Annotated in this window: 47 protein-coding genes, 1 tRNA gene, 2 rRNA genes and 1 pseudogene (1 of these 51 running past the window's edge); 22 read left to right on the forward strand and 29 right to left on the reverse strand. The window is 56.2% G+C overall.

The window, feature by feature from the left end:
• The first annotated feature begins 472 nt into the window (after positions 1–472).
• From IEI95_RS28340 to IEI95_RS28370, 7 genes and pseudogenes are all read left to right on the forward strand, one after another.
• Positions 473–3,384: ribosomal RNA gene (locus tag IEI95_RS28340) — 23S ribosomal RNA — on the forward strand.
• 339 nt (positions 3,385–3,723) lie between these two features.
• Positions 3,724–3,838: ribosomal RNA gene (gene rrf / locus IEI95_RS28345) — 5S ribosomal RNA — on the forward strand.
• Positions 3,839–3,957: 119 nt separating this feature from the next.
• Positions 3,958–4,034 (forward strand) — tRNA-Met (locus IEI95_RS28350).
• 550 nt (positions 4,035–4,584) lie between these two features.
• Positions 4,585–5,298, forward strand: a complete 714-nt coding sequence (locus IEI95_RS28355) for a pyruvate kinase (RefSeq protein ID WP_234934278.1) — start codon at positions 4,585–4,587, stop codon at positions 5,296–5,298.
• Positions 5,299–5,368: 70 nt separating this feature from the next.
• Positions 5,369–6,935: pseudogene (gene istA, locus IEI95_RS28360) on the forward strand (IS21 family transposase).
• Complete coding sequence (gene istB, locus IEI95_RS28365) at positions 6,868–7,602, forward strand: IS21-like element helper ATPase IstB (protein WP_156543945.1); 735 nt, start codon at positions 6,868–6,870, stop codon at positions 7,600–7,602. Before istA ends, istB begins: the two are co-directional and overlap by 68 nt.
• Positions 7,603–7,786: 184 nt before the next feature.
• The gene (locus tag IEI95_RS28370; RefSeq protein ID WP_337926574.1) at positions 7,787–8,305 is read left to right on the forward strand and encodes a pyruvate kinase; all 519 of its coding nucleotides are present in this window, start codon (positions 7,787–7,789) and stop codon (positions 8,303–8,305) included.
• A gap of 107 nt (positions 8,306–8,412) precedes the next feature.
• Here the strand turns inward: IEI95_RS28370 and IEI95_RS28375 are convergent, their stop codons facing one another.
• From IEI95_RS28375 to IEI95_RS28410, 8 genes are all read right to left on the reverse strand, one after another.
• A complete protein-coding gene (locus tag IEI95_RS28375; protein ID WP_156535700.1) occupies positions 8,413–10,749 on the reverse strand; it encodes a succinoglycan biosynthesis protein ExoP in 2,337 nt (778 codons plus the stop codon).
• Positions 10,750–11,389: 640 nt separating this feature from the next.
• A complete protein-coding gene (locus IEI95_RS28380; protein WP_156535701.1) occupies positions 11,390–12,385 on the reverse strand; it encodes a glycosyltransferase family 2 protein in 996 nt (331 codons plus the stop codon).
• The gene (locus IEI95_RS28385; RefSeq protein ID WP_156535702.1) at positions 12,382–13,314 is read right to left on the reverse strand and encodes a glycosyltransferase family 2 protein; all 933 of its coding nucleotides are present in this window, start codon (positions 13,312–13,314) and stop codon (positions 12,382–12,384) included. The genes IEI95_RS28380 and IEI95_RS28385 overlap by 4 nt, the downstream gene beginning before the upstream one ends.
• Positions 13,311–14,336, reverse strand: a complete 1,026-nt coding sequence (locus IEI95_RS28390; RefSeq protein ID WP_156535703.1) for a glycosyltransferase family 2 protein — start codon at positions 14,334–14,336, stop codon at positions 13,311–13,313. The genes IEI95_RS28385 and IEI95_RS28390 overlap by 4 nt, the downstream gene beginning before the upstream one ends.
• On the reverse strand, positions 14,326–15,570 hold the full coding sequence (locus IEI95_RS28395; RefSeq protein ID WP_156535704.1) for a glycosyltransferase family protein: 1,245 nt from the start codon (positions 15,568–15,570) through the stop codon (positions 14,326–14,328). Before IEI95_RS28395 ends, IEI95_RS28390 begins: the two co-directional genes overlap by 11 nt.
• Before the next feature lie 229 nt (positions 15,571–15,799).
• Complete coding sequence (gene exoK, locus IEI95_RS28400; RefSeq protein WP_156535705.1) at positions 15,800–16,606, reverse strand: endo-1,3-1,4-beta-glycanase ExoK; 807 nt, start codon at positions 16,604–16,606, stop codon at positions 15,800–15,802.
• 1 nt (position 16,607) lies between these two features.
• Entirely contained in the window at positions 16,608–17,732 is a 1,125-nt protein-coding gene (locus IEI95_RS28405) for an acyltransferase family protein (RefSeq protein ID WP_234934279.1), read from the reverse strand.
• Between the two features lie 398 nt (positions 17,733–18,130).
• The gene (locus tag IEI95_RS28410) at positions 18,131–19,609 is read right to left on the reverse strand and encodes a lipopolysaccharide biosynthesis protein (RefSeq protein WP_156535706.1); all 1,479 of its coding nucleotides are present in this window, start codon (positions 19,607–19,609) and stop codon (positions 18,131–18,133) included.
• Positions 19,610–19,845: 236 nt separating this feature from the next.
• Between IEI95_RS28410 and IEI95_RS28415 the strand changes: the two genes are divergently transcribed.
• On the forward strand, positions 19,846–20,805 hold the full coding sequence (locus IEI95_RS28415) for a glycosyltransferase family 2 protein (protein WP_156535707.1): 960 nt from the start codon (positions 19,846–19,848) through the stop codon (positions 20,803–20,805).
• Between the two features lie 73 nt (positions 20,806–20,878).
• Positions 20,879–21,844 carry a polysaccharide pyruvyl transferase family protein gene (locus IEI95_RS28420; protein WP_156538597.1) on the forward strand — a complete coding sequence of 322 codons (966 nt, stop codon included), beginning with the start codon at positions 20,879–20,881 and terminating at the stop codon, positions 21,842–21,844.
• 127 nt (positions 21,845–21,971) lie between these two features.
• Here IEI95_RS28420 and IEI95_RS28425 read toward each other — a convergent pair whose 3' ends face one another.
• Complete coding sequence (locus IEI95_RS28425; protein WP_156535709.1) at positions 21,972–22,988, reverse strand: glycosyltransferase family 2 protein; 1,017 nt, start codon at positions 22,986–22,988, stop codon at positions 21,972–21,974.
• A 272-nt stretch (positions 22,989–23,260) separates the two neighbouring features.
• On the reverse strand, positions 23,261–23,536 hold the full coding sequence (locus IEI95_RS28430; RefSeq protein WP_012654210.1) for an exopolysaccharide production repressor protein: 276 nt from the start codon (positions 23,534–23,536) through the stop codon (positions 23,261–23,263).
• Between the two features lie 786 nt (positions 23,537–24,322).
• Between IEI95_RS28430 and IEI95_RS28435 the strand changes: the two genes are divergently transcribed.
• From IEI95_RS28435 to IEI95_RS28460, 6 genes are all read left to right on the forward strand, one after another.
• Positions 24,323–25,000 (forward strand): sugar transferase, encoded by a 678-nt coding sequence (locus IEI95_RS28435; RefSeq protein ID WP_012654211.1) that lies wholly within the window; start codon positions 24,323–24,325, stop codon positions 24,998–25,000.
• Between the two features lie 96 nt (positions 25,001–25,096).
• Complete coding sequence (locus IEI95_RS28440) at positions 25,097–26,377, forward strand: polysaccharide biosynthesis/export family protein (RefSeq protein WP_071203327.1); 1,281 nt, start codon at positions 25,097–25,099, stop codon at positions 26,375–26,377.
• 6 nt (positions 26,378–26,383) lie between these two features.
• Positions 26,384–27,661 carry an O-antigen ligase family protein gene (locus IEI95_RS28445; protein WP_071584720.1) on the forward strand — a complete coding sequence of 426 codons (1,278 nt, stop codon included), beginning with the start codon at positions 26,384–26,386 and terminating at the stop codon, positions 27,659–27,661.
• Between the two features lie 296 nt (positions 27,662–27,957).
• Positions 27,958–28,122, forward strand: coding sequence for a hypothetical protein (locus IEI95_RS28450; protein WP_156535710.1), 165 nt, complete (start codon positions 27,958–27,960; stop codon positions 28,120–28,122).
• A gap of 152 nt (positions 28,123–28,274) precedes the next feature.
• On the forward strand, positions 28,275–28,544 hold the full coding sequence (locus IEI95_RS28455) for a DUF1488 family protein (protein ID WP_041698993.1): 270 nt from the start codon (positions 28,275–28,277) through the stop codon (positions 28,542–28,544).
• An 80-nt stretch (positions 28,545–28,624) separates the two neighbouring features.
• Positions 28,625–28,852: a hypothetical protein gene (locus IEI95_RS28460; RefSeq protein WP_156535711.1), complete on the forward strand. Its 228-nt coding sequence runs from the start codon at positions 28,625–28,627 to the stop codon at positions 28,850–28,852.
• A 54-nt stretch (positions 28,853–28,906) separates the two neighbouring features.
• Here the strand turns inward: IEI95_RS28460 and IEI95_RS28465 are convergent, their stop codons facing one another.
• Positions 28,907–29,554 carry an alpha/beta hydrolase gene (locus IEI95_RS28465; protein ID WP_156535712.1) on the reverse strand — a complete coding sequence of 216 codons (648 nt, stop codon included), beginning with the start codon at positions 29,552–29,554 and terminating at the stop codon, positions 28,907–28,909.
• 135 nt (positions 29,555–29,689) lie between these two features.
• Positions 29,690–30,643: a ring-cleaving dioxygenase gene (locus tag IEI95_RS28470; RefSeq protein WP_156535713.1), complete on the reverse strand. Its 954-nt coding sequence runs from the start codon at positions 30,641–30,643 to the stop codon at positions 29,690–29,692.
• 252 nt (positions 30,644–30,895) lie between these two features.
• On the opposite strand from IEI95_RS28470, the gene IEI95_RS28475 reads away from it, so the two are divergent.
• Both IEI95_RS28475 and IEI95_RS28480 read left to right on the forward strand, forming a co-directional pair.
• Positions 30,896–31,834, forward strand: a complete 939-nt coding sequence (locus IEI95_RS28475) for a LysR family transcriptional regulator (RefSeq protein WP_156535714.1) — start codon at positions 30,896–30,898, stop codon at positions 31,832–31,834.
• 269 nt (positions 31,835–32,103) lie between these two features.
• On the forward strand, positions 32,104–33,270 hold the full coding sequence (locus IEI95_RS28480; protein WP_180573742.1) for a polysaccharide biosynthesis/export family protein: 1,167 nt from the start codon (positions 32,104–32,106) through the stop codon (positions 33,268–33,270).
• A gap of 81 nt (positions 33,271–33,351) precedes the next feature.
• Here IEI95_RS28480 and IEI95_RS28485 read toward each other — a convergent pair whose 3' ends face one another.
• Positions 33,352–34,083, reverse strand: coding sequence for a TetR/AcrR family transcriptional regulator (locus IEI95_RS28485; RefSeq protein WP_156535716.1), 732 nt, complete (start codon positions 34,081–34,083; stop codon positions 33,352–33,354).
• Between the two features lie 99 nt (positions 34,084–34,182).
• On the opposite strand from IEI95_RS28485, the gene IEI95_RS28490 reads away from it, so the two are divergent.
• The 3 genes from IEI95_RS28490 to IEI95_RS28500 all read left to right on the forward strand — a co-directional run bounded on the left by IEI95_RS28490 (position 34,183) and on the right by IEI95_RS28500 (position 39,350).
• Entirely contained in the window at positions 34,183–35,649 is a 1,467-nt protein-coding gene (locus tag IEI95_RS28490; protein ID WP_156535717.1) for a carotenoid oxygenase family protein, read from the forward strand.
• Between the two features lie 325 nt (positions 35,650–35,974).
• Positions 35,975–37,846 carry an FUSC family protein gene (locus IEI95_RS28495; protein WP_156535718.1) on the forward strand — a complete coding sequence of 624 codons (1,872 nt, stop codon included), beginning with the start codon at positions 35,975–35,977 and terminating at the stop codon, positions 37,844–37,846.
• Between the two features lie 22 nt (positions 37,847–37,868).
• Complete coding sequence (locus tag IEI95_RS28500) at positions 37,869–39,350, forward strand: aldehyde dehydrogenase family protein (RefSeq protein WP_156538594.1); 1,482 nt, start codon at positions 37,869–37,871, stop codon at positions 39,348–39,350.
• A gap of 91 nt (positions 39,351–39,441) precedes the next feature.
• Here the strand turns inward: IEI95_RS28500 and IEI95_RS28505 are convergent, their stop codons facing one another.
• The 6 genes from IEI95_RS28505 to hutI all read right to left on the reverse strand — a co-directional run bounded on the left by IEI95_RS28505 (position 39,442) and on the right by hutI (position 46,068).
• Entirely contained in the window at positions 39,442–40,044 is a 603-nt protein-coding gene (locus tag IEI95_RS28505) for a TetR/AcrR family transcriptional regulator (RefSeq protein ID WP_194417263.1), read from the reverse strand.
• Positions 40,045–40,205: 161 nt separating this feature from the next.
• On the reverse strand, positions 40,206–40,790 hold the full coding sequence (locus IEI95_RS28510) for a HutD family protein (RefSeq protein ID WP_194417264.1): 585 nt from the start codon (positions 40,788–40,790) through the stop codon (positions 40,206–40,208).
• 1 nt (position 40,791) lies between these two features.
• Positions 40,792–42,465, reverse strand: a complete 1,674-nt coding sequence (hutU, locus tag IEI95_RS28515; RefSeq protein WP_156535722.1) for a urocanate hydratase — start codon at positions 42,463–42,465, stop codon at positions 40,792–40,794.
• A 2-nt stretch (positions 42,466–42,467) separates the two neighbouring features.
• Complete coding sequence (gene hutG / locus IEI95_RS28520) at positions 42,468–43,280, reverse strand: N-formylglutamate deformylase (RefSeq protein WP_156535723.1); 813 nt, start codon at positions 43,278–43,280, stop codon at positions 42,468–42,470.
• The gene (hutH, locus tag IEI95_RS28525) at positions 43,281–44,819 is read right to left on the reverse strand and encodes a histidine ammonia-lyase (protein WP_156535724.1); all 1,539 of its coding nucleotides are present in this window, start codon (positions 44,817–44,819) and stop codon (positions 43,281–43,283) included.
• 28 nt (positions 44,820–44,847) lie between these two features.
• Complete coding sequence (gene hutI, locus IEI95_RS28530) at positions 44,848–46,068, reverse strand: imidazolonepropionase (RefSeq protein ID WP_156535725.1); 1,221 nt, start codon at positions 46,066–46,068, stop codon at positions 44,848–44,850.
• A gap of 125 nt (positions 46,069–46,193) precedes the next feature.
• Between hutI and IEI95_RS28535 the strand changes: the two genes are divergently transcribed.
• Positions 46,194–47,543 carry a formimidoylglutamate deiminase gene (locus tag IEI95_RS28535; protein WP_156535726.1) on the forward strand — a complete coding sequence of 450 codons (1,350 nt, stop codon included), beginning with the start codon at positions 46,194–46,196 and terminating at the stop codon, positions 47,541–47,543.
• 222 nt (positions 47,544–47,765) lie between these two features.
• On the opposite strand, the gene IEI95_RS28540 is transcribed toward IEI95_RS28535, so the two are convergent.
• From IEI95_RS28540 to IEI95_RS28585, 10 genes are all read right to left on the reverse strand, one after another.
• Entirely contained in the window at positions 47,766–49,127 is a 1,362-nt protein-coding gene (locus tag IEI95_RS28540; protein ID WP_156538593.1) for an LLM class flavin-dependent oxidoreductase, read from the reverse strand.
• A 20-nt stretch (positions 49,128–49,147) separates the two neighbouring features.
• A complete protein-coding gene (hutC, locus tag IEI95_RS28545) occupies positions 49,148–49,897 on the reverse strand; it encodes a histidine utilization transcriptional repressor HutC (protein WP_156538592.1) in 750 nt (249 codons plus the stop codon).
• Positions 49,894–50,685: an amino acid ABC transporter ATP-binding protein gene (locus tag IEI95_RS28550; protein ID WP_156538591.1), complete on the reverse strand. Its 792-nt coding sequence runs from the start codon at positions 50,683–50,685 to the stop codon at positions 49,894–49,896. Before IEI95_RS28550 ends, hutC begins: the two co-directional genes overlap by 4 nt.
• The gene (locus IEI95_RS28555; RefSeq protein WP_156538590.1) at positions 50,682–51,350 is read right to left on the reverse strand and encodes an amino acid ABC transporter permease; all 669 of its coding nucleotides are present in this window, start codon (positions 51,348–51,350) and stop codon (positions 50,682–50,684) included. The genes IEI95_RS28550 and IEI95_RS28555 overlap by 4 nt, the downstream gene beginning before the upstream one ends.
• The gene (locus tag IEI95_RS28560) at positions 51,347–51,988 is read right to left on the reverse strand and encodes an amino acid ABC transporter permease (protein WP_156538589.1); all 642 of its coding nucleotides are present in this window, start codon (positions 51,986–51,988) and stop codon (positions 51,347–51,349) included. Before IEI95_RS28560 ends, IEI95_RS28555 begins: the two co-directional genes overlap by 4 nt.
• 290 nt (positions 51,989–52,278) lie before the next feature.
• A complete protein-coding gene (locus IEI95_RS28565; protein ID WP_156538588.1) occupies positions 52,279–53,106 on the reverse strand; it encodes a transporter substrate-binding domain-containing protein in 828 nt (275 codons plus the stop codon).
• A gap of 209 nt (positions 53,107–53,315) precedes the next feature.
• On the reverse strand, positions 53,316–53,951 hold the full coding sequence (locus IEI95_RS28570; protein ID WP_156535730.1) for a nucleoside triphosphate hydrolase: 636 nt from the start codon (positions 53,949–53,951) through the stop codon (positions 53,316–53,318).
• Positions 53,948–54,730: an ATP-binding cassette domain-containing protein gene (locus IEI95_RS28575; RefSeq protein ID WP_071584724.1), complete on the reverse strand. Its 783-nt coding sequence runs from the start codon at positions 54,728–54,730 to the stop codon at positions 53,948–53,950. The genes IEI95_RS28570 and IEI95_RS28575 overlap by 4 nt, the downstream gene beginning before the upstream one ends.
• Positions 54,730–55,812, reverse strand: a complete 1,083-nt coding sequence (locus IEI95_RS28580) for an ABC transporter permease (protein ID WP_070149098.1) — start codon at positions 55,810–55,812, stop codon at positions 54,730–54,732. The genes IEI95_RS28575 and IEI95_RS28580 overlap by 1 nt, the downstream gene beginning before the upstream one ends.
• A 195-nt stretch (positions 55,813–56,007) precedes the next feature.
• Entirely contained in the window at positions 56,008–57,033 is a 1,026-nt protein-coding gene (locus IEI95_RS28585; RefSeq protein WP_012654240.1) for a sugar ABC transporter substrate-binding protein, read from the reverse strand.
• Positions 57,034–57,383: 350 nt separating this feature from the next.
• On the opposite strand from IEI95_RS28585, the gene IEI95_RS28590 reads away from it, so the two are divergent.
• A protein-coding gene (locus IEI95_RS28590) for an ROK family transcriptional regulator (protein ID WP_071206039.1) crosses the window boundary here: on the forward strand, positions 57,384–57,671 show its beginning. Its footprint extends 942 nt past the window's final position; the window shows 288 of its 1,230 coding nt (coding positions 1–288); its start codon is at positions 57,384–57,386; the stop codon falls past the right edge of the window.

Raw genomic sequence — 57,671 nt, forward strand, 5'->3', positions numbered from 1 at the left:
TTTTGTCTTCTGAAGAAAAAATAAAGTTTACAGCGCTCGATTGAGTTCTGTCTGTTCTGGTACATTGTGAAGAGAAGATTGATCTGGAGGCTTCCAGGTATTGTGAGGGAAACCTTGCGATGTCCGAGCCCTTTCCTGATGATCCCTAGGATGGTCTAGCCGACCTGATTTTGGTGAAGGATTGGAGGTAGGAAGGAAGCTTGTCACTCTGGATCGTGCGTTGTTCGACACTTCGGTGTTGTCTGACAAACGATCGGATTACCGTTGCCTGACCGCGCGGTACCGGATTTGATCTCGAGAAGCTGGTCTTAAGATAGACTGCAAGTGAGCTGCTCGGCGTAGCTCCAATAAAGCAGATCTATCGAACACGTCGATGGCATCATTGGTTTGGTTGGGTTGTAAAAGGTAACCCGGCCTGTTGCTCGTTTCCTTTGGAGGCGACAGCGAGATGATGAGCATTGGCAATGAGAACGATTAAGTGGAATAAGGGCATTTGGTGGATGCCTTGGCATGCACAGGCGATGAAGGACGTGATACGCTGCGATAAGCCGTGGGGAGCTGCGAATAAGCTTTGATCCATGGATTTCCGAATGGGGAAACCCACCTTAAATGCTTGGGAAATCTGAACTGTCTTGACCAGCCTTTTGACTTCGAGTGATCGAGGGAAAAGGCTCGAAGCCGTTTGGCTTCGCAAGGCCAAGGGCCGTCGCTGCTGATGCAGCGTGGGTTCTGCGGTCTCTGAAGGGGTTGGGACGTGTCAGGTTTCCAAGCATTGTTAATAAGGTATCTTATCCTGAATACATAGGGGTAAGAAGCGAACTCGGGGAACTGAAACATCTAAGTACCCGAAGGAAAGGACATCAACCGAGACTCCGCAAGTAGTGGCGAGCGAACGCGGACCAGGCCAGTGGCAATGAGGAATAAAGCGGAACAAGTTGGAAAGCTTGGCCATAGTGGGTGACAGCCCCGTACGCGTAGAACACTCATTGTCCTAGAGTAGGGCGGGACACGTGAAATCCTGTTCGAACATGGGGAGACCACTCTCCAAGCCTAAGTACTCGTGCATGACCGATAGCGAACAAGTACCGTGAGGGAAAGGTGAAAAGCACCCCGACAAGGGGAGTGAAATAGAACCTGAAACCGGATGCCTACAAACAGTAGGAGGGCGAAAGCCTGACTGCGTACCTTTTGTATAATGGGTCAACGACTTAGTGTAACTAGCAAGCTTAAGCCGGTAGGTGTAGGCGCAGCGAAAGCGAGTGTTAATAGCGCGATTGAGTTAGTTGCATTAGACCCGAAACCGAGTGATCTAGCCATGAGCAGGTTGAAGGTTGGGTAACACCAACTGGAGGACCGAACCCGCATCTGTTGCAATAGATTGGGATGACTTGTGGTTAGGGGTGAAAGGCCAATCAAACTCGGAAATAGCTGGTTCTCCGCGAAAACTATTTAGGTAGTGCGTCGATCGAATACCTCAGGGGGTAGAGCACTGGATGGGCTATGGGGACTCACCGTCTTACTGATCCTAACCAAACTCCGAATACCTGAGAGTACTAATCGGCAGACACACGGCGGGTGCTAACGTCCGTCGTGAAGAGGGCAACAACCCTGACCTCCAGCTAAGGTCCCCAAGTCATGGCTAAGTGGGAAAGGATGTGAGGATCCCAAAACAACCAGGATGTTGGCTTAGAAGCAGCCATCATTTAAAGAAAGCGTAACAGCTCACTGGTCTAAATAAGGGTCTTTGCGCCGAAAATGTAACGGGGCTAAAGCCATGCACCGAAGCTGAGGATGTGCAGTAATGCACGTGGTAGCGGAGCGTTCCGTAAGCCTGTGAAGGGACAGTCGTGAGACATCCTGGAGGTATCGGAAGTGCGAATGTTGACATGAGTAACGATAAAGGGGGTGAGAGACCCCCTCGCCGAAAGACCAAGGGTTCCTGCTTAAAGTTAATCTGAGCAGGGTTAGCCGGCCCCTAAGGCGAGGCAGAAATGCGTAGTCGATGGGAACCACGTTAATATTCGTGGGCCTGGTGGTAGTGACGGATCACACAAATTGTACAGTCTTACTGGATTGATTGTGCAGTGGAGTGGTTCCAGGAAATAGCTCCACCGTATAGACCGTACCCGAAACCGACACAGGTGGTCAGGTAGAGTATACCAAGGCGCTTGAGAGAACTATGTTGAAGGAACTCGGCAAATTGCACGCGTAACTTCGGAAGAAGCGTGACCCCTTTTTACGCAAGTGGAGAGGGGTGGCACAGACCAGGGGGTAGCGACTGTTTATCAAAAACACAGGGCTCTGCGAAGTCGCAAGACGACGTATAGGGTCTGACGCCTGCCCGGTGCTGGAAGGTTAAAAGGAGAGGTGCAAGCTTTGAATTGAAGCCCCAGTAAACGGCGGCCGTAACTATAACGGTCCTAAGGTAGCGAAATTCCTTGTCGGGTAAGTTCCGACCTGCACGAATGGCGTAACGACTTCCCCGCTGTCTCCAACATAGACTCAGTGAAATTGAATTCCCCGTGAAGATGCGGGGTTCCTGCGGTCAGACGGAAAGACCCCGTGCACCTTTACTATAGCTTTACACTGGCATTCGTGTCGGCATGTGTAGGATAGGTGGTAGGCTTTGAAGCTTGGACGCCAGTTCGAGTGGAGCCATCCTTGAAATACCACCCTTATCGTCATGGATGTCTAACCGCGGTCCGTTATCCGGATCCGGGACAGTGTATGGTGGGTAGTTTGACTGGGGCGGTCGCCTCCGAAAGAGTAACGGAGGCGCGCGATGGTGGGCTCAGACCGGTCGGAAATCGGTCGTCGAGTGCAATGGCATAAGCCCGCCTGACTGCGAGACTGACAAGTCGAGCAGAGACGAAAGTCGGTCATAGTGATCCGGTGGTCCCGCGTGGAAGGGCCATCGCTCAACGGATAAAAGGTACGCCGGGGATAACAGGCTGATGACCCCCAAGAGTCCATATCGACGGGGTTGTTTGGCACCTCGATGTCGGCTCATCGCATCCTGGGGCTGGAGCAGGTCCCAAGGGTTTGGCTGTTCGCCAATTAAAGCGGTACGTGAGCTGGGTTCAGAACGTCGTGAGACAGTTCGGTCCCTATCTGCCGTGGGTGTAGGAATATTGACAGGATCTGTCCCTAGTACGAGAGGACCGGGATGGACATATCTCTGGTGGACCTGTTGTCGTGCCAACGGCATAGCAGGGTAGCTATATATGGAATGGATAACCGCTGAAGGCATCTAAGCGGGAAACCAACCTGAAAACGAGTATTCCCTATCAGAGCCGTGGAAGACGACCACGTTGATAGGACGGGTGTGGAAGCAGGGTAACCTGCGAAGCTTACCGTTACTAATAGCTCGATTGGCTTAATCGTTCTCATTGACCATGCTCATCAAAGCCTTCGGCTTTGATGATGCCATCTGTTTTGTCCTGACGCTGTCGGCTCTTTGAGCCTTCGCTGCGGACGGCCCGCACCATCAGGTGCGACGGCCCTTGGCCTTGCGAGCGGAGCTCGTCACGGCCACGGAAACAAAAAAGACGTGTTCACACAATAAGAAAACGGGCAACGCCCACCAGCTTCTCAATTATGCAAAGCATCAATACGGTTCCGTATCAACGCTTTGGCACCCTTCTGAGCGCAAGCGAAGAAGATGGGTTTGCCAAAGAAAAGGGAACAATGTTGATGCAAAGCATCAACATTGCCCTTAGCTGACCTGGTGGTCATGGCGGGGCGGCCGCACCCGTTCCCATTCCGAACACGGCCGTGAAACGCCCCTGCGCCAATGGTACTTCGTCTTAAGACGCGGGAGAGTAGGTCGCTGCCAGGTCTGCTAAGCGCAATGTTCATACTCAAATCAATCATCTTCTCTCACAAACATCGGCCCCGCCGAAAACATAAAGGGTCGCTCAAGCGACCCTTATTCCGTTAACGCATAACAATATATAACGCGGGGTGGAGCAGCCCGGTAGCTCGTCAGGCTCATAACCTGAAGGCCGCAGGTTCAAATCCTGCCCCCGCAACCAAAATTACATCAATCCCGCAGCCTTAAACGCTGCGGGATTTTTGCGTTTGGGCAATGAGATCCTCCGGGCTTTCAGCTCTGTTTATATTTTACAAGGAAGGGTGCGCACAATTTCGAACCCGCAGCTTACTCCGTAAGTACTCACGGTTGAGATGATACCGATTTTCGAAATTGCTTTGTGAAACTTTCTAGACGGTTGACGTAGCTCAAAGCCTTCCAAGCCACCATCAGTCATCTGTGTCTAGAAGGCTTATGTCTTCTGGACATAATTAAGGATGATGGCCATGGCACAGTCTAATTTTGTTTCGAATGAGAATTCAATCGCACTGGAGGCTTTGCATCGCCAGATAAATGACCTTCGCGCTGACATTGCTGCGCATGCGCAGGATTTGTTGCAAGGTCTGTGCGGTTCGGCGGTGGTTCCCCTGCAACATAGGCCAGCGATTGAAAACCTTTGTCATTATCTTTCACTGCGCCACCGTGACCTACGTGTTTTGCAGCGCGAGTTGATGTGGAGAGGGTTGTCGTCTTTGGGCCGGCTGGAAAGTCGGGTGCTTCCAACCTTGGATGCAGTCTCGGCAGCGCTATCGGGTCTACAAGGTGTTGCGTCACACCTCGATGGACTGTCTGAGAGTAAGTTCTTTGCCGGAGAGCGATCGTTGCGAGCGGCAACAGAGGACTTGTTTGGACCGGCCCGCTCCTCTCGCCGCGGGCGGATCATGGTGACCATGCCAAGCGAGGCTGCTGATCGGCCGGATTTTGTCCTTGATCTCGCCAAACGCGGGATGGACATTGCTCGGATCAATTGTGCGCATGATGACGAGAAGGCATGGACAATGATCTCCGGCCACGTTCGCGCGGCGTCAGAGATCATTGGCCATAAACTGACCGTGTTGATGGATATCGCAGGACCAAAAATTCGCACGGAGGCCGTTGCGGGGGAAAAGCGCAAACTTCAGGTCGGGGACCGCCTCAGATTGGTTGCGCAAGGAAAGCCGCGTCCAACCGAGGATGTGGAGTTTGCGGCGACCGTATCGGTTGCGGAAATCGTCACCCGTGTCGCTGTGGGCCATCGGGTTCGATATGACGACGGTAAGCTTGAAGGTGTCGTTGAAGAAACGGGGCCAAACGAAGCGGTCATTCGTGTAACCCATACCAAAACCGGAGGTGTGAAACTCAAGCCCGAAAAGGGTTTGAACCTGCCCGATACAGCGCTTGGTCTTTCTGTGTTCCGGCGTGCAAAATTGACCCCATTAGCGGGGTAATCGGCGTCCAATTTTGACCCCCTTCGGATTTATCTGACCATCCGTCTTTTGACGGCGGATGGAGAGGGAGTTGAAGCGAGTGGATACGATTGCGCGCGTCCGGCGGGCCTTTCATGTTCAAGGTTGGTCGATGAAGAAGATCGCCCGTGAACTGCATGTTTCCCGCAACACGGTCCGCAAGATATTGCGCAGCGACGAGACCGACTTCTCCTACGAGCGCGAGCGGCAGCCTTTGCCAAAGACGGGGGCCTGGCAGGCGGAGATCGAGCGGTTTCTTGCGACGAACGAAGGCAGGCCATCGCGCGAACGGCTAACGCTGATCCGGATTTACGAGGAGCTTCGAGCGCTCGGATATGACGGCAGCTATGATGCGATCCGCCGTTACGCCAAGGGTTGGGCGAAGAACCGGGGATCAGCGACGGCGCAGGCCTATGTGCCGCTCTACTATGCACCCGGCGAAGCCTACCAGTTCGACTGGAGCCACGAGATCGTGCTGATCAACGGCACGACGACGACCGTGAAGGTTGCTCATGTCCGGCTCTGCCACAGCCGCATGATGTTTGCACGTGCCTATATGCGCGAGAGCCAGGAGATGGTGTTTGACGCCCACGACAAGGCGTTTGCCTTCTTCCGTGGTACCTGCACGCGTGGCATCTACGATAACATGAAGACGGCGGTGGAGGCGGTGTTCGTGGGCAAGGAGCGGCTATACAATCGCCGCTTTCTGCAGATGTGCAGCCACTACCTTGTTCAGCCTGTCGCCTGCACCCCGGCGTCTGGTTGGGAGAAGGGCCAGGTCGAGAACCAGGTTGGCCTGGTGCGCGAACGCTTCTTCACGCCGCGCCTGAGGGTTAAGAGCCTTGAGGAATTGAACGTTTGGCTGCTCGACAAATGCGTCGCCTATGCCAAAGCGCATAACCATCCGGAACAGGCCGACCAGACGATCTGGCAGATGTTCGAAGCCGAACGCAGCAGCCTCGTCCCCTATGTCGGTCCGTTCGACGGCTTTCACTGCGTTCCGGCCTCGGTCTCGAAGACCTGCACGGTCCGTTTCGACAATAACAAATACTCGGTCCTCTCAACGGCTGTCGGCCGCCCGGTCGAAGTCCACGCCTATGCCGACCGGATTGTGGTCAAGCAGGATGGCACGGTCATCGCCGAACATCGGCGCAGCTTCGGCCGCGGCGAGACGGTCTATGATCCCTGGCATTATGTGCCTGTCCTGGCCCGTAAACCCGGCGCTCTTCGCAATGGCGCGCCGTTCCGCGACTGGGTAATGCCGGCGGCGATGGAGAAGGTCCGCAAGCGATTGAAGACAGTCGATGACGGCGATCGGCAAATGGTCACCATTCTCGGATGCGTACCGGGCGACGGTATCACGACCGTTGAGGCCGCCTGCCAGGAGGCGCTTGATCAGGGCGTCTGCTCGGCTGCCGTCATCCTCAACATACTGGCGCGGCGTCGTGATCCTGCTCCGGCTGCGCCCCTGCAAATCCCCGATGCACTGCGGCTGACCCATGAGCCGGTCGCCGATTGCGCTCGCTATGACAGCCTCAGGAGGGCAAGCTGATGGAACGCACACAGGTTCTGGAATTGATGAGCACCTTGAAGCTCTACGGCATGCGCAGCGCCTATGACGAGGTCATGGGCAACGGCATCAAGCGCCAGCATGAGCCGCCGCGTATCGTTGGCGATCTTCTGCAGTCCGAGATCGCCGAGAAGCAGGCCCGCTCCATCCGCTACCAGCTCAGCATCGCCAAGCTGCCGCTCGCCAAGGATATCGACGACTTCGACTTCACCAACACGCCCGTCAATGAAGGCCTTGTCCGCGACCTGGCCACCGGAGCCTTTGTTGCCGATCAGCGCAATGTTGTTCTCGTCGGAGGCACGGGCACCGGCAAGAGCCACCTGGCCATCGCGATCGCCCGCGCGCTCATCCGCAACGGCACACGCGGGCGCTTCTACAATGTCGTCGACTTGGTCAATCGGCTGGAGACGGAGACGCGCAGCGGCAAGCAGGGCCGGACGGCGGACTATCTCAACCGCCTCGACTTCATCATCCTCGACGAACTCGGATACCTGCCATTCGCCCAGGCCGGCGGCCAGCTTCTGTTCCACCTGATCAGCAGGCTCTACGAGCGCACATCCATCATAGTCACCACCAACCTGGCATTCGGCGAATGGCCAACCGTCTTCGGCGACGCCAAGATGACCACCGCGCTCCTCGACAGGCTCACCCATCACTGCGAGATCGTCGAAACCGGCAACGAGTCCTGGCGCTTCAAAAACCGCTCTCAAAGCTAAAGCCGAAGAGCCCCATCACCCGCACCTGTTTCGCCCTCTGCAACCCCGGCCAGCGCCGGGCGATCCAGGTGCTGATCGTCAACACGGGGGTCAACATTGGACGCCGATATGGGGTCAACTTTCCGCGCCGATTGACAGTCTTTCGCCGCTAACCACGAAAGACTATTCCGATTTGGCAACCGTTATGACACACGCGGATATGCTGGGCTATTCCTTTGTCAGCCATGCTGATGACATCGATCTTTTGGAGGATGCACTGGCAAAATTCCCGGCTCGTTTGCAGCCGCTTGGCTTGATTGCCAAGATCGAGCAGCCGCAGGCTGTAACCAACCTGCCGGAATTGATCGTGCGAGCTCGATGCCGTAATCGCCCGTTTGGTGTGATGATCGCCAGGGGTGATCTGGCGGCTGAAATCGGCTTTGAGCGGGTAGCGGAAATGCAGGAGGAGTTGTTGTGGCTCTGCGAGGCAGCTGCTGTACCCACTATCTGGGCAACCCAGGTTCTCGAGGATCTTGTCAAAACCGGTCTGCCGTCCCGGGGAGAAATGACCGATGCCGCCATGGCCGCTCGCGCGGAATGTGTGATGTTGAACAAGGGGCCTGCGGTGGGTGAGGCCGTGAGCCTTCTCGATAGTCTCCTTGCCCGTATGGACGGACATGTGTTCAAAAAGACCCCGACGCTTCGCGCCCTGAAATCATGGTAGAAGACGAACGCTCGTAGCGATCACCTTCATGTGCTTGACCCTCTCGGCACTGGCGGAGAGGGTCAAGTATATTGCAATTCATCATTTGCGGGTCGCCGTTACAGCAATCATTCCACGTAGTATTTATTGTATTGCTTGCGGAATTTCTCTGAACCGCCGAAGTCGCTATAGCGAGTCAGGGTCTGCATGTCTGTCTTGTTTAAGAGAACGCCGAGGACTTTATTGCTGATATGCGGTTCTGCTTCGAGTAGATCGGACACCAGCTTCTTAGGCGTCTTGCCCCATTCGACAACGAAGACGAAACCATCTGCCAAGGGGGCGAAGGCTTTGGCATCGACGACCGGGCCGAGCGGCGCAAGGTCGACGATAATGTAATCGAACGATTGGCGGACATTTTCGAGCAAGGCATTCATTCCAGGCGATGCGATGAGCTCGTTGGTATGGGCCAGAGATCGGGCTGCCGCGCCTGGCACGATGGGTAGGACGGCAAGTTTCGTTTCCTGATCCACCTTGATGCAATCCTGCCAGGAGACCTCACCAAGCACGGCTTGGACGAGGCCGGTCTTCGGCGCGGGTTGCAGAAGCCGGCTGAGGCTCGGATTGCGCAAGTCGGCGTCGATCAGCAATGTCCGTTTGCCGCTGGAGGCAAGCAGAACAGCGAAATTTGCTGCAACCGTAGACTTACCTTCACCAGGAAGTGCCGACAGGACACCGATAACGCGGCTTGTCTTGCCCTGTAGAATAATATCGGTGGCCAGCTTGGTATTGCGCAGGGTTTCTGTGAAGGCGGATCGGGGCGCTTCGATCACGGTTCGCATCATTCTGTCGAGCGATACATTTTCCGCGCCAGGAACGACTGTCGCTCCCTTAGGCGCTTTTTGACGCCAGCGGGCAAGTTTGGGATTGATCGGCTTTTTCAACTTGGGACCGAGACGCGGCAGATAACCCAGAGATTTTTGGCCAAGTGTGGTGCGTACGTCGCTTTCCAGCCGGAAATACCGCTCCTGCATTTCCTGAAGAAAGGCTAGCCCGGCACCGGCCATCAGGCCGAGAACCATGGAAAGGGCGATCACCATTGTCTTTTTCGGGCTGGAAGGTGAGGCGGGTATACCAGCCTCGGAGATGATCCGCGCCTTGGCTGCCGGCAGGGACTGGCTCTGGCTAGCCACTTCGTAGCGATTCAGAAAGGCTTCGTAGAGGGTTTTGAGCGCCGACGATTTTTGCTCAAGCTCTTTCAAATGCACAAGCGATCTATTGGCGTCGGAATTCGTGCCGGTTAGCTTTTCCAGGCTGCCGCGTAGTGATTGCTCGCGCGATTTGGCAACGTCGAATTCATTGCCATAGCTTGACGTCAACTGTTGCAGTTCCTGGAAAATCTGGCCGCCGACATTGTCTTTTTCAGCCTTCAGCGCTTTGGCCTGAGGATGAGTTGGACCAAAATTGGCGACGATATCCTGTTCACGCTTTTCGATCGACAAATATCGGCTTCGCAGATCCTGAAGCACCTGATTGGCGCCAGCCTGTCCGGAAACGATGGCATTCTTCACCGCATTTTGCGGGCCTTGCGTGACGATGCTTTTATATTGCTCGTAGCGGGCCTGGGCGCTTGCCGCATCGGCCTGGGCAACGATCAGCTGTTTGTTGAGGTCGGTCAACTGCTGTTCGGACATCAGTTCGCCGCCCGTTTGGGTCAGGCCGTTTTCTGCCTTGTATTTTTCAACGTCCAGCGAGGCCAGCTGGGCACGCTTTGCCAGATCGTCCAAGCGACCTTGCAGCCACAGTGTTGCTCGCTCACTGGCGTCGAAATTGGCATTCAACTGATCGGTGAGGAAGGCATCTGCGTAGGCTTTGGTGACTTTCGCTGACAGCAGAGGGTCGGGAGAGCGATAGGATACGGCAATGACCGCACTGCGCATCACCCGTTCCACGGTAATGTTCTGCTGTAGCATGGCAGCGGCCTTGCCGCGCTTGCCTGCTGCGATTTCCGCATCGGTCAATTTCGGTCCAGGGCTGACCAGCCGCTTCACGGATCGCAACATGTCCTTGACGAAGGATACCGGCGAAGCGGGAGGATTGGTGACCAGTTCGTTATCGCTAAGCTTGGCCTCGTCGACAACCCGCAGGGCCATGCTGTTGGATTTGAGGATTTCCACGGCGCTGGCCAGTTCCGTATCGGCCTGGGAACGGTCACCGGGCGCTGCCTTGTCGTCCTGCGTGTAGCGCGACAGGCTGTCATCCAGCAGGATCTGCGTCATCGACGTATAATAGGGCGTCGTGAAGAGGAGATAGGTAATACCGAGCATCACGAAGAGGGCGATCGACAGACCGACGATCCTGGCCCTGCGCACGGCAATGGTCAGCAGTCTATCAAGATCGATAAAGGAATCGGCTTCAGGCTGCTCCCGTTGCAGAACGGCTTTATAGGGATAACTTCTCTCGTTCATGGGGCGGCTCTTCATAATTCGTTGCGGAACATAGTTTGGTCCAAGGATGTCTCGGCGGCACCAGGCCTGAGCCGGAAACCGGCTTCAAACGTGGTTGAGGCATGGATGGCTGTCAGGAAAAGACCTCCGCTGACCTGCCGGGATTCATTTAGGGTTCGTCTCCCGCCAATGCTGTCCGGGCGGGAACTCTTCGTCAGGGCATGGTCTGTCAACGGACAGCTGGACCGCCGCGACTGCTCATGCACATTGGAAAAACTCACACTCATACAGCACTCCAAACCCTTGATCTCGACAGATGCCCGTTTCCCAGCTTCGTTAGGATCGGAATGATCCGACCCTGATCAAGCAAATTGTAGAACAATGTTGATTTTCCGGCGCCTGATGTCATCCATGACGAACAAAGCAGACCCAGGCACTTTATAGTCAAGCATCGTTGTCGCCTTAAATCGATTTCGGACTTAAGGACTTTGCACTATAGGACGTCTTGGTCCGCCTGAATACGGCATTCATGCGACGGAACCAATTCCTTTAAAAAAGAGTAAACAGCGCAGGTCAAGATTGCTCCGGGTTGGGACAAGGGCTTCATTAATTTTGGTCTTGGCGTGCAAAGATCCATGTCAATTCTCTTTAAAGTAGCAGGTTAGCCCTTGATTGGCGGATCGGCAGAAGACGTAGCGGCTGTTGATGTCCGGTCTTTCTGCAGGCTCTTTATCAGTCGCCGGAGACGAACGGAGATTGGCATTTTCAGATGGCGCAGCGCCAAGGGATTGGCAAGGGCGGTCTTGATAACACCCGACACCGATCGTGCCTTGAGACTATCGATCAGATTTATGAAAGCGCGTGCTTCCTTCAGGCTGCGAGTTCGAGCCGTCTGGGCCGCAAGGGCTGCCCCTTTCAGCGGATAGCGTGAGATGAAACCGGCATCGGCGGCCATCATTGCATCGACATGATGGAGGCGAAGCACCCGAGAGATCGAACCCTCCCTGATATAATAGAGGTAACCCGCCGTCGGCTCTATTGTGCAGAGGGCATTCTCGGCCAAGGCCGAAGCCAGCAGCAAGTAATCCTCGCCGATCCTGAGGCTCTCGTCGAAACGCAGGCCTTTGTCATTCAGGAAACTGCGCAGGAACACAGGCTTCATATAGCCGAAATTATGTTCGGATCGGAACAGGATGTTGGAGCCGATAAACCGCGCCAGGTCGATTTGGCCGATATGCGCTAGCGCGTCTTCCAGAAACATCGTCCGGCAGGTGCCATTCATGTCGATCACGTCGAGATTATCGACGACGACCTGGGCCTTTTCGTCCTCGGCGCGCTCGATCATTCGAAACAGCCGCATCGGTTTGAATGTATCGTCTGAATCCAGCACGGCGATCCAGCGACCACGGGCGGCGTCTATTGCCGCATTCCTGGCACCGCCCGGGCCTTTATTGCGCTCCAATGCGATCAAGCGAACGCGGGGATCGGTGAGTGCTGCGACTCGTTCACGGGTATCGTCGGATGAGCAATCGTCGACAACAACAACTTCGACTGTGACATTAACCTGCGACAGCGCGCTTTCAATGGCGCGCTCGATGGTTTCACCGGTATTATAGGCGGCAATCACCACCGTGACGTCGGGTGTCCAGGCGATCATGGCTTGGCAGTCTCCAGCGATCCGTATTGGTGGATTTCACGAAAGCCGAGAATGCCGGAGACGGCGCCGAGATGCAGGATGCCGCGCAGGACATAGCGATGACGATGGATCGGCATGAAGACGAAAACCAGTGCGGCGAGAAAGCAGAAAACGGCCTTTGCTCCAGCCATCAGGATTGCCTTGAGTTTCGTCAGGGTTCCCTTGCCTTCAGCCACCAGCCGGCCATGGGTCTGGCCCATGCGGTAGCGGCGCTTGGCCAACCAGTCGAACCGGCTGCGCGATGGGGTCACGGGTTCATGGAGAAGGGCGTTCTCGGCATAGGCGATCCTGCCGCCATTGCGGTATATATAGGTGAAATACTCGGTATCCTCACCGCCGGTCTTGCCCAGCGCCAGGTTGAAACGGCGCTCGGTAAGGCGTGGTGAACGCAGATCGAGAAGCACGTTGCAGGTATAGCCGGTGCGGATTTCACCGCCGACAAAGACCGGGAATGTCGAGTGAAAATCGCCTTTGCGCATCCATTCCGGCGCGTTGTCACTATAGCTCGCCTTGACGGGACCAAGTACGGCATCGGCACCGGTCTGGCGGGCGACCGTCAGCAATTCGTTCAGCCAGCTTTCGGTTGCGGTCTCGTCATCGTCGATAAAGGCAAGGTAATCGGCATCGCTGGCATCCAGGCAGGCATTGCGGGCGATGGATATATTGCCAGCCGGGCAATGGACGTAAATCAGCCCGCAGGGGAGGCGCGGGCGCAGGCTATCGACCAAGGATGCAGCACTGGGCGTCTGGTCATTGTCGGCAACGATGATGCGCAGGGAAACCCCGGTGGGAACGTCGATCATGGCGAGCGACAAGAGAGCTGTCTCAAGCTCCGGCCGGCGGAACGTGCAAATGCCGATATCGATGCGGATGGGATGGGCGGCATTCATGATGCAACCTCTTGGCTGGGCGGCAGCGGATAGGTTTTACGATTGCGAAAATCCAGTATTTCCCGCCAGAAACCGGCCGACCAGGCAAAATGCATGATCATTGCCGAGAGGGCGGCCAGCGGCCCAAGTGGTTGGCGCTCGCCGATGGCGAGCCAGACGCCGTAGCCAAGGCAGGCCAGCGCCCAGACGAGAAGCGGGATGAGTGCGAGCCAGCTGAACACACACAGCAATGCGAAAACGGCAACCGGAGCCACGGCCAGCGGAATGAGCTGACGCAGGCTTGGACGGGAGCGATGTTTCAGGAAATTCTGGGCGCGGCCGCGGCCATAGCCAAAATATTGCCGGTAGAGCGGCAAGGGGCTGGAGCGTGGATAATAGACCATGCTGGTATTGGCGGTCATCCAGACACGAAAGCCGGATTTATTCAGTCGGTAGTCGAATTCCGCGTCTTCGTTATGACGGAAGGATTCGTCATAGCCGCCAATCGCTTTATAGGCGGCAATGCGGATCAGGGCGTGATGGCCATGATCTGTCCAGTGACTTTGAGCGCCTGTGCGATGCTTGGAGCCACCGTTGCCGAGCTTGGAATTCTGAGCCAGGGCCGTTGCCTTCTGGAACGTTCCGAAGCCAACCGTCAACATGCCGACAACGACGGAATCGGCCCCGGTTTCCAGGGCCTCTGTCACCAGTGTCTGGCAATAATCGTCTGGATAAGTGCCGTGGGCATCGATGCGAATGATATAATCGTAATCACCGCCGAATTGGGCAACGGTCAAGTTGACGGCGGCGCTCTGGATCTTCTTCGGATTGTCGATCAGCCTGACCTTGGAATTCGCAGCGGAAATGCGCGAGACGATCGCCTGGGTCTGATCGCGGCTGCCGCCATCGGCGACGACGATTTCAGCGTTCAGATCGTCAAGCGCCTTGGCCAGATTGGCGATGACGCCCTCGATATGCTTTTCTTCGTTGAGGCAGGGGATGACGATCAGGCATCTTACGGATTTCAGCTTGTCAGCCATCATGAACGTCTACCTTGTTCGAAAGGGTTGGCTTGGTTGAAAGGATCGGCGCCTTCAGGGCGTTTGAATTGAGCGAGCGGGAGGCCAAGGGATCTGCGGGAAGCGCTGCAAGTCGGCGCACCAATGTCTCGCAATCGGCTCTGGTGAGCGTGAAGCTGTGTGGATCCTGGGCGGCAACCGCATCGAAGGCGGACTGGTAACGCTCGGCAGTCATGGTTTCAAACAGTGAAACGAGGGAGGAGACGCTTGCATCCTGCAATTCAAAGCCAATGCCCTTGCGGGCCAGGTAGCGTGCTGTCTCAGTTCCCTTCAGGGCGATGGGAACGGTGCCATAGCGGCATCCTTCATAGAGCCGGTTCGGCAAAAGCCAGCTTGAATTCTGGCCTTCCTCGTAGAAATCGATGGCCCAGACAAATTGAACCTGCTGGTAGATGCCTGCCAGGTCCTCGGGATTTTTGTAGGGTCCATGAAAATTGACATGCGGTTCACGTGCGACCTGAGCGTCGAAATTCTCAAACTCGATATGAGCTGGACGTCCACGCATCTCAACAACTGCCGAACCCTGCATCGACCGGGTGAATTCACCGAGCAGTTTAAGGGATTTCGAACAGCGTAGGGCGCCGAACCAACCAATGCGCCAAGGCTGGCCGGGAGCCGGAACCCGCGGTGTCAGCGCCAGCGGTGCGTCTTGCCCGGACAGGTCGAGCACTTGGTTTTCGAGCAGCATGGTCGGCAGATCGAGACCCGAAAGCGGCTGAAAATACTGTTCGACAAAGGCCGGAGAGCTGGTGATCAACAGGCTTGCCTGGCGACCGAGCCGCGCTTCCAGACCGCGCAGCGATTTGCCGAGCGGATCATTGCGCAGCATCAGCCTGTGGATGTCGAGACATTCATAGACCATCGGCACGGCTGCACCGAAAATATGGCGAGCGCGACGGCCTATGGCCAGCATTTCGAGATTGCGGGCAATGATCACATCCGGGCGGGGCAGATGGCCAAGTTTGGCAGCGGCTGACAAGCTGGCTTTTAACACCGTTGCTGCGCGGTGAGCAAAGCGGCCATCGGCGGTTATTCCAAGCTCGATCGGTTGAACCCCTTCCACCGCGGCCAATTTGTTTTCATCGCGGCGAAAGCCAGCCAGCATCACGTCCGCGCCACCGGCACGTAACATCATCACCCTGCGGCGAATGGCAGGATCGGCAAGGTCATGCGCAAGGTATAGCACACGTATGGTCATTGGCCCCCTTTGTGCAATTGCGGGGAAACCCTCGCCAGTGAGGATCCGGTTTACCGCGCTAAATTGCGTCTTCATGGAAAGGTAAGCCACCCATGGCATACCTCGCCCCCTGTCGTGTTTCAGTTGTGCGGCATGCTTTTCTTGAACCTTACCCGGATCAAGCCATGATGCAGCAGTCTGGCAAGGTAGCGTCCCTATTAACGTAAGGCCGCTCTCACATTGCTTGGTGTCAATTCAGCGTACAAGCGACCGATTCCGGGAACTGGCACTTGTCGCCCAGCGCCGTGAATGCCAGTCGCTCTACGGTCATGGTCTGCGGTCCGGAATAGGAAAACGACCCCATCCAGTCCTTCAATGTATCCGTACCCCAAAGACTGAAGAAGATCTTCTGGCTGTGGCTGGGCAATTTGGCCGGATCGGTCACGTCCTGAACCAGCTTGCCGTTGACATAGTAGCGCAGCCTGTCCTTTTCCCAGACAAAGGCATAATCGTTGAAGCCCTTGTTGGCGCCGTTATCGACGGCAGCCATTTTTTCATTGCCACCCTTGGCCGAGATATACTGGTTGACCTGAACCTCGTTGAGGTTCTTGCCAAGGATCTCGAAGTCGATCTCGTCATGGGGAGTTTTGTCGCGCGGGCCGATAAAGGTGAAAAAAGCCGAATTCAGCCCGGACGCATCGGCGGTTTTCAGGCGCGCCTCATAGGTGCCATAGCTGAAGCGCTGCTTGGTCTGGATTTCGGCGCAGGAATACTGACGCTCGCCCAGCGGCTTGTCGTCAAATGTCAATTCCAGATGGCCATCCTTGATTTTCACGTTCTTCTTGGTCCACGTGCAGTTCTGATGCGGTCCGTTATTCCAGCCGTCGGAAATATACCAGCGTTTTAAATCCAGTTTGTCAAATGTATCGACAAAGGATTGGCCTTCGACGGGTTGCTGGGCATGTGCTGTGGATAGGGTTATCAAAACCGTCGCACCGAAAGCAGAGGCGCAGAGTAGGCGAGAAAACAGACCTCGGAAAAGCGAGGGGTGGTTCATGTCAGTCTCCTTTGCTGAAGGCAAGCGCCCGCCCGGCTGCCACGTTCTTGTTCTTGTCTCTGCCGCTTGCATTGCGCTGGCCGGTCATGACCCCGTAAAATCCCGGCGTCAGCCGGATCGCCAGGAAATGGGAGGCAAGCAGCAGGCAGAAGGTGACGGGTAGTGCAAGGACGTAAAAGAGGGGGTAAGGCCCTATATCGAATTTTTGCCAGATCATCCATGCGGTCATCAAGATCGGATAATGCGCGCAGAAGATCCAGAAACTAAGCCCGCCGGGTGCGGCGACCAGTGTTTTGCCAAGGCGCGTATTCTTGAGCAGCCGGGTCATTTCCCAGGCTCCCAGGCCGCCAATCACTGTGATCAGACCATATATCACATCAAGCCAGAGTGGGTGCTCGTTAAAGCCGGCTTGATATATGCAGACGAAGACCGCCATGGCCGAGACCAGCACGGCTGCCACAATCGGCAAGGCATAACGGTCGAGCTTGCGGATATCGACATTGTGTATCGCAATCGCCGCACCAGCCGAAAACCCGAGAATGATCGATTTTTTCAGGAAGATCATATTGGGCACCGGTAGGACGACATAAAGCAACAGAACTCCAAGCGTCAGTGCGGGTTGGCGTTTCACCAGGAAGCCAATCAGCGGCGATAGAAGAAAGCAGAGTAGCAGGTCGCGCAGGAAATAGAGTGGCAGATTGATCGGCCAATCTTCCGTTGCCAGCGCCAGGGTAACGAGTTCCCGATAGGATGCGGTGAGAACACTTGGGAAATATCCTTCGCCATAGCCCATGGATTGCGTTGTCAGCACATACAGGAAAACGATGCTGTTCCAGAGCAGGAAAGGCAGCAAAACGCTCGAACTTTTCGAGCGAAGCACTTTCTTGTAATCGAAACCGTCAAGGCCTCGGCGAAACATCAGCAGGCCGGAAATCGCACTGAGGCAGGGAACGCCAATGCGAAACAGCATATCGCCGAGAAAGGCGCGCAGCCAATCAAAGGCGCCGTATTGGCCCAGATAGGCGTTCGACTGCGGATCGAAAGGGACATGTACGAAGACAATGCCGACGATCAGCATCAACCGCGCCATATGAATCCGCGCGGACAGTTCCTGGTCGATCTTCACGATATTCGGTACTCCTGTCTTCAATATCCTCTATCGTCCCCATCACCCTAAGGCCCATCACAGTATGGGCCAGCACCTTCACATTATGGGAATGTGCCTGTAAAAATGTGGCAGTGCAGCAAAAAATTTACCTCTTGATCTTCAATTTTTTGCAGTTCGCCCAGTGAGCTCGGGTTGGATTGGCGGGATAATAGTAGGATTTTTTTGATAAAATCTTGAAAATTCAGCGGCTTAAATTTATGTGCTTATTGCTATATGTCTATTCGCGTGTGCGAATATTTTTTTGTCCAGAGCTCGAAAAAAGCTAAGGAATTGCACCGCCTATACCATCGGTTTTCCCGGATGAGGGCAGAATGGCTCGATAATGAGGCGGCGCAGAGCGGTTTGCATGGCTTACATTATTCTGCAGGTGCGGGGGCCGCGGATCTGCGGTTGCGCACCATGGTTTTCAGTTTTCTCAACAATTCGGCCTCCGTCAGAACAACGAATACACCGTAGATTGTGCCTCCTATCAATCCGCCAATCAATACTTGCAGTACGGGATTGGGGACCAGATACCCATAAAAATGCAGAAGGGCGCGAACCATGCCAGCCATGATCAGAGCGGTGACCATCGGCCGTGTGGAAATAAACATGCCCTTGAGGAAGGGCATCTGGTCGGCGCGGAACACCACCCAGGAATAGCCGAAGAGCACGACGACATTGACGACGCACAGCGCCACCATGGCATCGACCAGGTTTCCGAAAGCTGCGGCAACCGCCACGGCAACGGTGGTGACGATTGCCCGGATGACGGCCCACCAGAACAGCGTACCGCCGTGCCCCACGCCCTTTAGATAGGGAATAAACGTGCTGCAAGGCGTGAGGATGCCCTTGGACAAGGCGAGCAGACCGAGAACCGGCCAGGCCCAGGCCCATTGCGGTCCAAACAGCACCAGCATGGCCGGTTCGGCCAATGCCCACATGCCGAACATCATCGGCGCCAGCAGCACGGTCGTCACCTGGGTGCTCAACATCAGCGCCTGAGAGCGGCGGTCCCGATCGTGCATCATGGTGCTGAAGGCGGGAAACAGCACGCCCATGACAGCGGATAGGACGACCTGGTTGGGAATGCTGGAAAACCGGTTGGCGGCGGAATAAGCGCCAGCATCCGACAGGCCGAGATAGCGGGAAATCACCACCATCGGAGACTGAAAGGTGATGAAATTGGCGATTTCCGAGCCCATCATTCCGAGGCTGAAGCGACCGAGCGCCAGGATACGACGCGGCTTGAAGGCAAAGCCCGGGACATAACCGGATACATAATAGAGCCCGCAAAGCCGGATGATGGAGGAGGAAAACAATTGCGCCACCAGCGCCATCACCCCATAACCCATCAAGGCCATGCCGACCGCAATCAGTGCGCCGGCTGATTCGGAAATCATGCTCCACAGCGCGTCCTGGCTGAACTGCATGCGCCGGGCCAGGAGAGCATAGGCAACGTCTCCGGTGAGTTGCAGCGGAATGAGCACCGCCATGATGCGCACCAGCGGCGCGGCCTCGACCGCCCCCAGCATGGCCGAAATCGGTTCGGCAAACACGTAAAGGAGGGTTGCCATCAGGCAGGAAATGATCAAATTCGCCCAGAAAACAGAATGGATCGTCTCCGGCTCTTCCTTTTCCTGGATGACCAAAGCTGCACCGAAACCCGCACCGCCGATCATCGCCAGGAATTGCACTACGGTTAGCGCAACGGCGACAGCACCGAATTGATCGGGAGTGAGAATGCGCGCCAGGATCGGGACCGTGACAAATTTAAGCCCGAAAGTGCCTGTCTTGGAAAGGACGCTCCAGCCGACATTCCGGGTTACGGATTTCGCATTGACGGTTGGCGGCATGGGTAAACATCCTTGGGTCTGGGGGCGAAAGAGCGGTTACAGGTCGAAAAGCTTGTGGGAAAGCGCCAAAATTGTATGGTTATGGAGAGTTTTTGCTTTCAGGGTGGCAAACAACACAAGCGCTATGGCGAACCTGATTGCATCATGGAATATGGTGCAAGGCACCATAGTCTGATAGCGCAAGGGTACATAACAGGCAACTGAACCTCTTTCTTGAGAAACGACAGGGCAAAAAGATGGCGAAGCTGACGGTGATTATTCCCTTCTATCAGAAGGAAGCCGGAATTTTAAGACGGGCGCTGGGCTCGATTTTTTCCCAGACATTCCAGGACTTCGACATTATTGTGGTCGATGACCAGTCACCCTATTCCATCGATTTGGAATTGCAGCCGCTGGAGCCGGCACATCGTGCCCGTATTCGGGTGATCAAGCAGCAGAACGGTGGTCCCGGCGGCGCCCGCAATACCGGGCTCGACGCAATTGCCGCCGATTGCGATTTCGCCGCCTTCCTGGATTCCGACGATGAATGGGCGCCGGACCACCTGAAAAATGCCTATGAGGCCATGACCCGATTCGGTGCGGATTGCTATTGGGCGTCAATCCACGGCGGAGATGATTTCTACTATCATTTCAGCGTTGCCGAGCTGAAGAAGACCGAAAAAACCGTGCAGCTTCAGGAGGCGCCACTGGTGCTCGAACTGCCGGAAATGCCAGTGGTGATGCTGAAGAACTGGAGTTTCCTGCATCTGTCCTGCATGGTGATCGGTCGCCCGCTGTTTGAGAAAATCCGGTTTGAAGCCGAGCTTCGGCTGGCTGCTGAAGATGTGCTGTTCTTCTGTGATTGTGTGCTGGCAGCCAAGCGCGTCATTCTGTGCGATGCCGCCGGAGCTGAACGCGGTGAAGGAATCAATATTTTCCACAGTATTGATTCAAGTTCTCCCGCCTTTCTCCAGCAGCAGTTGAATACCTGGGTGGCGCTTGATACGCTTGAACGGCGATTTTCCAATAAACCTGAAGCCTTGAGCTTTATTCAGCACTATAAGCAGACCGCTCGTAAAAATGCCCTCTGGGGTCAGATGGGCATGGTAAAACGCCGTAAGCTACCGCAATTCGGCGTGCTATTGCGATGGATGAGACGGGATCCTGCCATCGTGCAAAGTGCTTTGGCCCTTGCGGTTGGTAAATTTTCCCGCTGATATAAAAGTATCTTGAAATGCAGCGATCATGCATTCTCATCGGGCGTCTGCCTCGCCCCGTAAAGGAACATTCATGCAGCCTTACTATTGGGAATCCGCCCATGGAAATTTTGGTGACGACCTGAACCTTTGGTTATGGGATTTTCTCATGCCAGGTTTTCGGGATGTGCATCCGAAAACGTTGCTTGTCGGCGTCGGAACTGTTCTCAATCGCGCTCTTTTGCCGGAAGGTCAGCATAAGCTGGTGATCGGCAGCGGCTTTGGCTATGGAAGCCTGCCGGATATGAGCCGACCGGAAGAATGGGATATAAGGTCCGTGCGCGGTCCTTTGACTGCCAAGGCGCTTGGTCTGCCGCCGGAAAAAGGTGTGATCGATCCGGCTGTTATGCTGGCCGACATGCCTGAATTCCAGAAGCTGCCAAAACTCTACAAAAAGAGTTTCGTTCCTCACTGGGAATCGGCGGTAGCGGGCGTTTGGGCATCAATTGTACCCAAAGTGGGTCTCACCTATATCGATCCCTGCGGCGAGGCAAAGGCGGTTATTCGTCAGATCCTGCAATCCGAGGTGATTATCGCCGAATCGATGCATGGCGCGATCATTGCTGATGCTCTACGCGTTCCATGGGTCGCGGTCAGCACCTCAGCTTCTATCAATAGTTTCAAATGGAACGATTGGGCTTCTACTCTTGGTGTGACTTACAAACCCCTGCGCGTCCCACTGTCCAGCCGCGCTGAAGCGCAGATAAAGGGTGAAAGCTTTTGGGGGATGAGCTTTAAAAACCACCAGCCAGCCCCAGAAAATCCGAATGATCTGGCTGTGGATGCAGCGGTTCTGGAACAAGCACGCGGTCCGAAGCAAACTGGATTGCGCACCGTCGTCAAGCAGATCCTGGCAGGGCCAGCCATGCTTAATCTATGGAAGGCAAGTCAAGCAGAACCGCAACTGAGCCGAGATTCAGTTTTGGAAGAGCACAAAGCACGGTTCCTGGAGGTTATTGAGGGCGTCCGTCGTGATTACGGGATCGCCGCGGTCTCCTGATCATGCAGGTGTATGAAAGTCTGTCCGGTTTACTCTGAGCCGGGCAGACTTTTCATTTATGCGGTGCCGTAACGCATCATAGATGACTTGTTACAGCGCTGTAGGTGCATGTTTTTCCTGGAAAACTCTATCTTTGATCGGCATCCGCGATGACAGGCAAAAGATAGCGCAGAGTCCCCGAAGACTGGGAGGATTGAGGGCGTTGGCTTTTGCCCATCAGCGCATCTCTCTTATCTGCTGCAATCCCGCCGATGATGGCCGGTATGGCCATAGGATGGCTCGCGGCATAGGCGATAGCTGAAAATGCACCCTGATTATTCTTTAAATCGAGGAAATGGCGCAACTCGTAGCGGTCGCGGATGTGCTTTTCATGTTGGGTCAACAGTGACCTCTGTTCCTGCGTCAGGTTTGGATTGGCAAGAATGGAGCGGTCGGCTTCGTAAAGCCGCTTGAGATCTTCGGTGCGATGTTTGCCGCTGAGCGAATCATGGCGAACAACGGCGCCATAGCCGCAGCTATGAATGATTTTGTAGCGTGCGCCAGCGACAAGTGCGCGCGCGTAAAGATCATAATCTTCACCAAGGCGGAGCTTTTCATTATACCGCAAGCCATGGCGATCGAGAAAATCGCGCCGCATGACTGGCTTTAGGAAGCCGATTTCCCCGCGTTGCGCGCCTCTTTGGGAAATATTTCCGGCAATGAAATCCTCAAGCACCAAAAGGCGGGCCTGACGCCGGAAACGTTTGACGCCGGTACTGACCTGGGAAACGCATTCCTCTTTTACAAAAACGATATTGTCGGCGATAAAATCCCACTGGTCTTCAGCCATCATCTGGGTGAAGCGTCCTGGCAGGAAAAAATCATCTGCATCGAGAATAGCCAGCAAAGGTGCCGTCGATGCTTCAATGGCGCAGTTGCGCGCGGCGGCTGGGCCGCGATTATGGTCGAAACGGATAATTTTCAAGCGACCGCTGTTGTCATCGGCGGATAGTGCTTCTGCACCAGTTCCATCCACAGATCCATCATCGACAACGACCACTTCATGCGTTTCTGCTTCCGCCAAGGCAGAACGCACCGCCCGTGCCACAGTGGCGCTGGCGTTTTTGGCGGCAATAATAACGCATACGGTGGAATTCATCGTCATTACGGTCCCCCGTACTCTAATCTGACGCGCAGGTAGCGCGTTTCTGATAAGAACAGATGACGAAGCAAAATTTCCCCTACATTATGGCAGGAACCGGAAAGGCAGTGGATGTCTTCCGGGGTTCTAATCGCCTTGCTCCAAATCAACCGTTTTCCAAGCCAAACGCGGCTTTCAAACACAAATGCTTGGCGAAGTGAGCCGTGTCAACGGCTTTCGCGCAATCTTTGCCATTTGATTTTGGCTGAAACGCGGCCAGGCGAAAAGAAGACCGGTTAGTTGTTGCGCAATGCGGTTTGACCCGTCTCGCCAAGCGCGCGGATCGCGCCATTGCTGGCTGTCGCGTCGCTGGTCCCCATCGCCTGCGTGCGGCGCTTTGATTCCTGGAAAACAAGATAAGCGACAGCACAGAAGTAACCAACCTGCAAAAGAACGGCGGCCAAAACTGTTTTAATGAGCGTGCCAGCAAGCGAGCCTGACAGGAAATAAGTCGCAACTGCAAACACCAGCAGTGCACCAATCATGCTAAAGAAGACCTTAGGCGCATGCATAATTTAGAGCCTCCCCCCGGTACATTGATCTTGAGATCATAGCCATTGCCTTCTCCTCAGAGGCAAATTGAATATAGGCACCTTGCCTCATTCTTTCAATCTTCATGTTTTTACGGGCCTTTGGCTGCGATCTTGTCATTATGATAGAGCAAATGGCTTGCAGGACCGTTACAAAAATCAGTCAATTTTTCTGGCCGCTTTAGGGAATTACTAACTATTTCCTTGGCTTGCGACGGCACTTCGATAAAGGTCATTGCGTGTTGGAATAGGGAATGCATTGTCGACGGAGAGGCGGCGATCGGGCTGAAAACCTATATTTCGCCTTTCTGAATTCATTAAATCTTTACCCAATTCAATCACGAATTGTTACAATATTAGGATATTGTTTTAAACCTATATGCGTCGCACCATAATGATGCAATGCAATATCCATGTCGGGGGACATCAACCTGACCCTCTTTCCTTCATTTCACATGACGAATTTATGAAACTTCCAGGAGTCCGCATTTATATTATAAGTAAAAAACATTCCATTTGCGGGAAGGTTAAAGGATTTTCATTGCAAAATATCCAAAAATGGAAACCTAAGTGTCACAACGGGACATTAAATACTTAAAATGTAGTGCAGGAAAGACACATATTCTAATTGCTATCATTCCATCCTCTGGAAGGTTTTCTGCAAAGGGTATTGCGAAGGACAAATTATCACCACACACTAGGGATCAATGACCACGGACGCGTCCCGCCGGGACCCGACCAATCGCCCACGTAAATGGAGTTACCTCTATGAAGTCCGCGACAAGATCGGCCAGTTCGCCGTTTTTTACGACCGCCGCATCCGGTACCCAGCCGGTTGGTGGTCTTGCAAAGAGAGGGTTTGATATTTTCATCGCCACCATGGCGCTGATTATGTTCAGCCCGATGTTCTTGATGATTGCAGCCATGGTGAAGTTTACCGATGGCGGCAGTGTGTTTTACGGTCATCGCCGTATCGGACATAACGGCCAGCAATTTCATTGCATGAAGTTTCGCACCATGGTGCAGAATGGCGACAAGGTTTTGCAGGATTACCTGCGGGCCAATCCAGAAGCCTATGAAGAATGGCGTGCCACCCGTAAGCTGCAAAACGATCCCCGCGTCACGGCGATCGGTTCCGTACTGCGTAAGCTCAGCCTGGACGAGCTGCCCCAGCTGTTCAACATCATCAAGGGTGAGATGAGCATCGTCGGACCCCGGCCTGTGGTCGAGGACGAGCTGGAAATGTACGATAGTGCCGCTGCATTTTATCTGCAAACCCGCCCTGGCCTGACCGGTCTCTGGCAGGTGAGCGGTCGCAACGATGTTTCCTATGAAACGCGGGTGGCTATGGACACGCAATATGTTAAGACATGGTCGCTTGCCAGAGATGTCCTCATCATGGTCCGTACCGTTCCGGCTGTGTGCCTGTCTCGCGGCAGCTACTAAAATCTAAAGAATGTCATAAGGGCGGAGCCAGAAGGCTGCTGCCCGAAATGATGTTTAGACCAGCCGCATTTTTATTGAATACGCATAGGATTTGCCATGAAGGCTTACGGATTTGCTGGAGGATTTCGGTCATCCACGCGCATTACGACCTTGAACGTTGCAGCAATCGCGCTTTGCCTGTCCTTGGCTGTGCCGGGATTGGCATTGGCAGATGACTATCGTTTGGGTGTAATGGACAAGATCCGCGTTCGGGTGGCGGAATGGCAGACGGCTGAGGGCGCCGTGCGGGACTGGGCGGCCGTCAGTGGTGACTACTCTGTCGGCGCTGCGGGCCAGGTGTCTCTACCCTTCATTGGCGAATTGCCAGCCTCTGGTAAGACCACAGCCGACGTCGCCGACGAGATCGGCAAAAAGATGCAACAATTGTTCGGTCTCAGTGATCGACCGTCCGCATCGGTTGAAATTTCCGAGTATCGCCCCGTCTACATGGCTGGTGCAGTTCAGTCGCCTGGTGAATATCCCTATGCACCGGGTATGACTGTGTTGAAGGCGCTCAGTGTCGCAGGCGGCTTGAAGCGCGCCGATGCCGGCCAGCGTTTTGCGCGTGATTTCCTTCAGGCACAGGGGGATGGCGCCGTTTTGGTCTCCCAACGCAACCGTTTGTTGGTCCGTCGTGTGCGCGTTCTTGCGGAAATGAATGAAAAAGAGACGATAGAAATTCCCGAGGAATTGAAATCCATTCCCGACATCAACCAGCTGGTTGAGTCGGAAGCGGCCTTGATGAATTCCCAAACCGCCAAGCTCAAGGTTCAGTTGTCATCCCTTGCCGACCTTAAGACTTTGCTTGCGGCTGAAATCGAGGCTCTTGGCAAGAAGTCAGAAACCCAGACCCGTCAGTTGACGATGGTTCAGGAAGACCGCGACAAGGTCAATAGCTTGAGCGAGCAGGGCCTGGCGCTGAGTTCGCGTCGTTTGGCGGTCGAGCAGCAGGTGTCGGATTTGCAGTCGGCACTTCTGGATATCGATACCAACACGCTGAAGGCCAAGCAGGATCTGAACAAGGCCCAGCAGGACGAGACCACGACGCGCAACGATTGGGATGCACAGCTTGCCCAGGAATTGCAGGATACCGAAGCTGAGCTGGACCAGATTGCGTTGAAGCTTTCCACCAGCCGTGGCCTGATGGCCGAATCCCTGCTGCAATCTTCGGAAAGCGCCAGTGCCAAGACTGCCGATGGCGAAGCCAATGTCGCTTATTCTATCGTCCGCGAAAAGGATGGGAAGCCCACCGAAATCGCTGTCGACGAAAATACCTCGGTGACGCCCGGCGATGTGATCAAGGTTACGGTAAAGCTGTCTCAGCCAGCCATGCGGTAACGGTCGATGCGGATCGCCAAATCGCATCTGATCGACCCGGAACGCAATGGCCTCTATGCCGTCACGGCGATTGCGCTTTCCTATTTCGTTTTTGCCTATTCTGCCCGTTTCGGGCAGATTTCCATTCTGGCCTATTACGGGGTCTGGCTGCCGCTGATTGCTGTAAATTACCGGCGTGTGCTCGGCAACTATGGCCTGTATCTTCCGATTTTTGCCTTCAGCATTCTGACGATTCTATCGATCTTCTGGTCGGCGGCGCCACCGGTGACAGTCAGGGCCTCGTTGCAATATTTCTCGCATATCGTCTGTGCGTTGATTGCCATGCGTGTGGTGGGAATCCGTTCCTTTCTGAGGGGATCCATGATCGGCACAGGAATCGTGCTGGTCTATTCGCTGCTGTTCGGCTCTTATTTCCTCGATCCACTGGACGGATCCTTCAGCTTTGTGGGTGCTTTCTCGTCCAAGAACCAGCTGGGTTTCTATGCCTCCCTCGGCGTGTATTTTTCGTTCGCTGCGATCATTATCCTGAAAGAACGCAGCATATGGATGCTGCCGCCCGCTGGGCTGGCTTTGCTATCAGCTTACTGTCTGTTTGCATCTGAATCGGCCACATCGGTCATTACCGTCATGGCGGTGGTCGGTGCGTCCCTGGTCTTGAGAGCGGTTATTCTTCTGTCGCCGCGCCATCGTATTGTGCTGGTAGTGGCTGGCGTCGTGCTTGGCGGGCTTGGCGCGGCTGCGTTCGTTTATGCTGGTGGCGTCGATTTGATCCTGGGAGCGTTCGGAAAGGATTCGACCCTGACGGGGCGAACCTATCTTTGGCAGCAGGGCATAGCGGCAGCCCTGGCAAATCCGATTTTTGGCGTCGGTTACCAGGCCTATTGGGTTCAGGGCTTTTCCGAGGCGGAGCGGCTATGGGATGAGTTTTATATTCCAACCCGAGCCGGATTTCATTTTCACAATACCTTCATCGAAACCGCCGTTGAGACGGGGATTATCGGCCTCGTTCTGCTGGTTGCGATGTTGGTCGTCGCATTGATCGGCAATCTCAAACGTCTGCTTGTCAATGCCCGAGATCCAGAGGCCGGCGTGCTGTTCGGCCTCGCCATGCTGTTGGTCGAGCGGGCTTTCGTGGAAATCGATATTATCTTCGCCTATCAGATCGGCTCATTCCTGCTTTATTTCATGCTGGGCAAGCTTGTTCAGCGCCGCGCCATTCCGGTGACACGCTCAAGTGTCGTGCGGTATTATGGTGATGGAACCTCGAGCGCCCGCAATATCTAAAAAACAACGGCGCTGTAGCCGTTGTAAAAGAAGCGCTACTGCATCATATATGAATGATCGGCTGCCTTGCTTGCAGGGTTCTGTCTTTGCGCTGTGCTTTCTTTTGCAGGCGTGGATTTTAGAAGTCGCCACCCGTGTTTTGCCAAAGCACACAAGACGCCGTAACGCTTTAAAGATGCTGCATAATGGTCCTGAATCAAGTTGGATTTAGGCAATCGTGCAGCCACAGTCATAATCGACAGTCGATTTCCTGACCGTATCCCTTTGCTCAAGCCGTTCATTCGAAGGATTAAGCCATGATTCGCTTCACCACTATTACCGATGATGCCGCACCGGCAAAAACGCCAGCCGTAAAGGCCATTTCAAATGAGACCGCGCCTGAGCAGCAGCCCGAGCCGGCAAAAACCGAAAAACGGCAGAAGCGTAGCAAGCCGGCAGATGGCGGTGAAAGACTGTTGTGACGATTGGGCATGGCTACTGAAATTTGATCGCGAAGTTTCTAGGCGTTCGATTTGAGAAATGCATGCAGTCGTGGAACCTTAGGTGCCTTTTTTCACTTCAGGAATCCGATAATGACCTCTTTTCTTTGAAACATGCGAGCGAGAATAATGCGATGGCTTTAACCTTCCCGAATAGTAGCCGCAGTTTCGATGAGAAGGGACACCGCATCCGGTTTCTTGGTTACGACGGCATGTTTGAAATCCGGTTTTTCGTAGAACTTGATGCGATATCCAAGGCGATGGCCAAGGTCATTGTCGGAGAGCACGACTTCCTTGCCGCATTCGACAATCTTCGCGGGTCTATTCTGGATGTTGCGAGAAAAGCCTATGGAAAAAAAGGCGGCAACAACATGTATCTTTTGACCGCGGCGGATTTCCATTGACCGTAGAACAGCTGAACCTGACGGGGGTCCAATGTCTTCTGCTAACGGCTACGTCAAACTCTAAGCAAAGGGATTTTACATTGACTGATCAAGATGAGGATCTGGTTGAGCGCCGCGCTGTTCGTGCCCAGGAAAAACTGGTGAAGCAGCAGGAAGGGCAGCAGGCGATGGATGAACATCTCGCTGCCCTCGAGCGGCAGAAGGAAAAGACCTTGCGGCTGCGCGAATTAAGGCATGCCTTGGAGGCAGAAAAAATGCAGACAGCCGTCAAGGCAAAGCCCGCAACCAAACGCGCCAGTCAGCTGTAAACGACTTTGGACGGAGAGGCCGTATTTCACCCATAGCCCAAAACACCTGGCATATCAGGTGCTAGCTGCCGGGGCGAAATTCGTGTCGAGGAACTGCTTGCTGATCGATAGATCGAGTTGTGTAAGATTATGCCCCGACGGCAGGATTTCGTGGTTGACCGTATGGCCCACAGCTTGAAGCGAGCCGACCAATCGTTCTGCATTGTCTGCGGGAACGATTGGATCCATCGCTCCAGATAGGATGAGAACTGGCACGCCATCGGCAGTGTCATGCACCACCGGCGGCGATTGAAGCGGGGCCATGGCCCGCAACAGAACGGCACCGGCTAAGGTCTGGCGATGCAGCAACAGCAGAGCCACGGCAATATTGGCGCCATTGGAGAAACCGACGGCGACAGGGGCTGCCAGGTTATGAGCCGCACGGGCCTCCTTTATGAAGCCGGCCAGATCCGCTGCCCGCACCCGCAGGTCATCTTCATCGAACACACCTTCCGCCAACCGTCTGAAGAAGCGTGGCATGCCGTGTTCCAGGACTTGTCCACGGGGTGATAGGAGAGCCGCACCCGGTGAAAGGGCAGCGCCAAGCGACAAGAGATCATTTTCGTTGCCGCCTGTTCCATGCAGCAAAAGCAAGGGCGAAAGGTTTGGCACCGTTGCCGGAACAAACTGATGGACAAACGACGAGATGGGGGAATGGGTCATGTCGGATCTCTCCTGTGCTGCCTACTGCAAAATAAGGAACTTGGCCTCGACGAAATTATGCAGCAAAGCCAGCGCGTTGCGACATTGTTTTTGGCGGCGCGTTTCGCAAGCGCGCCGCATTTTGTAGCATTCTGACTAAGCCTGCTTGGTCTCGCCAAGGGGGCTGATATCCGGCAACATGCCCTCAATCCGGCCCCGGAAGCCTTCAAGGCCCTTGGGCAGCTTCAAGGCCTGACCCAGGCTTTCTGCCGGTTCATCGACGGCAAAGCCGGGGTCGAGCGTGGCGATTTCGAACAACACGCCACCAGGAGAACGGAAATAGATCGAGCGGAAATAGTCCCGGTCTTTCTGTTCCGTTGTCTGCAAGCGGTGATTCTTGCGCAGTTTTTCGGCCATTTCCGCCTGTTCGGCATCGTCTTTTGCTCTGAAGGCAACGTGATGGACCGAGCCGGCACCTGGCCGGGCGGGCAGAAATTCACCGGCTTCGCGCAGATCCACTACCCCACCGATCTCCGTGCCAGGCACATGATACCGGGTGACATAGCCTTCCTTGGCCTGCTGCTCAAAGCCGAACACATCGGTCAGGACAGCAGCCGTTGCGTCAATCTTGTCCAGCAGCAGCGTCACCCCGTGAAATCCCCGCAGCGCGTGCTCCGCAGGAATGCCCGGCGCAGCCCAGGCTGCTTCGTGTTCGATGTCTTCAACGCCGACCAGGGCAAGTCGCATCCCATCTGGATCCTTGAAGGGCAGGACTGTCTGGCCAAAGCGCTGTTCGAGCTTTTCATGCACGACGCCCTGTTCGATAAAACGGTGCGTCCAGAACCCCAGGGAGGATTTGGGAACCCGGTAACCGGTTTCCTGGGTTTCACCGATGCCGAGGCGGCCCGGTGCGGCGTGTTCCCAGGGGAAGAAGGTCATGATCGTGCCCGGATTGCCTGCCTCATCGCCGAAATAGAAGTGATAGGTGCCGGGATCGTCGAAATTTACTGTCTTCTTGACGAAGCGCTGGCCGAGAACTCGGGTGTAGAAATCGAGATTGCGGCGCGCTGGGCCAGCAATAGCTGTGACGTGATGAATGCCGTGTGCCATGTGAACTCTCCTTTGCTTGGTCAGCATTGAGCCGGGCGGCTTGGATTGCCGCGTTTCGGTTCTCTGGGCCGTGAAAGCGGGTGCAGGATTGGACTTCGGTTCCCGATGTCGGCAATGATGCGGCGCTTTCGATGACCAAGAGATAGGCGCTTGGCGTTCGGATTGCAGCTGGTTTTGCTTGCATTCATGCAAACTTGACTTTGCGCTGTAAGAAACCAGAATGCATTCTGGAAATAAACGCGGAGGCTTATCATGCGGGCAGCAAAATCCTTGGCCTGGGACGATCTGCGGCTCGTCAAGGCTATCGCCCAGGCATTGGGCATGGCTGGGGCAGCTGCGGCGCTGGGGATTGATCATTCCACGGTTTTCCGCAGGCTGGGCGCCCTGGAAGAGGCGCTGGGTGTGCCGCTGTTTGAGCGCAGGCGCTCCGGCTACGCACTGACGCCGACCGGGGAAGAAGCGGTGCGCACTGCCGAGCGGATCGAGGCGGAGGTCGCCCAGCTGGAACGCCGCCTGCAAGGCCGGGAGATTGCGCCGGCAGGTGAAATCCGGGTGACAACGGCAGACAGTCTGCTGGTCTATTTGCTGACGCCCTTGTTTGCCCGGTTCCAGCAGGTCTATCCGGACATTCAGCTGGATGTGGTGATCGGCAATAATGCTTTGAACCTTTCGCGGCGGGATGCGGATATTGCCATTCGTGCCACGGACAATCCGCCGGACACGCTTGTCGGGCGGCGCATCGGCCTGATCGCCTGGGCACTCTATGGTCGCGGCCAGGATTTTGCCGCCGCATCCGCCCCTACGCCGGCAGAACTCAATACCGCCAATTGGGTTTGCCTAGGTGAAGACATGGCGGGGTTGAAAGTGGTCAAGGCGGCCAAGCAGCAGCTGGCGCCAAAACAGCTGCGCTACCGCGCCAATTCTGTGCTGGCATTGGCCGACGCGGTTGAGGCAGGCATCGGCATCGGCCATATTCCCTGTTTCATCGGCGACGTACGCCCCGCCCTGGTTCGGCTTTCGCCGACCATTGCCGATTATTCCGCCAGCCTTTGGCTGTTGACTCATCAGGACCTGCGGCATTCGCCCCGTATTCGTGTGTTCATGGATTTCATTGCCGCTCAGTTGATCCCGCTGCGGCCTTTGATCGAGGGGGAACTGCCGGGCCGTTCCGACACTTTCCAACAGCGTTGATGTCGCTGGGGTCGCTGCGCGGCCAGGATCAGGCCGGGGAAAGTTTACCTTGCTATGCCGTCTGCGTCTTTACGGAACAATCTTTGTCATGCATTTCCTGTTGAAAGCCGATGGGTGAGAATTCGTTAAGATTGTTTGAATAGTGTCAGCGTAGAGAGGGTATCTTGAAACGACCGTAGAAGGTCGCTAGTAGTTTGTTGCGCCCACCGTCTGCGATGGCAGTCGCACTGTGGAAGCGCCAAGGAGTTGTGCGAGTGGAGAGTTACCCGTTGAAAAAGGTTGTCGCAGTTTTTGTTACTGCGGGTCTTGCAGCATGCGATACTCTACCGGCCTCAGGGCCGCTTTCCTCGCAGATCGAGAGCCAGGCAGGTAAGTCAAGGCAGGAGCTAAACAGGCCCAATGCATCGGTTTTCGATGTTGTGGATGTCGATCAGAGGACGGCCCGTACAGTTTCCGGTTTTTCCAATTCTATGTTCAGCCGCCGTTTTGGCATAGGCGGACGAGCTGGTCGCGTGGTCATCGGCATTGGCGATCAGTTGAAGATCAGCATTTTCGAAGCGGGATCGGACGGGCTATTTTCGACGAGCCAGTCCAAGCAGACAACCATCGATGTGGTGATCCAGCCGGACGGAACCGGCACCATTCCTTATGTCGGACAAATCGTTCTTGCCGGCAAGACCCAGGAAGAAGCACGCAAGGCTATTCTGGCCAAACTGGTCAATAAAGCGGTTGAGCCTGATGTCCTTGTCACGGCAGCGGGCACCGCCTCGCGTTCCGTCACGGTTTCCGGCTCCGTCGGCAAGCCTTCGAATGTGGAGCTGACGCTGGCCGGAGACAAGCTCACCGAGGTGATCGCACGGGCTGGCGGGGCTTCCAGCGAACCCTACGAATCCTACGTAACCCTGGTACGCGGCACCAAATCCGCCAGCGTGCTTTTGAAGTCGCTGATCGAAAATCCGCGTGAAAACATTTATGTCGAGCCGCGCGACCAGATCTATGTCACCCACGATCCGCGCACCTTCACCATTCTGGGTGAAGTCGAGAAGAATGGGCGTGTACCCTTCGGCGCCAATGATCTGAACCTCCTTGAAGCCATTGCGCTTGGCGGCGGCGGTTCCGACAGCAAGGTGGATGCGGAAGGCTATTTCGTGTTTCGTTATGAGGAGCCGGAAATCGTCATGGATATTCTGGGTGCCAAGCGGTTCCACGAATTGCAGTCCAAGGGCATGGTGGCGAGCAAGGATGGCCGATACCCGATCGTCTACCGGTTCAACATGCGTTCACCCGATAGCCTGATTGTCGGCCAGAGTTTCCCGATCAAGAGCCGCGATGTCATCTATGCGTCGCGTCATCCAACGGTCGATTTCACGAAATTCATGCAATTGATCGCAACCCCGGTCGGCACAGCCTCTGGCGTTCGCAGTTTGACGGATTGATTTTGAGGGGAGTTATATCAGGAGTCATTGAAAATGACGCCTGATATTCCCCCTGAAAACAAGTCAAGTGCATGATATGGCTCATAATCTATAGGGTTGCTCGTGGTGAGCTTTTTCGGATAACGGATCATCCTCCGGTGCCGGTTTCCTGCGTGTCACACCGGTGGTCGATGGCTGTTTTGCCGGTGCTTTCGGTCGCCGCCGGGATTTTGTCGGTCCATACCTCGTGCACATAATATCGACCGTGGCTGCGACATTGGCCTCCATGTCGCCTTCGCTCGGAATACCGGCTACACCAAGCAGCACAGGTTCATAAAGACCGGCCTCGCACAGCGCCTTGAATTCCTGTGCGGCCTGCGCGCTATCGGGTGGCACAAGTTTACCTGATATTTTCATTGTTTCGAAAATCTGTATGAAGCGGTCCAGCACCCGGCGCGGACCGATGTCGAAGTAAATCGCGCTGAGATCGGTGGCCCTGCCTGCTTCCGATACCACCAGACGGGTGATTGCGATGATCTTGGGGCGTAGCAGTAGCCTCAGATAGTTCATTCCGAGCGCCTTCAGCGTATTTGCCGCATCCTGCTCCTTGTCGATGGCGTCCATCAAAGGGGCAAAGGCATCTTCACCCACTTGGACGACAAAAGCGGCAAACAGATCCGCCTTGCTGGGGAAGTAGCCGTAGAGCGTTCCCTTGGATCCGCCGACTTCTGCTGCCACCGCCGCCATCGATACCTGGGCATAGCCGTGGCGAAGAAACATCGACCCGGCGATGTCGACAATGGCCTGGCGCTTGGCCTGGGTTCTGACACGCATGGCGCCTCCTGAAATCGTACTGGGATGTACGTTTATAACTTGACGTCTGTCACATGGCTGTATATGTACAATATCGTACGGTTATGAAAGGTCAATCCGATGACAGTCCCATTTCCAAATAAGCCTGAATTTACTGGATCGCTCTATAAGCCGGCCCGTTTTGAAGGCCAGGTTTATGATCTCGAAGTGGAGGGCAAGGTGCCCGAGGAGATCGACGGCACGTTCTTTCAGGTTGCTCCCGACCCGCAATATCCCCCAATGCTTGGAGAGGACATTTTCTTCAATGGCGATGGCGCTGTCAGCGCCTTCCGGTTCAAGAACGGCCATGTGGATTTTCAGCGTCGTTACGTGATGACCGAGCGATTGAAGGCTCAGCGCGACGCCCGCGCCTCCCTGCATGGGATCTATCGCAATCCCTTTACCAATGATCCGAGCGTCAAGGATATTTCCAACTCCACCGCCAATACCAATGTCGTTGTTCACAATGGCAAGCTGCTGGCGCTGAAGGAGGATAGCCCACCTTATGCCCTCGACCCGATCACGCTTGAAACCATCGGTCTTTATGATTTCGATGGTCAGTTGACCAGCGCGACCTTCACGGCCCATCCGAAATTCGACCCTGAAACCGGCGATCTGCTGTGTTTCGGCTACGAGGCTAAAGGCGAGGCGACCCCCGACATCGTCTATTACGAGATCGACAAGCATGGCCGGATGAAGCGTGAAGTGTGGATCACGGCACCTTATGCCGCAATGATCCATGATTTCGCGGTCACGGAGCATTTCGTGATTTTCCCGCTGATGCCGTTGACGGCGGATCTGGAGCGGATGAAGCAGGGCGGCAAGCACTTCCAGTGGCAGCCGGGTCTGGATCAGCTGTTCGGCATTCTGCGCCGGGATGGCGACGGACGTGATGTTCGTTGGTTCAAGGCGCCTAACGGTTTCCAGGGCCACACGCTGAACGCCTTCGATGACGGCGGCAGGATCTTTGTCGATATGCCCGTGACATCAGGCAATATCTTCTATTTCTTCCCGCAATCGGATGGCACAGTGCCGCCGCCGGAAACCCTGTCGTCACAGATGATGCGCTGGACTTTCGACATGCGGTCGAACGGCAACAATATCGAAGTGAAGCCGCTCACCAGTTTCGCTTGTGAGTTTCCCCGCAGCGACGACCGCTATTGCGGCCGGCAATATCGCCATGGCTTTGTGATCGCCATGGATCCAACCAAGCCGTTTGACGAAGCCCGGATCGGCCCGCGTCCGTTTCAGTTCTTCAACCAGCTGGCGCATCTGGATATTGCAACCGGTAAAACCCAGCTCTGGTTTGCCGATGACCAGTCCTGTTTCCAGGAGCCGATCTTCGTGCCACGCCGGCCGGATGCGCCGGAAGGCGATGGCTATGTGATCGGTCTGGTCAATCGATTGGCGGAGCGCGCCACGGATCTCCTCGTGCTGGATGCGCAACATCTGTCCGACGGTCCGATTGCGACCATCAAGCTGCCGATGCGTCTACGCATGTCGCTGCACGGCAATTGGGTGCCGGGCGATCAGCTGAAGGCGGGTTGACATAGCCTGAAGGACGGCATTGGGCTGGAAGCCGGGAACGATTTTCAGCCCAATGCGATAAAACCAAGACTTAGAGCATCGGGCCGATCCCGATTTTCTGCACCGTTTTCTACAGTGGCATGCATTTCGTCAAGTGCATGTAAGTTACTGTAATAGTTCAAATTTTCGACATAATTTCGCATTGGATCGAGTTCAATCTAAGGAATTATGCGGTAAGGATATGGGATATTCGAAAGAGTATACGAATTGTCATATTTCATGACTTTCCGACTAGACATCAATCCGATACCGGACCCCGTTGCCGCCCTTGAAGAGAACCGACCGCATGTCTCCAGCAACAAAAAACACCACACGTGGCGATGTGAACCGGTGGCGGCGTCGATTTGTTTTCTTAAAAGGCCCCAGCGTCAGCTTTGCCTTGCGCACCACCATTGCCGCTATTCTTGCCATGGCATTGGCCACATTGCTGCAAATTCATCATCCCTACTGGGCGGCAATGACTGTGTGGCTGGTCGCTCAGCCCACCCGTGGCCTGGTGGTCGAGCGGGGGCTGGCGCGTCTGGTTGGCACTATCATCGGGGCACTTGTCGGTTTTCTAATGCTTTGGCAATTGAGCGCTGCGCCCGGGCTGCAGCTGTCGGTGCTGATTTGCTGGGTTGCGCTGTGTGCCGCGGCTGGGTCGTTCTTTCGCCACTTCCGCTCCTATGGGCTTTTATTGGCCGGCTATACCGCTGCCGTCGTTACTATGTCGGGTCTGATCGAGCCCCAGCTTGGCCATGAACTTGCCTGGTCACGGATCGCCTGTACCCTGATCGGCGTGGTGGCTTCGCTTGTCGCCACGGTGCTTTTCGCGCCGGGGGCGACCAAGGACATGGTTCATACCCGCTCGCTGGCACTTCTGCGTCAGGCTCTGTCGCTTTCGGCGACCTTGCTGAAAACCCGTGAGGAGACTGTGGGTGAACCCGTGCAACAGTTCTTCTCTGCGGTGGTCCAAATGGACGCCGATCTCGATACATTGGCCGCGGGCTCGCTCACAGGGCACCAGCGCGCCCGGTTCGCCCGTCACATTGCCGCCGCCTCGACCATTCTTGTCACTGAAGCGATGACTGCCCGCCAACTCGAGGAACCGCAGGTGAGGGCGGAAAAGACCGCCGACACATTGGCCGTCGTCGATCAGGCGCTTGGGCGTGGTGATATCGAGGCTGCCCACGCTGCCGTCACGGCAATTGGCGACCATGCCCCGCAATTGTCCGCAGCCGTGACCGCTGCGATCAATTATTTGGGTGAGCTTTCCGCTGTCCAGCCGGTCAATCGCCTGCTGGACCTCAATGCCTTGCGTATCTCGGACAAAAGGGCGGCAGCAATTGCCTTTTGCCGGACTTTTCTTGCGCTCAGCGCCGTGGCCCTGGTCTGGAAGCTTACCGGCTGGTCACTGGGTCCGGTCATGCTCATGACGGCTGCCGTATTCGTGACGCTGTTTTCAAGCCATGAAGCCCCTCAGCTCGCGGTTGGTGAGGCATTGAAGGGGACGCTGTGCGGCGCAACGCTTGGCATGTTCTCGCGGATCTTTCTGCTGCCGCATGCGGAAAATTCGCTGGACATGCTGTTGATGGTGGCGCCCTTCCTGGCAGTGGGCGCCTATGCCATGTCGCGTCCGAAAACCGCCAAAGCGGCCATCGATGGCAACATGTCCTTTCTGCTCGCCGCCCAGCCGGTTTTTCCGGTGGCGGTATCGCCTTGGCTTTCGGTGGAGCAGACCTTGGCGATGGTGGCGGGCGTGGCGGCGGCGGCACTCGCCTTCCGGTTTGTTTTTCCGGTCAATCATCGGCTGGTGCTGACAGTGCTGCGCAACCGTTTGACGGAGGATCTTGAGGTCACGGCCCGGCTTGCAAGCCATGAACAGGTGCTGCAACGCCGCTTCAGAATGATCCAGCGCATCCTGCGTATGGGAAGTCTGCGGCTCGTTGCGCCTTCAGAAACCAGCCGGGACGTGTTTCTGCTTCTCTGCCTTGTGACCATGCTGGGCCGTCTTCTGGACCGGCGTGGGCGTGATGACATCGCCTCGCTCGACAGGCGCTATGTCGATTTTGCACTCGAAGCACTGAAAGCCGCTCCTGAAAACTGGGAGCACCATCATTCGGTCTTCTTGACCCTGCTGAAACGGGATCCGGTCCTGGTTCCCCATACATCTCTCTGAATTTCAATTGTGGAGAAAATCAATGAACGCGATCAACCGGTCGGGACCCTATGGCGCTTACAGCGGCCAGTATATTGGCGGCACCTGGCGTCCTGGCACCACAGGGGATGTCCTTAATGTCAACAATCCCTATTCCGGGGAAAAAATTGCCGAAATCGCGCTGGCCTCGGTGGAGGATCTCGATGCGGCCTATCTGGCCGCCGAAGCGGCGCAGCGCGATTGGGCGGAGAGGCCCGCCAGCGTAAAGCGCGATGTCTTTCTGCGCGCCGCGCAAATCGTCGATCAACGGCATGCTGAAATCGTCGATATGATCATCGCCGAATCCGGCAGCACGCGCATCAAGGCCGAGATTGAATGGGCTTCGGTGCGCGATATGATGCTGGAGGTGTCCGGCATGCCGTCGCGCGTCCAGGGCCGGATTATTCCCAGCGAAGTGCCTGGCAAGGACGTGCGGGTGCATCGCGCTCCTCTCGGGGTCATCGGGGTTATCAGCCCCTGGAACATGCCAATGCATCTGTCGCATCGTTCGATCGCGCCGGCGCTGGCGCTTGGCAATGCGGTGGTTGTCAAGCCGGCGGAAGAGACCCCGATCAGCGGCGGGTTGATGATTGCCAAGATTTATGAAGAGGCTGGCCTGCCGGGCGGCCTTCTGAATGTGGTCGTCGGCCTTGCCGGGGTGATCGGCGACATGTTCACGCTGCATCCCGTGCCGAAGTTCATTTCCTTTACCGGATCGGCACGCGTCGGTCGTCATATCGGGCAGCTTGCCATGCAGGGCTCAACCTTGAAACGGGTGGGGCTTGAACTTGGCGGTAATGCGCCTTGCGTTGTGCTTGATGATGCGGATCTCGATCTGGCCGTCCGGGGCGCGCTCTTTGGCCGTTTCCTGCACCAGGGCCAGATCTGTATGAGCACCAACCGGATCATCGTTGATGCCTCGATCTATGACGAGTTTGTCACTCGCTTCATTGAGCGTGCCTCCAAGCTTACCTATGGCGATCCCAGTCTGATCGGCACCAATATCGGTCCGATCATCAGCAAGCGCCAGCTTGACGGTATCCTGGCAAAAATTAATGAAGCCAAGGCCTCTGGCCTTCATCTGGCGTTGGGTGGTGAACCGCAAGGCCTGGTCCTGCCGCCGCATGTGTTTATTGATGTCGATAACAATTCGACGCTGGCCCAAAGTGAACTGTTTGGCCCCGTTGTTCCGATCATCAAGGCTCATGGTGAGGAGGACGCGCTGAAACTCGCCAACCAGACCGAATTCGGCCTCTCCAGTGCGGTTTTCACACGCGATGAAGGGCGTGGCCTGCGGTTTGCCAAGCGCATCCATGCCGGCATGACCCATATCAATGATATATCCGTTGCCGATAGCCCCAATGCTATGTTCGGGGGTGAAAAAAATAGCGGTATCGGGCGGTTCAACAGCGATTGGGTCATCGCGGAATTCACCTGCGATCACCTGATCACCACCCAAAGCATTCCCCTGCAATATCCCTTCTGACCGAAGGCGCTTCGTTTATCGCACGGACACGACAGCATCAGACGTTTCATAAAACGCATGATGCTGTCGTTAATAGCCGTAGGCCAGCATTTCAGCGGCCATAAAGCGTCAGGATGGTGGTGGATGCATTTTTCGCTGCGGTCTCGATTTGCGCGTCATTCGGACGATCAATCAGGCCCCAGAGGCAGTGTTCATAAAGACCCGCTTCGGCCACTGCCTTGAACTGTAAGGCCGCCATTGCGATATCTGGGATGGCAAGCGCCTGGCGTTCGACCAGATGCTCCAGCTTTTTTTCGATCTGGTCCAGCGTGGCCCGGGGTCCATTCTGATAGAAGATCCTGCCAAGCTCTTGAAAACGTGGCGCCTCGGCAATCACCAGCCGGTTGATGGCGAGAACCTCCGGCGAAAGCAGCAGCCGCAGGTAGGCGCGCGCATAGGCCGTCAGCGATTTTTCCACGGTGTCGCCAGCCTGATTGCTATCGGCCAAAGCTGCAAAGGGTTCGCGCCCCGCTTCAATCACATAGGCTTCGAACAAGGCTTCCTTGGAGGGGAAATGATTGTAAAGGGTCGATTTCGATCCGCCGACCGAGGCCGCGATCTGCGCCATATTGACGGCCCCAAATCCATGCTCCCGGAACAGATCCCCGGCAATCGTCAGGATCTGGCGTCGTTTCGTCTCGCTTTTTGTCCGCATTGGTTCTCTGGTCGGAATACATCGAAGATGCTGATGTATCCACACATTGAGGATCATCGCTATCCCTGATGCCTCATGGCTTCAAGTGTTCATTCTCCACGAGAATTATCCTAAAATTCTTGCCAGGTTAAGGTTCTATGTCGCAGAAGGAACAATCTTCTTCAGCTTTGATGTTCTGCATCCAGCGTCACGGTGAAGACATCGCACTGCGCCGTGATTGTCAGGTCCAGTGAATCTCCTGGCGAAAAGACCAGCGTATCGAAGCGGTGCAGGGAAATGGTTTGTCCATTGGCGATGATGGTGGCATCACCGTTGAAAATGGCCAATGTCGTGGTCGTGGTCCTGGTCGCCTGGCCGTGCAGCACTTCCAGATTGCCCCTTTTCATGGTGTGGCGAAAGCGGCTGCGCCGGGTCATGATATTGAGATCCACCGTTTTGCTGCCAAGATTGCGACTGGAAACGGCCCAATCGCCGGAAAAGGCGAGGGGTTCACTGCCTTGTTTGAGTGCCACATCTTGGCCGTCTGGTAGGGACAGAACCATGCCGTCACCTTCCAACAATCCAATACTGCGGTCCACGCCGGGAAAGGTCGAAAAAGGGCCGTCCGCGCCGACATGGGCAATGGACAGCCGGTAATCGAAATCCCCAAGGCCACTGTCGGGCGGAAAAATCAGGATTTCCTCTGTCATGCCCTGGCCGTTCTTCCAAGGCATGCGGCGATACTCTTCCCGGCGCAGGATCTGCATATCAATTGCCCAGAATGCCAGGCAGGCGCAGGCCTTTTTCCTTGGCGCAATCGAGTGCTATGTCATAGCCCGCATCGGCATGGCGCATGACGCCGGTGGCCGGGTCGTTCCACAACACCCGCTCCAAGCGCCGTGCTGCATCATCGGTGCCATCGGCGCAGATCACCATGCCCGAATGCTGGCTAAAGCCCATACCAACCCCGCCACCATGGTGCAGCGATACCCATGTGGCACCTGAGGCGCAGTTGAGCAGCGCGTTCAGGAGCGGCCAGTCGGAGACCGCATCCGAGCCGTCTTTCATCGCTTCGGTTTCGCGGTTGGGCGAGGCAACGGAGCCGCTGTCAAGATGGTCACGGCCAATGACAACGGGGGCTTTCAGCTCGCCACTGCGAACCATTTCGTTGAAAGCCAGACCCAGTTTATGGCGATCGCCCAGACCCACCCAGCAGATGCGGGCGGGCAGGCCCTGAAAGGCAATGCGCTCGCGGGCCATATCCAGCCAATTGTGCAGGTGCTTGTTGTCGGGCAACAATTCCTTCACTTTGGCATCGGTCTTGTAAATATCCTCTGGATCACCTGACAGGGCTGCCCAGCGGAAGGGACCAATGCCCCGGCAAAACAGCGGGCGGATATAGGCAGGCACAAAGCCGGGGAAGGCAAAGGCATTTTCCAGCCCTTCTTCCTTGGCGACTTGGCGGATATTGTTGCCATAATCCAGCGTCGGCACGCCCATGTTCCAGAAATCCACCATGGCGGCCACATGCACTTTCATCGAGGCACGAGCGGCACGCTCCACCGCTTTCGGATCGCTCTCCTGCTTGGCGCGCCACTCGGCAACGGTCCAGCCAGACGGCAGATAACCATTGATGGGGTCATGGGCCGAGGTCTGGTCGGTGACAATATCGGGACGCACGCCGCGCTTGACTAGTTCCGGGAAGATGTCGGCGGCATTGCCGATCAGGCCCACGGATTTGGCTTCGCCAGCCTTGGTCCATTGGTCAATCAAGGCCAGCGCTTCATCCAGCGTGTGGGCCTTGGCATCGACATAGCGGGTGCGAAGACGAAAATCGACACGGGTTTCATCACATTCCACCGCAAGGCAGCATGCGCCGGCCATAACGGCTGCCAGCGGCTGGGCGCCACCCATTCCGCCGAGACCGCCGGTTAATATCCACTTACCTTTGAGGTTGCCGTTATAGTGCTGGCGACCCGCTTCCACGAAGGTTTCATAGGTGCCCTGCACAATGCCTTGGGTGCCAATGTAGATCCACGAGCCTGCGGTCATCTGGCCATACATGGCCAGCCCCTTCTTATCCAGCTCGTTGAAATGGTCCCATGTGGCCCAATGGGGCACGAGGTTGGAATTGGCAATCAGCACCCGTGGCGCATCTTTATGGGTTTTGAACACACCGACTGGCTTGCCCGATTGTACAATCAGGGTCTCTTCTTCGGTGAGGGTTTTCAGCGTAGCAACAATGCGGTCAAAATCCTCCCAAGTGCGGGCGGCGCGGCCAATGCCGCCATAAACCACCAACTCATGCGGCCGCTCGGCCACGTCGGGGTCGAGATTGTTCATCAACATGCGCAAGGGAGCTTCTGTCATCCAGCTCTTGGCAGTCAACTCGGTTCCGGTTGCGGCCCGCACATCGCGGATATTGTGGCGTGGGTTGGTCATGATCATTCCCCCTTTTGTTTCAGTTGAAACGCAATCTGTTCGATCCGCTCCAGAATGGCTTTGAGATGCACGCGTAAACGACCTGCCTTGTGTTCATCATAGGCAAAGGGCGGTTCTTCGGTGGCAAGGTGCGAGGCTTGCGCCAGCTCCATCTGAATGGCGTGAATGCCCGTGTCGGGCTTGCCATAATGGCGCGTGGTCCAGCCGCCTTTGAAGCGGCCGTTGAGGATGGAGGTGTAACCTTCAGCCGTTGCGGCAATCTCCACAGTTGCCGCTTCAATTGCGGCATCGCAGGTGCGGCCCATATCGGTGCCGATGTTGAAATCCGGCAATCTGCCTTCAAACAGAAAGGGGATGTTGGCGCGGATGGAGTGGCAATCATAGAGCACGGCCACGCCATGGATGGCTTTGACGCGCTCGATCTCGGCCAAAAGCGCTGCGTGATAGGGCGCGTGAAAGGCTGCCAGACGCTCGGCAATATCCGCCTCCGTTGGTTCCTGTCCATCAATCCAAATCGATTGTCCATCGAAATCCGTCTCTGGAATAAGCCCCGTGGTATTCTGCCCCGGATAGAGGCTCACCCCCGCCGGATCACGATTGGCATCAATCACATAGCGATGGAATGTGGCGCGCACCGTGGTGATGTTTGGCAACAGGTCTTTGTACAGATTGTGGATATGCCAATCGGTATCGGCCAGCAGTTTGCCGTTGTCGTTGAGGCGGTCCCAGATTGCGGGCGGCACATCCGTTCCCGTGTGCGGGAAGGCGAGGATGACGGGTGAGGTGCCTTGGGTGATCTCAAAAATGTTGGACATTTAAAACCCCTCCAACCCCGGCAAAATCCCAGCCGATACACTGCCCACCAAAGACCCATCGGCCACCAGAGCGCTGGCTGCCGCCAAGTCCGGTGCCATAAACCGATCTTCTTCCAGCGTCGGCACAACGGCGCGCAGGGTCTCCATGGCCTTTTGTAGCTCGGGGCTGGTGGTCAGGGGTGCGCGAAACTCCACGCCTTGAGCTGCGGTGAGAGCCTCAATGCCAATGATGGCAAACAGGTTTTCGGTCATTTGCAACAGCCGCCGCGCACCGTGGCAGGCCATGGACACATGGTCTTCCTGATTGGCAGACGTTGGCGTTGAATCGACGGAGGCCGGATGGGCCATTTGCTTGTTTTCACTCATCAAGGCAGCAGAGGTGACTTCGGCAATCATAAGACCGGAATTGAGGCCCGGCTTTTTTGCCAAAAACGCAGGCAAGCCATAAGACAAAGCGGGGTCTACCAACAGCGCAATACGCCGCTGGGCAATGGCACCGATTTCACACACGGCGATGGCAATCTGATCGGCCGCAAAGGCGACTGGCTCAGCATGGAAATTACCGCCAGACACGACGCTGTCATCGGACAGCACCAACGGATTATCCGTCACCGCATTGGCTTCGATTTCCAGCGTGCGGGCGGTCATGCGCAGCAGATCGAGGCAGGCTCCATCCACCTGCGGCTGGCAGCGGATGCAATAGGGGTCCTGCACGCGCTCGTCACCATCCAGATGGCTTTGGCGGATCACCGAGCCTTCCAGCAAAGCCCGCAAGCTGGCAGCCGTATCAATCTGGCCCTTGTGGCCGCGAAGGGTGTGAATATCGGCCGTAAACGGAGCCGAGGAACCCATTGCCGCATCGGTAGACATCGCCCCGGTTATCAATGCGGCTTGGGCGGCGCGATGGGCGCGGAAAAGCCCTGCCAAGGCCAAAGCGGTCGAGGCCTGCGTGCCATTGATCAGCGCCAGCCCTTCTTTGGCGGCCAAAATAACCGGGGTGAGGCCAGCGCGTTCCAGCGCAAGCTTGCCCGGCAATTTTTCGCCCTGATAGAAGGCTTCCGCCTCACCCATCATCACCGCCGCCATATGGGCCAGCGGCGCAAGATCGCCGGAGGCACCGACAGAGCCTTTTTCCGGGATCAGCGGAATCACGCCTTTTTCCAGCATGGCTTCAATCAACCGCACCAGTTCCAGCCGCACGCCGGAGGCTCCACGGCCCAGCGAAATCAGTTTTAGCGATAAGATCAACCGAACGATGTTGTCTGCCAGCGGCGCGCCGACGCCGCAGCAATGGGAGAGAATGAGATTGCGCTGAAGCGTGGCCGTATCGGCTGCATCAATCTTGATGGAAGCCAGTTTGCCAAAGCCGGTGTTGACGCCGTACACCGGCTCATTGCCCGCAGCAATGGCTGCAATGCGGCTTGCTGCCCGCTCAATGCCTGCATCAAAGCTGCGATCCAGCACGGCAGGCTCACCATGCCAATAGATTTTTGCCAGATCGGTCAGCGGCACAGAGCCGGGGTGAAGGGTAATGGTCATAATGGCCCCTTGTTGTTACGTGTCAATGTTACGTGTCTTGGCCGCGCCACACCCGCTGGTGCAGCGGGTTAAAGCCCATGCGGTAGACAAGCTCAGACAGTTCAGAAATATTCCAGATGGCCAGATCAGCCGATTTTCCGGCTTCCAGCGTGCCGATTTCATCCAGCCGACCCAGTGCGCGGGCGGCCTCACGGGTCACGCCCGCTATGCATTCCTCCACCGTCATGCCAAACAGGGTGGCACCCATATTCATGGTCAACAGCAGCGAGGTCAGCGGCGATGTGCCGGGGTTGTTGTCGGTGGCCAGTGCCATTTTGGTGCCATGCTGGCGGAAGAGATCGACAGGCGGCTTTTTTGTCTCACGGATAAAGTAAAAGGCACCCGGCAGCAGCACCGCCACGGTGCCCGCCTCTGCCATGGCTTTTGCGCCTGCCGCATCGGTATATTCCAGATGATCGGCTGAGACCGCGCCGTATTCGGCGGCAAGGGTTGCACCGGATAGATTGGAAAGCTGATCCGCATGCAGTTTTACCGGCAGGCCCAGAGCCTGTGCCGCATCAAACACCACGCGCATCTCATCGGGTGAAAAGGCAATGCCCTCGCAAAACCCATCCACGGCATCAACAAGCTGCTCTGCATGGGCCGCCGTCAAACCGGGAAGCACCACCTCGCGGATGAAATCAACATTGCGGCCCTTATACTCGGCAGGTGTGGCATGGGCACCGAGATAGGTGGTGCTGATGGAAACGGGGCGCGTATCGCCGAGTTTTTTTGCTGCCCGCAGCATTTTCAGCTCATCTTCCACCGTCAGCCCATAGCCGGATTTGACCTCAATGGTGGTGACGCCCTCCGCCAGCAGCGCGTCCAGACGTGGCAGCGTTTCGCGCAGCAAATCCGCCTCACTGGCCGCCCGCACCTTGGATACGGATGAGACAATGCCGCCACCCGCCCGGGCAATTTCTTCGTAGCTGGCACCCGCTAGGCGCATTTCAAATTCATGGGCGCGATTGCCTGCGTGCACCAGATGGGTGTGGCAATCCACCAGACCGGGGGTGATCCAGCGGCCCTCACAATCGGTAACATCGGCAGCATGCAGCAGGCTAATCGGCAGCTCTGCCATAGGCCCTGCGTAGACAATCTGCCCACCGCGCACCATCAGCGCGGCATCTTCGATAATGCCGAGGCCTAAGAGATGCGGATTGAGCGTTGCCAACCGCGCATTGGTGAAAATGCGATCCCGATACGTCATGCTGATCCCTTGTTATTGCCGTTCAGGCTGCATTGCGCCCAATCGATTTTCCTATTATGTATATACTTAATGGGTGCGTGCGCAAGACGGAAAAGGCGCAAGATAGAAAATGAGAGGGGAAAGCCATGACGACACTCCACGCAAAACAGGCGCTACTGCCGGATGGCTGGGCTAAGGATGTGCGGCTAACGCTGAAAGACCATTCCATTTCCGCAATTGAGCAGGGTGTTGAGGCCAAAGCGGGCGATGAGCGGCACGAGATTGTGCTGCCCACCATGGCCAATCTGCACAGCCACGCCTTTCAGCGCGGCATGGCAGGTTTGGCGGAGCTGCGCGGGCCAGACAATGACAGTTTCTGGAGCTGGCGCACGGTGATGTATCGCTTTGCCCTGACCATGAACCCGGAGCAGATGCAGGCCATTGCAGCCCAGCTTTATGTGGAAATGCTGGAGGTTGGTTTTGGCCGGGTGGGCGAGTTTCACTATCTCCACCATGACCGTGATGGCAGCCCGTACAATAACCGGGCCGAGATGGCGGAGCGGATTGTGGTAGCAGCGGAAGAAACTGGCATTGGCCTCACGTTGCTTCCAGTATTTTATGCCCATTCCGGCTTTGGTGGGCTTGTCCCCAATGAGGGCCAGCGGCGGTTTATCAATGATCTCGATGGTTTTGCAGAACTGTTGGAGGGGGCGAAAAAGATAGCCTCGAACCTGCCCGGTAGCGTCACAGGCATTGCGCCTCACAGCCTGCGGGCGGTGACACCGGAAGAGTTATCCGCCCTGCAACAGCTCTCCTTTGATGGGCCAATCCATATTCATGTGGCCGAGCAAGTGAAGGAAGTGGAGGATTGCGTGGCGTGGTCTGGTCAGCGTCCGGTGCAATGGCTGCTGGATAATGCCGATCTCACCACTCGCTGGTGCCTGATCCATGCTACCCATATGACGGATGATGAAACAGTGCGGATGGCCAAGAGCGGTGCCATTGCCGGTCTTTGCCCGATCACCGAGGCGAATCTGGGCGATGGCACATTCAATGCTGACGTGTTCTTGGGGCAGGGCGGGCGTTTTGGTGTCGGCTCTGATTCCAACATCCTGATTGGCATTGCTGATGAGTTGCGCCAGCTGGAATATTCGCAACGCCTGGCTCATCGCGCCCGTAACGTGATGGCTTTGCCCGGTGGATCAACGGGCCGGTATTTGTTTGATGGCGCTGTGAATGGTGGGGCTGCGGCGTTGATGGCGCAGACTGGCTTGGCGGTGGGCAAGCCTGCCGATGTTGTCAGCCTCAAGCCTCATCATGATCTCGGTTTGAGCGGAGATCAGATTTTGGACATTTTTCTCTTTGCCAATGGCGCTGCGGTTGATTGTGTATGGGTGGGTGGTTTCAAACAGGTGGAAGCCGGGCGGCATATTGCGCGGGAGCGGATTGCTGCGCGGTTTGCGGGGGTTATGCGGGAGTTGATGGCGGCGTTTTGAGAGGGGAGTGGTTGGTGTTGGCGCAAGGCACCCCCCTCTGGCTTGCTAGCCATCTCCCCCTCAAGGGGGGAGATCCGCAGAATTGTTGCCATCCAACTCTTATTTTGATGTGTTATCGCCACTCTCGATGTTGTTGTAAGGACGAGTGTTTAATGTCCTTCCGATCTCCCCCCTTGAGGGGGAGATGGTCGGCAGACCAGAGGGGGGTAAGCTTGCTCAGGTCTATTTGGCGACCGCACCATTCCGCGCCGCTGCATACCGATTGACCGGCATCGACAACCCCAAATTCTCCCGCAACGTATTGCCCTCATACTCTTCCCGAAACAATCCGCGCCTGCGCAATTCTGGCAACACCAGCTTTACGAAATCATTCAAGCTGGCGGGCAGGGTTGGCAGCATTAAAATAAAGCCATCGGCGGCCCCGGCCTGGAACCATTCTTCCATAAAATCGGCGATCTCGGTGGGGGTGCCGGTGATGCCATTGCCGGTGCTTTTCTCGGCGTAGAAGCGGATCAACTCGCCAACGGTATGGCCTTCCATGATGAAGTCGCGCAACCATTCAAACATGGCTTTCGAGCCTTTTGGCTCCGCTGGCAGGCGCTCCAGCGGGAAGGGCTGGTCGAGGGCTACGCCGGAAAGGTCGGCTTCCAGAAATTCGCCCAGCATCCAGCGGCCCACATCTGGGTGCAGGTTGTCGATCAGGAAATCCACCTTGGCTTGGGCTTCCGCTTTGGTTTCACCGACATTGACCACAAGGCCAGGCATCAGCTTCAGGTCATTGGTCGATCGGCCATATTTGGCCATGCGGCCTTTGATATTGTCGGCAAAAGCCTTGTTGCGCTCCAGATTGGAGGCGAGGCTGAAGACGATTTCGGCGGTGCGGGCGGCCAGTTCCATGCCCGCTTCCGAGCCACCGGCTTGCGCAATCACCGGGCGGCCTTGCGGAGATGCGGCAATGTTGAGCGGGCCGCGTACCTGAAAATGCTTGCCCTTGTGGTTCAGCGTGTGCAACTTTTCTTTGTCGTGGTAAAGGCCGTTGGCCTTGTCCAGCACCAGCGCATCTTGCTCAAAACTGTCCCACAGTCCAAAGACGACATCGACGAACTCCGAGCCGCGCTCGTAGCGTTCCGCATGGGGCGGCAGGCCCTCAAAGCCGTAATTATAGCCCGTCTCGTCATGGTCGGAGGTCACGACATTCCAGCAGGCGCGGCCACCGCTCAAATGATCGATGGAGGCAAAAATGCGGGCAATGTTAAACGGCTCATAATAGCTGGTGGAGGCGGTGGCGACAAAGCCAAGCTTTTCCGTGAGCACGGACAGCGCCGAAATCAGCGACAGCGGCTCAAACCGGTTCATCTTGGTGGGCGAGCGCGCCAGCGCATCGGCATCGCCAATGGCGGCGGCGGGGGAATCGGCCAGGAACATGAAGTCGAATTTCGCCGCTTCGGAGATTTTTGCCACGTTCAGCAGGTGATCAATCTTGTTGGCACCCTGCACATCGGCATCCGGGTGCCGCCACGCTGCCGGGTTGAAACCGAAAGTATAGACGAAGGTTCCGAGTTTCAGCGTGTCGGTGCGGGCCATGGGGATCTCTTCTTTTCTGATCAGGTTGGAGTCATAATACGTTGGGATGGGGTAAAGCGGGCCGTGACGGCATGGCTGGCACCGGGATAGGTCAGGCGCACCTGGGTGACGGTTTCATCCAGCCGCCATGTTTGGCGCTCCACCACCAGAACCGGGGTGTTGGCGGCAATATCCAAGGTTTTAGCCGCCGCCTCATTGGCAGCTTCGGCGGCAATGCGGTGTTCGGCGGCATTCCATGGAATGTGCGTCAAAAGCCACGGACCGGGAGCCAGATCGGCAAAATCAGCCTCTGCCGCCTGCGGCACCACGCCCAGGTTGATGATACGTTCTTCAAGGCAGAAAGGACTATCATCAGCATAATGCAGACAGGCGAGGGTCAGCAGCTTGCGGCGCGGTGCGAGAGACAGGTTTTCACACTCTGTCTTGGTCGGAGGGCGGATGGTTCGCGACAGAATGCGGTGATGGTAGGTCTTCTCTAACGAGATGACCTCATCACGGATGTCGTAAATTTCCAGAATGGCGCTTTGCGAGTTCTGCGGCATGACGATGCTGCCGGTCTTGCGCTTGCGCAGCACAAGGCCAGCGCGAGCAAGCTGGGTCAGCACCTTGTTGACCGTCATGCGTGAGCAGGCATATGTCTCGGCCAGCACTTGCTCGGACGGGATTTTATAGCCCGGCGGCCATCGACTTGAGAGAATATTGCTCTCAATGTCATCCAGAATACGCTGGTGCAGCGATTTGCTGCGTGTGTCTATCTCTTCAGTCATCATGCCAGCATCGATGCGCCGCGATCCAGATAGGTATCAAGGAATTGTTCCAATCGGGGATGGCGCGGCTTGGCAAAAACATCCGATGGCGCGCCAGTAAACAGCAATTTTCCCTGGTCGAGAAAGCTGATCTGCTGGCCAACCGTGGCGGCAAAGCCGATTTCGTGGGACACGACCACCATGGTCATGCCCTCGGCTGCCAGATCGCGCATCACGTTGAGCACTTCGCCGGTTAATTCCGGGTCGAGCGCCGAGGTTGGCTCATCAAACAGCATGATTTTCGGTTGCAAGGCAAGGGCGCGGGCAATGGCCACGCGCTGTTGCTGTCCGCCGGAGAGCTGCGACGGGTAGTGGCCTGCGCGGTTTTCCAGCCCTACCTTTTTCAGCTGCGCCATGGCGCGGTCTTCTGCCTCGCGTTTTGGCACTTTATGCACGGTCTTCAGGGCTTCGGAGACATTACCAAGCGCGGTCATATGCGGCCAGAGATTGAATTGCTGGAACACCATGCCGATTTTGGAGCGCACGGCGCGGATTTGGGCGGCAGGCAAGCGTTCACGTTGACCATCGGGTTTTTCGAAATAGCCAAGCGCTTCGCCGCTTACGGTGATCATGCCCTCGCTCGCCTCTTCCAGAAAGGCCATGCAGCGCAACAGCGTGCTCTTGCCAGAGCCGGAGGGGCCAATCAGGCAGGAGACCTTGCCCTCGGGGATGTCGAGATCAATGTCACTCAACACGGTGTTGGTTCCAAAGCGCTTGACGAGTTTGGAAACGGAAATGGCGGGAAGCGTCATGGCGCGGAAAACCTCAATCTGCTCAAACGGGATTCAGCCTTGCGAGCCGCCCAAGCGGTGGCCTCAACAATGACCCAGTAAATAACGGCCAGCACGAAAATCGCCTCCAGAAAGGCATATTGCGCAGAACCAATGGCGCTGACGGTGGCGGTGAGTTCGGGAACGGTGATGATCGACAACACCGCCGATTCTTTCAGAAGAATGATGGCCAGATTGACGCAAGGTGGCAGCACGATCAGCGCCATTTCGGGCAAGAGAATGCGGCGAATAATTTGAAGCCGGGTCAGCCCCAGACATTCTGCCGCTTCCACATGGCCTTGGGGAACGGAGCCATAGCCTGCACGGAAAATTTCCGAGTAATAGGCGGCGGAATAGACGGTGAGACCAATCAACCCGCAAGGGATAGGGTCGAGCGACAGGCCAACATAAGGTCCGCCATAATAGACAAGGAAAATCTGGATCAGAAACGGCGTGCCGCGTAACACTTCCACCACCAATCCCAGTGGAATATCCAGAAACCTGCCGCCGTAGCGCCGTCCTGTCGCGACGAGAAAGCCAACGACAATGCCCAGCACCATGCCGACCACCCAGATCCACAGGGTGGTGGTGGCACCGCTGAAAATTTCCGGTAGATGATCGAGAATGACTTTCGGATCAAAGATCATTTGATCGCTCCCGGCAGGCTACGCTCGGTGATGCGGGCGATCATCGCCACGCTCCAGCAGATGATTAGATAAATCAGCGCTGCCGATGAAAACAGTTCAATGGGCAGATAGGTGGAGGCGGCAAGATCCTGTGCCATGCGGGTCAGCTCGACAATGCCGACGACCGAGACCAGCGAAGAGGATTTGAGGATCATGATCGCCTCATTGACCAAAGCCGGAAAGGTGAGTCGCAACGCAATGGGCAGTTTGATGCGTAAAAACGTCTGGCGGCCTGAAAAGCCTGCCATATCGGCAGCTTCCACCAAGCCTTTGGGGACACTTTCAAAGCCCCCACGCAGGTTTTCGGCCTGATAGGCTGCTGTGCAAAGTGACAAGCCAATGATGGCGGCCACCACACTTGGCACATTGATGCCAATGAAGGGCAGAAGATTGTAAATCAGCAGCAATTGCACCAGCAGCGGCACGCCGCGAAAGAAGCTGATGAACAGCATGGTTGGCATTGTGTAGAGCCGTTTGCCGGAGAGCATGGCGCCAGACAGGGCAATGGCAATCAAAAAGCCGATGGCAATCGAAATCACGCTGATGCCCAGCGTCCATCCGGCAGCCTTAACCAGCAAAAAGAAGAGTTTGAATGACATGGCACCCCAGTCTCCGCTGTTGCGGACCACAATAAACGACAGCGTGCGGGATACCCCCCTCTGTCCTGCCGGACATCTCCCCCTCAAGGGGGGGGAGATCAGATAGATCACCACGACTTGCTTAAACTGACGCAACCGCAAAATGCCGTTCTGGCTGATTGACTGGGCGCTTCGGGCGAGTCGATCTCCCCCCTTTGAGGGGGAGATGCCTGGCAAGGCAGAGGGGGGGGTAGGCGGCATATCAAGAGATCATATGCTGCTCCAGAAGCAGAGCCTCTGGATGTCCGACCTCAAAACGCCGGGTCTTTCACGCTATCAGGCGTATCAAACTTGGTGCCAAACCACTTTTCCTGCAATTTCGCCATGCGGCCATCACCCTTCATCTTGATGATGGCGGCATCGACAGCATCGATCAGGCTGGCGTGGTCTGCATCTTTGGTGCCAACAAAGCTGAAATAGCTCTTTTTGCCAAAGGGTGGCACCACCACTTCAAAAGCTCCATTGCGCTGCTTGGCCACAAAAGCAATGTTGGGCAGCGAATTGGCAACGGCCACCACGCGGCCAGCGGCCATATCGGCATAGGCGTCGTTGAAGGAGACATATTCACGCACATCAATTTTCTTCGGCAAGGTTGCGGAAAGTTCCTGCAACTGCGCCAGCTGGGCTGTGGCCTTGCCAACACCAACAGATTTACCCGCCAGATCCTCAGGCTTGGTGATGGTCTTGTCGCCAGCCTTTTTCAGGATAGCAACGGTGGCTTCAGCAATGGGCGCGGTGAAGCGGTAGCGCTCCATGCGCGCTTTGGTGACGGTGGCGGGGCCTGCAACAATATCGAACTTGCCTGCTTCAAGGCCGGGCAAAACGCCGTCCCACGGCAGGGCAATCCACTCAACCTTCACGCCCAATTCCTTGCCGATTTCGGCAAAGAGATCAACGTTGAGGCCGACGTGGTCGCCAGCATCAATAAAGTCGAACGGCGCAAAGGCGGTTTCCGTGCCGACTTTCAACGTGCCAGCGGCTTTGATCTTGGCCAGCGCATCTTCGGCATGGGCCGACACGCTCGCGCCAAACAACAGGGCAGCCCCAAGCGCCGCCTTCAGCAACAATCTTTTCTGCATCACGATTTCTCCAGTTGCCCGCAACCCGCCGATCTCTCGTACCGGTGCAATTCCCCTCAGCCGTTTCTCGGCTATTTGACTATACAAATAGAGCGGGGAAGGGGGCAGCTGTCAATGCTATTGTGCGGAAAATAAGCGTGCTTATTTTCTAAGCAGATCTTTGGCTGGAGTCGAGGCGAATCCGCCCCTTTTTCCAGGAAACTGCTATTTCACGCGATGGCGACGATATCGACGCTGATATCAGCGGGCCGGGAGGCTTCGATCACCAATCGCCCGTTGGGCAAGTCGTTGCCGTTCAATTTCCAGGCGATTGCGGCCTCGTCCAGTCCGTAATGAACCCAACGGTCCCGCAGGCGCTGTTCCAGCACCTCCAGTGGGGGGCCAACGAACACAGTCAGGTCGAAACAGCTTTGCAGACGGGTCCAAGGCGCGCGATCCAGAAGCAGGTAATTGCCTTCGACCAGAATGAAGCGGGTATCAGGCGAAATCGACCGGGCCGAGGCAATCGCCAATTCGCGGTCGCGGTCGAAGACCGGTACAAGAACCTCCTCATCGCCAGCCTTCACCGCCGTGACGATGTCGAGAAAGCCGCGCGCGTCGAAGGTTTCCGGGGCGCCTTTGCGCTTCAGCAGGCCGCGTTGTTCCAGAATGCCATTGTCCATATGAAATCCGTCCATCGGCAGGATTTCCGCAGTTTCGCCGCGCGCAATCAGCGCCTCGCGCAAGGCTTCCGACAGGGTTGACTTACCGGCCCCTGGCGGCCCGGCAATGGCGATCATGAAACGGCTGGCCCCTTGGGCCAGCCGCGTGATTTCCTCAAGAAGGGAGGAAATAGATGTTGTCATGCTGCAATCGCTTCTGCTGGTGCTTCTTTTGCACCCGTCATGAAGGCCACGGCATCCGACATGGTGTAATCCTTCGGATTGATCACGCACAGGCGCTTACCAAGCCGATGGATATGGATGCGGTCGGCCACTTCAAACACATGCGGCATATTGTGCGAAATTAGCACGATCGGCATGCCGCGCGAGCGCACGTCCTGGATCAGCTCCAGCACGCGGCGGCTTTCCTTGACACCCAAGGCAGCGGTTGGTTCGTCGAGGATAACCACCTTGGAACCGAAGGCAGCGGCACGGGCCACAGCCACACCCTGACGCTGACCGCCCGACAGGGTTTCCACCGCTTGATTGATGTTCTGGATGGTCATCAGACCAAGCTCGGACAACTTTTCACGGGCAAATTTGTCCATGGCAGGCTTGTCCAGCGCCCGGAACACGCTGCCCATGATGCCGGGTTTGCGCATTTCGCGGCCCAGGAACATATTGTCGGCAATGGAGAGTGCCGGAGACAGGGCAAGGTTCTGATACACCGTTTCGATACCCGCCTTGCGGGCATCAATCGGTGAGCGGAAATTGATGGTCTTGCCTTCGAGCTTGATCTCGCCTTCATCCGGCGTCACCGCGCCGGAAATAGCCTTGATCAATGAGGATTTACCAGCGCCGTTATCGCCGATGACCGCAAGGATTTCACCCGGATAGAGATCAAAATCGGCGTTGTCGAGGGCAGTGACGCGGCCATAACGCTTGACGAGACCACGGGCGGTGAGAATCGGTTCTTGTGCCATTAGCCAGCTACCTTTCTGATCCATTGGTCAATTGCAACGGCGGCAATGATCAGCACGCCAATCAGCATATAGGTCCATTGCGGGTCGGTGCCGGCCATGCGCAGGCCAAGCTGGAACACGCCGACGATCAACGCGCCAAACAGCATGCCCATGATGGAGCCGCGGCCACCAAACAGCGACATGCCGCCAATCACTACGGCCGTGATGGATTCGATATTGGCAAACTGCCCAGCCGTTGGCGATACCGAACCGATACGGCCAATCATCGCCCAACCACCCAGCGCACAGATCAGGCCGGCAAGGGTGTAGACGGAAATCAGCATGCGCTTGACATTGACGCCAGACAATTCCGCTGCATCGGGATCGTCGCCGACAGCGTAGAGATGGCGGCCCCAGGCGGTGTTGTTCAAGACATACCAGAGGACCGCAACCAGAAGGGCGAGTGCGATCACACCATAGGTCAGGACGGCACCGCCCAACTTAAAGCTTTGGCCAAAATATTGCAGGATGGGCGCATTGGTGCCCAGGTCTTGCGAGCGGATTGTCTCGTTGCCGGAATACAGGAAATTGGCTGCCAGCACGATCTGCCACATGCCGAGTGTGACAATGAAGGGGGGCAGCTTGACGCGGGCCACCAGCACGCCATTGATGAAGCCGCAAATGCCGCCAACGGCAAAGCCGCACAGCACGGCAAGCGGGCCAGGCACGCCATAGTGAACGGCAAATTGCCCCATGACGACAGAAGACAGGACCATGATGGCCCCCACCGAAAGGTCAATCCCGGCGGTGAGGATAATCAGGGTCTGGGCTGCGCCGATGATGCCGGTAATGGCAACCTGCTGCAAAATCAGCGTCAGGGCAAAGGGTGAAAAGAATTTACCACCCAGAATGACGCCGAACGCGATCAGTGACAGAATCAGCACGATCAGCGGTACGGCAGCCGGGCTGGAATGCAGGAAGTGCTGAAACTTTTGCAATGGCGTCTTGTCGTTGGTATCGAACTGCGCGACCGCAGTGGCACTGCCCGACAGCACATTCTCGTATTCAAGATGAGGTTTGGTGGCGGCTTTTGGCTCGCTCATCGGCTTTCCTCCCGTGGACCTCTTCTGAGGCTTGAGGGCCGGGCTGGACCGTGACACCAATTGCCGACGGCCGCCTGCGGCATTGTAGAATTTATGTATTCAACCCAGAAATCTGTCTATTACTCTTGGTTGCGTATCGCGCTTACCAGAAGGGCGGCCTGAGCCGCCCTTCCGTTGCAATATTTCAAGAGCGTATCAGCCCCAGCACTTCTTCAGGCCTTCGGCGACGTCGATTGACGGTACGCCCTTGGCAGCCTTGTCGGTGACGAGCGAAACGCCCGTATCAAAGAAGTCCTTGCCAGCGGTTGGCTTTGGCTTTTCGCCAGAGTCAGCAAACTTCTTGATGGCTTCGATGCCCAGAGCCGCCATCATCAGCGGATACTGCTGCGATGTCGCACCAATCACGCCTTCCTTGACGTTTTTCACGCCAGGGCAGCCGCCGTCAACCGATACGATCAGCACGTCCTTCTGCTTGCCAACAGCCTTGAGGGCTTCATAGGCACCAGCAGCGGCTGGTTCGTTGATCGTGTGAACAACGTTGATGTTCGGGTTTTTCTGCAGAAGGTTTTCCATGGCCGTACGGCCACCTTCTTCGTTGCCGTTGGTGATGTCGTGGCCGACGATGCGCGGGTCGGTTTCGTCACCAATCTTGTTCGGGTCCTTCGGATCAATGCCGAAGCCTATCATGAAGCCCTGGTCGCGCATAACGTCAACCGATGGCTGGGCAGGGGTAAGGTCGAGGAAGGCAACCTTGGCATCCTTGGCCTTGTCGCCCAAGGTGGCGGCAGCCCACTGGCCAATCAGCTTGCCAGCAAGAAGGTTGTCGGTCGCAAATGTCGCGTCAGCGGCATTGACCGGATCAAGCGGCGTATCGAGTGCGATCACCAGAAGACCAGCGTCGCGGGCTTCCTTGACGGCAGGCACGATGCCCTTGGTGTCGGAGGCGGTGATCAGGATACCCTTGGCACCATCGGCAATGCAGGTTTCAATGGCTGCAACCTGGCTTTCGCTATCGCCGTCGATCTTGCCGGCATAGGACTTCAGCGTAACGCCCAGTTCCTTGGCCTTGGCGGAAGCGCCTTCCTTCATCTTGACGAAGAATGGATTGGTATCGGTTTTGGTGATCAGGCAGGCTGAAACGTCAGCAGCCTGCGCGCCTGTCGAAAAGACAACGCCAAGAGCCAGGGCGCCAAGCGTGGCGCCGATCAAATTGGTCTTCATATGGATCCTCCCAAGGACAAAGATAAACGCACCCTCTCAAGGGGCCGTCCGGTTCGCATGGTCCATCACCTCTCCCGTGTTGGCCCCCCATGCTTCCTGCCTCAAGAAAACACTATTCCAAATCCCTGTCAATAAATAAATCGAGTTGAATTATTAATCCACTGTGGCATGCTTGGCTCGGTCGTGGCAGGGCGGGAGGAGCCTGTGCCGGGTTGATACGGAGCAGGATGCTCAGGAGAATTGGTGTTCGGGCCAGGATGGCGAAATGCCGATCCGGCGGAGCTCGGGGCCTGGAAATTCTTGTCGCACGCGGCTCTCTGGCCGGGTTGGGCGGGATGGGAGGATGATCGATGACAGAGGGAATGAATGCGGGTCTGGCGATGCCGCCCGCTGCCCTCGAGACGAGTGGCGGCGCCAATCAGGTCGGCGTGCGCGCCTATAACGAGCGGCTGGTCATGTCGCTGGTGCGCCGGCATGGCAGCCTGTCCAAGGCGGAAATTGCCCGGCGCAGCGGTCTCTCGGCCCAGACGGTGACGGTGATCATGCGGGTGCTGGAGCGCGAAAAGCTGCTGGTGCGCGGAGAGCCGGTGCGCGGACGCGTCGGCCAGCCTTCGGTGCCGATGCGGCTCAATCCGGAT

This window comes from Agrobacterium vitis (assembly GCF_014926405.1).
GTDB classification, from domain to species: Bacteria; Pseudomonadota; Alphaproteobacteria; order Rhizobiales; family Rhizobiaceae; genus Allorhizobium; species Allorhizobium vitis_H.

What these genes read in the sequence shown, in the direction of transcription:
- istB (WP_156543945.1), top strand. Translation starts at nt 6,868, where the DNA reads ATGGAACGCACACAGGTTCTGGAATTGATGAGCACCTTGAAGCTCTAC.
- IEI95_RS28370 (WP_337926574.1), top strand. Translation starts at nt 7,787, where the DNA reads ATGACACACGCGGATATGCTGGGCTATTCCTTTGTCAGCCATGCTGAT.
- IEI95_RS28375 (WP_156535700.1), bottom strand. Translation starts at nt 10,749, where the DNA reads ATGAACGAGAGAAGTTATCCCTATAAAGCCGTTCTGCAACGGGAGCAG.
- IEI95_RS28380 (WP_156535701.1), bottom strand. Translation starts at nt 12,385, where the DNA reads ATGATCGCCTGGACACCCGACGTCACGGTGGTGATTGCCGCCTATAAT.
- IEI95_RS28385 (WP_156535702.1), bottom strand. Translation starts at nt 13,314, where the DNA reads ATGAATGCCGCCCATCCCATCCGCATCGATATCGGCATTTGCACGTTC.
- IEI95_RS28390 (WP_156535703.1), bottom strand. Translation starts at nt 14,336, where the DNA reads ATGATGGCTGACAAGCTGAAATCCGTAAGATGCCTGATCGTCATCCCC.
- IEI95_RS28395 (WP_156535704.1), bottom strand. Translation starts at nt 15,570, where the DNA reads ATGACCATACGTGTGCTATACCTTGCGCATGACCTTGCCGATCCTGCC.
- exoK (WP_156535705.1), bottom strand. Translation starts at nt 16,606, where the DNA reads ATGAACCACCCCTCGCTTTTCCGAGGTCTGTTTTCTCGCCTACTCTGC.
- IEI95_RS28410 (WP_156535706.1), bottom strand. Translation starts at nt 19,609, where the DNA reads ATGCCGCCAACCGTCAATGCGAAATCCGTAACCCGGAATGTCGGCTGG.
- IEI95_RS28415 (WP_156535707.1), top strand. Translation starts at nt 19,846, where the DNA reads ATGGCGAAGCTGACGGTGATTATTCCCTTCTATCAGAAGGAAGCCGGA.
- IEI95_RS28420 (WP_156538597.1), top strand. Translation starts at nt 20,879, where the DNA reads ATGCAGCCTTACTATTGGGAATCCGCCCATGGAAATTTTGGTGACGAC.
- IEI95_RS28425 (WP_156535709.1), bottom strand. Translation starts at nt 22,988, where the DNA reads ATGACGATGAATTCCACCGTATGCGTTATTATTGCCGCCAAAAACGCC.
- IEI95_RS28430 (WP_012654210.1), bottom strand. Translation starts at nt 23,536, where the DNA reads ATGCATGCGCCTAAGGTCTTCTTTAGCATGATTGGTGCACTGCTGGTG.
- IEI95_RS28435 (WP_012654211.1), top strand. Translation starts at nt 24,323, where the DNA reads ATGAAGTCCGCGACAAGATCGGCCAGTTCGCCGTTTTTTACGACCGCC.
- IEI95_RS28440 (WP_071203327.1), top strand. Translation starts at nt 25,097, where the DNA reads ATGAAGGCTTACGGATTTGCTGGAGGATTTCGGTCATCCACGCGCATT.
- IEI95_RS28445 (WP_071584720.1), top strand. Translation starts at nt 26,384, where the DNA reads ATGCGGATCGCCAAATCGCATCTGATCGACCCGGAACGCAATGGCCTC.
- IEI95_RS28450 (WP_156535710.1), top strand. Translation starts at nt 27,958, where the DNA reads ATGATTCGCTTCACCACTATTACCGATGATGCCGCACCGGCAAAAACG.
- IEI95_RS28455 (WP_041698993.1), top strand. Translation starts at nt 28,275, where the DNA reads ATGGCTTTAACCTTCCCGAATAGTAGCCGCAGTTTCGATGAGAAGGGA.
- IEI95_RS28465 (WP_156535712.1), bottom strand. Translation starts at nt 29,554, where the DNA reads ATGACCCATTCCCCCATCTCGTCGTTTGTCCATCAGTTTGTTCCGGCA.
- IEI95_RS28470 (WP_156535713.1), bottom strand. Translation starts at nt 30,643, where the DNA reads ATGGCACACGGCATTCATCACGTCACAGCTATTGCTGGCCCAGCGCGC.
- IEI95_RS28475 (WP_156535714.1), top strand. Translation starts at nt 30,896, where the DNA reads ATGCGGGCAGCAAAATCCTTGGCCTGGGACGATCTGCGGCTCGTCAAG.
- IEI95_RS28485 (WP_156535716.1), bottom strand. Translation starts at nt 34,083, where the DNA reads ATGCGTGTCAGAACCCAGGCCAAGCGCCAGGCCATTGTCGACATCGCC.
- IEI95_RS28490 (WP_156535717.1), top strand. Translation starts at nt 34,183, where the DNA reads ATGACAGTCCCATTTCCAAATAAGCCTGAATTTACTGGATCGCTCTAT.
- IEI95_RS28495 (WP_156535718.1), top strand. Translation starts at nt 35,975, where the DNA reads ATGTCTCCAGCAACAAAAAACACCACACGTGGCGATGTGAACCGGTGG.
- IEI95_RS28500 (WP_156538594.1), top strand. Translation starts at nt 37,869, where the DNA reads ATGAACGCGATCAACCGGTCGGGACCCTATGGCGCTTACAGCGGCCAG.
- IEI95_RS28505 (WP_194417263.1), bottom strand. Translation starts at nt 40,044, where the DNA reads ATGCGGACAAAAAGCGAGACGAAACGACGCCAGATCCTGACGATTGCC.
- IEI95_RS28510 (WP_194417264.1), bottom strand. Translation starts at nt 40,790, where the DNA reads ATGCAGATCCTGCGCCGGGAAGAGTATCGCCGCATGCCTTGGAAGAAC.
- hutU (WP_156535722.1), bottom strand. Translation starts at nt 42,465, where the DNA reads ATGACCAACCCACGCCACAATATCCGCGATGTGCGGGCCGCAACCGGA.
- hutG (WP_156535723.1), bottom strand. Translation starts at nt 43,280, where the DNA reads ATGTCCAACATTTTTGAGATCACCCAAGGCACCTCACCCGTCATCCTC.
- hutH (WP_156535724.1), bottom strand. Translation starts at nt 44,819, where the DNA reads ATGACCATTACCCTTCACCCCGGCTCTGTGCCGCTGACCGATCTGGCA.
- hutI (WP_156535725.1), bottom strand. Translation starts at nt 46,068, where the DNA reads ATGACGTATCGGGATCGCATTTTCACCAATGCGCGGTTGGCAACGCTC.
- IEI95_RS28535 (WP_156535726.1), top strand. Translation starts at nt 46,194, where the DNA reads ATGACGACACTCCACGCAAAACAGGCGCTACTGCCGGATGGCTGGGCT.
- IEI95_RS28540 (WP_156538593.1), bottom strand. Translation starts at nt 49,127, where the DNA reads ATGGCCCGCACCGACACGCTGAAACTCGGAACCTTCGTCTATACTTTC.
- hutC (WP_156538592.1), bottom strand. Translation starts at nt 49,897, where the DNA reads ATGATGACTGAAGAGATAGACACACGCAGCAAATCGCTGCACCAGCGT.
- IEI95_RS28550 (WP_156538591.1), bottom strand. Translation starts at nt 50,685, where the DNA reads ATGACGCTTCCCGCCATTTCCGTTTCCAAACTCGTCAAGCGCTTTGGA.
- IEI95_RS28555 (WP_156538590.1), bottom strand. Translation starts at nt 51,350, where the DNA reads ATGATCTTTGATCCGAAAGTCATTCTCGATCATCTACCGGAAATTTTC.
- IEI95_RS28560 (WP_156538589.1), bottom strand. Translation starts at nt 51,988, where the DNA reads ATGTCATTCAAACTCTTCTTTTTGCTGGTTAAGGCTGCCGGATGGACG.
- IEI95_RS28565 (WP_156538588.1), bottom strand. Translation starts at nt 53,106, where the DNA reads ATGCAGAAAAGATTGTTGCTGAAGGCGGCGCTTGGGGCTGCCCTGTTG.
- IEI95_RS28570 (WP_156535730.1), bottom strand. Translation starts at nt 53,951, where the DNA reads ATGACAACATCTATTTCCTCCCTTCTTGAGGAAATCACGCGGCTGGCC.
- IEI95_RS28575 (WP_071584724.1), bottom strand. Translation starts at nt 54,730, where the DNA reads ATGGCACAAGAACCGATTCTCACCGCCCGTGGTCTCGTCAAGCGTTAT.
- IEI95_RS28580 (WP_070149098.1), bottom strand. Translation starts at nt 55,812, where the DNA reads ATGAGCGAGCCAAAAGCCGCCACCAAACCTCATCTTGAATACGAGAAT.
- IEI95_RS28585 (WP_012654240.1), bottom strand. Translation starts at nt 57,033, where the DNA reads ATGAAGACCAATTTGATCGGCGCCACGCTTGGCGCCCTGGCTCTTGGC.